Below are 56,615 nucleotides of genomic sequence, written 5' to 3' on the forward strand. Positions count from 1 at the left end.
GGAACGACGCGCAGAAGACCGCACCCACTCCACCCAACTCACCGCACCCGCCCCACACCACCCAGCCCGTCCGGCGCCTGAGGACAAAGGGGCGGGCGGGTGGGAGGAAGCCCGTCCGGCGATTGAGGACAAGGCCGCCAGGCCGGGGAAAGGGCGGGTGGGTGGGGGAAAGCCTGTTCGGGGAGCTAAGGCGAGGGCGGCAGGCCGCGGAAAGGGAGGAAGGGAGGGGGCTGAGGCGGGGATCGGGGGTGTCCCCGGAGGTTCAGGGGGTGGGGCCCTCGTCGTGGCGCTTGGCGTGGTGGTGGGTGCGGAGACGGGACGTGACGTCGTCGGGGGGCAGAAAGCGGGACCAGCGTTCGGGGAACTCCGAGGGCATGTCGGGGTCCTCGGGATCCTCCGAGGCGCGCGCAGCGGCGGCACGGGCGACGAACTCGGCGGCCCGAGCCTCCCGCACCCGCTCATTGGCCTCCCGGGCGGAGGCGGTGGCAAGAGAGGGCCACACCCGGTCTATGGCGGCGTTCACCGCGGCACCGACGAGCACCGCGAACGCCGACACCCCGATCCACAGCAGCACGGCGACGGGCGCGGCGAGCGACCCGTAGATGGTGGGACCCTCCACGGTGCTGGTGAGGTAGATGCGCAGCAGGAAACTGCCGAGCACCCACATGCCGAGGGCGATCAGCGCTCCCGGCATGTCCTCCACCCAGGGTGAACGCACGGGCACCGACACGTGGTACAGCGTGGTCAGGAAGACGACGGACAGGATGATGACCACCGGCCAGTACAGGACCTGCACCACCGTCGCCGAACCCGGCACCAGCTTCACCACCGCGTCGGGCCCCGCCACCATCAGCGGCAGCGCCACGGAGCCGATGACGAGGGCGACGAGGAAGAGGCCGAAGGCGAGCAGCCGGGTGCGCACGATGCCCCGGGCGCCGTCGAGCCCGTACATGACGGTGATGGTGTCGATGAAGACGTTGACGGCGCGCGACCCCGACCAGAGGGCGAAGAGGAACCCTATCGAGATCACGTCGGGGCGTCCGACCTTCATGACGTCCTCCAGGATCGGCTGTGCGATCTCACGGACGCCCTTGTCGGACAGGATGGTGCGGGACGCCTCCAGGATGTTGTTCTGGACGCTGGAGATGGTGTCGGTGCCGGTCCACCGGTCCACGTACGCGAGCAGCCCGATGAGGCTCAGGAGCAGCGGCGGCACGGACAGGAGCGTGAAGAACGCCGCTTCGGCCGCAAGCCCGAGGACGCGGTACTCGATGCAGGAGTTGACGGTGTCCTTCAGCAGCAGCCAGGCGGTCCTGCGCTTGGAGACGTTGCGGTAGAGAGCGCGGGCCCGTTTCCAGCGGCCGTGTGGCCGCCCGGGTGTTTCTTTTGCCTGGTGCACCTCCTTACCGTAGCGGCATGGCAGCCACCACCCACACAGTGACCAACCAGGCTCCGCCCCTGGTGGGATATGACGTCTTCACGTGCGACCGTGCCCTCGTGGAGGGTGTCGAGCGGCACCTGGAGCCGGACCTGCTCGACGGGGCGCGTGGGGAGCTCTCCCTCCTCGGCCGCACCGCGGGTTCCGCGCAGGCCCAGGAGTGGGGAGCGCTCGCCAACGACAACCCGCCGGTCCTGCACACGCACGACCGGTACGGCAACCGCGTCGACGAGGTGACGTTCCACCCCGCCTGGCACCGGCTGCTCGGCAAGGCGGTGGCCGCGGGCCTCACCTCCGCCTGGAACCGGCCCGGCGGGCATGTGCGGCGCGCTGCGGGCTTCCTGGTGTGGACGCAGGCCGAGGGCGGCCACGGCTGCCCGGTGTCGATGACGCACGCGGCGGTGCCCGCCCTGCGCGCGGACCCCGACCTCGCCGCCGAGTGGGAGCCGAGGCTCACCTCGACGGTGTACGACGAGGGGCTGCGGCCCGCCGCGCGGAAAGCGGGCGCGCTCTTCGGCATGGGGATGACGGAGAAACAGGGCGGCAGCGACGTCCGTGCGAATACGACGCGGGCGCGGGCGCTCGCCGACGACGGCGCCTATGAACTCGTCGGGCACAAGTGGTTCTGTTCCGCGCCGATGTCCGACGGATTTCTCGTGCTCGCACAGGCCGAGGCCGGACTCACCTGCTTTCTGGTACCACGGGTCCTGGACGACGGAACGCGGAACGCTTTTGCCATCCAGCGGCTCAAGGACAAACTCGGGAACAAGTCGAACGCTTCCAGCGAGGTCGAATTCGACGGCACCTGGGCGCGCCGGGTCGGTGACGAGGGGCGCGGGGTGCGCACCATCATCGACATGGTGGCGGCGACCCGGCTCGACTGCGTCATCGGCTCCGCCGCCCTGATGCGGCAGGCGGTCGCGCAGGCCGTGCACCACGCCACGTACCGCGAGGCGTTCGGCGGCAGGCTCGTCGACAAGCCGCTGATGCGCAACGTCCTGGCCGACCTGGCCCTGGAGTCGGAGGCCGCGACGACGCTCGCGCTGCGCCTCGCGGCCGCGTACGACGACGGGGGCGAGCGGGAGCGGGCGTTCCTGCGGCTCGCCGTTCCGGCCGCGAAGTACTGGGTGACCAAGCGGTGCACCCCGCTGGTGGCGGAGGCCCTGGAGTGCCTCGGCGGCAACGGTTACGTGGAGGAGTCCGGGATGCCGCGGCTGCTGCGCGAGGCGCCGCTGAACTCGATCTGGGAGGGTTCGGGCAACGTGCAGGCGCTCGATGTGCTGCGTGCCCTGCAGCGGGAGCCGGCGGCCCTCGACGCCTTCCTCCAGGAGGTGGGCGCGGCGCGCGGCGCGGACCACCGTCTCGACGGTGCGATCAAGGCCCTCCTGACCGAACTCGCGGACCTCGACGGCATCGAGGCGCGGGCCCGGCGGCTCGTGGAGCGGATGGCGCTGGTGCTCCAGGGTGCACTGCTGGTGCGGTACGCGCCGCCCGCGGTGGCGGACGCGTTCTGCGCCTCGCGGCTCGGCGGCGACTGGGGCGCGGCGTTCGGCACGCTGCCGCACAGCCTGGATCTGGGAGCCGTGGTGGAACGGGCCGCCGTACATCTGTGAGGCGCCGGGGCCATCTGTGATGCGCCGGGGCGTCTCGGGTCCTGTCATGGCCACTGAGGCGGGCCGAGCGCTGTCACGGGAGTGGGGGCCTGCTGCTGTCACAGGGGTGGTGCCGCGCCGACACGGCACCACCCCCGGTTTTCAGGTCCCGACGGGACGCACGCCACGCGGAGCGGCGCACGGCCAAGTTTCAAACACCGCACGACTGTTCGCCAGAGTTGCAGAAGGTTGCAACCCTGCACGATGCACGTGAACTCTGCACGATGCACGTGGTCCGGGTTTGCACCACCTGAGGCAAGCACGTCCTTCCGCGCGCCGGGGAAGGGCACGATGGACGACGTGTCCCCCTCTGTCGGCGGGCTCGGAGCGGGAGGAACCGGTGATGAACACGCATGCGACGTTCGATCTCGAACGCCTGACGGCGGTGAACGCCGCGCAGGCCGCACGGCTGCTGCGTGAGGTGCGGGACGCGAGGATCGCGGGGCGGCATCCGCGGGTCGGCCCGCGGCCGGTGATCGGCGCGTCCTGGGACCGCATGCTGGCGAGCGGCGTCGACCCCGAACACGACTACCGCGCGGGCATGCTGAGCACCGACGAGGTGGAGCGGCGGCGGCAGTCGTCACCGCTGCGGCACGTCCTGCCGGTGCTGCGCGAGGGGCTCCTGTCGGTCGCGGACGTCGCGCAGCACATCATGGTCGTCGCGGACGCCGAGGGGCGGCTGCTGTGGCGCGAGGGCAACAGGTCGGTGCTGCGGATGGCCGACGGGCACGGCTTCGAGGTGGGCGCCGACTGGCGCGAGAGCATCGTCGGCACGAACGGCATCGGCACGCCCCTGGTGGCCCGGCGGCCCCTCCAGGTCTTCTCCGCCGAGCACTTCGTCCGCTCCCACCACCTGTGGACCTGCACCGGCGCCCCGATCACCGACCCGAGGGACGGGCAGTTGCTCGGCGTCGTGGACATCAGCGGGCCCCTGGACACCATGCACCCGGCGACTCTCGCCCTGGTCGGCTCGGTCGCCAAGCTCGCCGAGGCGCGGTTGCGGGAGCAGCATCTGACGGCCCTCGACCGGCTGCGTTCGGTGGCCGCGCCGGTCCTCGCCCGCCTCGACGGGCGGGCGGTCGCGGTGGACACGCACGGCTGGACGGCCGCGGTCACCGGCATGCCGCCGCCGGGGCGGCTCACGCTGCCCAAGTCCCTGGCGGACGGGCGGGCCTGGCTGCCCGCGCTCGGCAGGTGTTCGGTGGCGCCGCTGCCCGGCGGGTGGCTGCTGCGCTTCGACGACGGCGGCGGCGCCGGGTCGACCGAGCCGCACGGGGCGGCGCTGCCCGTCGCCACCCGGGTCGTGGTGGACGTCGGCGGTTCGCACCGCTGGACGGTCACGGTCACCGGCAGCGCGGGGTGCTGGACGCACGAGCTGACTCCCCGGCACGCCGAGTTGCTCTACCTCCTCGCGGTGAGCCGGTCCGGGCGGACGGCGGCCGGGCTCGCCGAGGATCTGTTCGGCGATCCGGGGCGCACGGTGACGGTCCGCGCGGAGCTTTCCCGCGTCCGCCGCTATCTGGGCGGGCTGCTCGCGCACCGCCCGTACCGCTTCCACGAGGACGCCGACGTCGAGCTCGTCCTGCCCGCCGATCCGTCCCGACTGCTTCCGCAGTCCCTGGCTCCCGCGGTGCTGCGGGCGCGGGCGGCTGCGGTGCCTTGACGGGGTGGGGTGCCCCTGGCCGACTGACACGAGTCACACCGTTCCGTACTGGCCCGTACTGGTCCATTCCGGTCCGTACTGGCCCGTGCCGGTCCATGTCGGTCCATGCCAGTCCGTGCCGGTCCGTGCTGATGGGCACCTTCCTCCCTTGGCCGGGTGGTGGCGCCCATGATTGCCTGACCGGCATGAGCATCACTGTCACCACCTGGTCCCTCGAACAGACCTCGCCCGCGGACCTGCGGCCGGCCGCCGCCCCTGACGGCGACGTACGGATCGTCCGGGCCGAGGTGCCCTCTCCGGAGTTCAGCCGGTTCCTCTACTCCGCGGTCGGCGGCGACATCACCTGGGTGGACCGGCTCTCCCTGAGCCACGGGCAGTGGCTCGAACATCTCGCGCGGCCCGGCGTGGAGACGTGGGTCGCGTACGACCGGGGCACGCCCGCGGGGTACGTGGAGCTGGACGCCCAGGACGACGGTGTCGTCGAGATCGTCTACTTCGGGCTGATCCCCGCGTTCCGGGGGCGGCGCATCGGGGGGCATCTTCTGTCGTACGGGGTGGCGCGTGCGTGGGATCTCGCTGAGCGGTGGCCCGGGCGGGCGGTCACCAAGCGGGTGTGGCTGCACACGTGCAGCCTCGACGGGGAGTTCGCCATGGACAACTACCTGCGGCGCGGGTTCCGTCTCTTCGACACGGAAGTCTCCCAGCAGCAGGAGCAGCCCACTCCCGGGCCGTGGCCCAACGCCCACCACGCCTGACGGCCCCCCGTCGCCCCGCCCCTCACCCTGCGGGCCTCCCCCCTCAATCGCCGGACGGACTCTTCCCCCACCCACCCGCCCATACCCGGCCTGACGGCCTTGTCCTCAAGCGCCGGACGGGCTGATTCAGCCCGTCCGGCGCTTGAGGACAGGGGGGCGGGCGGGTGGGGAAGAGCCCGTCCGGCGATTGAGGACGAGCGCGCGGCGCGACGCGGGAACGCGCGGAGCATCGCGTCCCGCCCGACCCAGCCCGTCCGGCGCTTGAGGACAAGGGGGCGGGCGGGTGGGGAAGAGCCCGTCCGGCGATTGAGGACAAAGGGGCGGGCGGGTGGGGGAAAGCCTGGCCGGCGATTGAGGACGAGGCCCGGAGGGGCGATAAAGGAGGAAAGGGGGCGTAGCCGCCAGGAGGGGAGCGGGGAGAAGGGCGGGCACGCCCACGATGCGGGACGGTTTGGTCCACACTGTGGACGGAGGTGGACTGCGCCGAAAGGCGCGTGACACGCTTCCGTCATGTCTCGAGCTGGAACCGCCCTGGTGAGTCGACGCCACGTCGACCTCGGCCGCATGTCCAGCGCCATGTGTCCGGCAAGCTGAGAAACCCAGCACCGCCGCTTCCCCCCTTTGTCTGACCCTCCCCGCACACCCCCGCGCCCTCTTCGCGAGTGTGCAGGTCAGAGCCGCTTTCAGCCCGCTGTGAAGGACATACACCCATGGCTGCCAACCCTGAGAACCCCGCGACCGCCGCCCCTCGCGCGCCTGGGCGCAAGGCGAGCCGCCACCGTGGCGAGGGCCAGTGGGCTGCCGGTCACTTCACCCCGCTCAACGGCAACGAACAGTTCAAGAAGGACGACGACGGTCTCAATGTGCGGACACGCATTGAGACGATCTACTCCAAGCGCGGCTTCCACTCGATCGACCCCAACGACCTGCGCGGCCGTATGCGCTGGTGGGGGCTGTACACCCAGCGCAAGCCCGGGATCGACGGCGGCAAGACCGCGATCCTGGAGCCGGAGGAGCTGGACGACGAGTACTTCATGCTCCGGGTGCGCATCGACGGCGGCAGGCTCACCACCGCCCAACTGCGTGTGATCGGCGAGATCTCGCAGGAGTTCGCCCGCGGCACCGCCGACATCACCGACCGGCAGAACATCCAGTACCACTGGATCCGCATCGAGGACATGCCGGAGATCTGGCGGCGCCTGGAGGGCGTGGGCCTGTCCACGACGGAGGCGTGCGGCGACACCCCGCGCGTCATCCTCGGCTCCCCCGTCGCCGGGATCGCCGAGGACGAGATCATCGACGGCACGCCCGCCGTCGAGGAGATCAACCGCCGTTTCATCGGCAACCCGGCGTTCTCGAACCTGCCGCGCAAGTTCAAGACCGCGATCTCCGGCTCGCCGCTCCTGGACGTGGCGCACGAGATCAACGACGTCGCGTTCGTCGGCGTGGTGCACCCCGACCTCGGCCCCGGCTTCGACCTGTGGGTCGGCGGCGGTCTGTCCACCAACCCCAAGATCGGCCAGCGGCTCGGCGCCTGGGTGCCGCTGGAGGACGTACCGGACGTCTTCGAGGGCGTCATCTCGATCTTCCGTGACTACGGCTACCGCCGTCTGCGCAACCGGGCCCGTCTGAAGTTCCTCCTCGCCGACTGGGGCACGGCCAAGTTCCGTCAGGTCCTTCAGGACGAGTACCTGCTGCGCAAGCTCGCCGACGGGCCCGCGCCCGAGCAGCCGGTGCAGCGCTGGCGCGACCACATCGGGGTGCACCGGCAGCGGGACGGCCGGTTCTACGTCGGGTTCGCCCCGCGCGTCGGCCGTGTCGACGGCACCGTACTGACGAAGATCGCCGACCTGGCCGCCGCGCACGGCTCGGGCCGGCTCAGCACCACCGTCGAGCAGAAGATGATCGTGCTCGACGTCGCGGAGGACCAGGTGGACTCGCTGGTCGAGGGCCTGGAGGCGCTCGATCTGACGGCGCGCCCCTCCTCGTTCCGGCGCGGCACCATGGCCTGCACGGGCATCGAGTTCTGCAAGCTCGCGATCGTCGAGACGAAGGCGCGCGGTGCCTCGCTCATCGACGAACTGGAGCGCCGCATCCCGGACTTCGACGAGCCCATCACCATCAACATCAACGGCTGCCCGAACGCCTGCGCGCGGATCCAGGTGGCCGACATCGGCCTGAAGGGCCAGCTCGTCCTGGACGCCGACGGCAACCAGGTCGAGGGCTACCAGGTGCACCTGGGCGGCGCGCTCGGCCTTCAGGCCGGGTTCGGCCGCAAGGTGCGCGGCCTGAAGGTCACCGCCGCCGAGCTGCCCGACTACGTGGAGCGCGTGCTCAAGCGGTTCCAGGCCGAGCGCGCCGACGGCGAGCGGTTCGCCACCTGGGCGGGCCGCGCCTCCGAGGAGGCCCTTTCGTGAGCGAGCGCGCGGCCCCCTTCTACTGCCCCTACTGCGGTGACGAGGACCTGCGGCCGAACGACCAGGGCCATGGCGCGTGGGAATGCGCGGCATGCAACCGAGCCTTCCAGTTGAAGTTCCTCGGGTTGCTGACCCGTGGACTTCAGCGCGACGACACTGGAGGGGAACAGATATGACGACGGCTCAGGAGCCGGGCACGGCCACTCCGGCCGGGCTGCGGGCACTCGCCGAGCAGGCCGGGCGCGACCTGGAGGACGCCTCCGCGCTCGACATCCTCACGTGGGCGACGGACACCTTCGGCGAGCGGTTCTGCGTGACCTCGTCGATGGAGGACGCGGTGGTCGCCCACCTCGCCGCCCGCGTCCGCCCCGGTGTGGACGTGGTCTTCCTCGACACCGGCTACCACTTCCCGGAGACCATCGGCACCCGTGACGCCGTCGAAGCCGTCATGGACGTCAACGTCATCACGCTCACGCCGCGGCTGACCGTGGCCGAGCAGGACGCCGAGCACGGCCCGCGGCTGCACGACCGCGACCCCGACCTGTGCTGCGCGATGCGCAAGGTCGAGCCCCTCGAAGAGGGCCTTCGCGGCTACGCCGCATGGGCGACGGGCCTGCGCCGCGACGAGTCGCCGACCCGTGCGGACACCCCGGTCGTCGGCTGGGACGAGAAGCGGCAGAAGGTCAAGGTCTCGCCGATCGCCCGCTGGACGCAGGACGACGTGGACGCCTACGTCACCGAGCACGGCGTCCTCACCAACCCGCTGCTCATGGACGGCTACGGCTCCGTGGGCTGCGCGCCGTGCACCCGGCGCCTCCTCGACGGCGAGGACGCGCGTGCCGGACGGTGGGCGGGCCGCACCAAGACCGAGTGCGGGCTGCACGGATGACCGCCCCTCAGAGCATTCAGGAGACACTTGTGACCGGAGCCACCGTCTGGCTCACGGGCCTGCCCAGCGCCGGCAAGACCACCGTCGCGCACGAGCTCGCGCGGACCCTGCGGGCCGAGGGCCGGGCCGTGGAGGTGCTCGACGGCGACGAGATCCGCGAGTTCCTCTCCGCGGGCCTCGGCTTCAGCCGCACCGACCGCGACACCAACGTGCAGCGCATCGGCTTCGTCGCCGAACTCCTCGCCCGCAACGGCGTGCTGACCCTCGTACCGGTCATCGCGCCGTTCGCGGACAGCCGCGAGGCGGTGCGCAAGCGCCACCAGGCGGGCGGCACCCCCTACCTGGAGGTGCACGTGGCCACGCCGGTGGAGGTCTGCTCCGTACGCGACGTGAAGGGCCTGTACGCCAAGCAGGCCGCGGGGGAGATCTCCGGGCTCACGGGCGTCGACGACCCGTACGAGGAGCCCGAGTCGCCGGATCTGCGCGTCGAGTCGCAGGACCAGACCGTGCAGGAGTCCGCCGCAGCCGTGTACGCGCTGCTCACCGAGAGGGGTCTGGCATGACGACCGCCGCGAGCGTCGAGGCCTCCGGTGACTCCGGGGGCTCCGAGGGGAGTCACGGGGGCGACGACAGCCCGTACGCGCTGTCGCACCTGGACGCCCTGGAGTCCGAGGCCGTGCACATCTTCCGTGAGGTCGCGGGCGAGTTCGAGCGGCCGGTGATCCTGTTCTCCGGCGGCAAGGACTCCATCGTCATGCTGCATCTGGCGCTGAAGGCGTTCGCGCCCGCGCCGGTGCCGTTCTCGCTCCTGCACGTCGACACCGGGCACAACTTCCCGGAGGTCATCGACTACCGGGACCGGACGGTGGCGCGGCACGGCCTGCGGTTGCACGTGGCCTCCGTACAGGACTACATCGACCGCGGTGTCCTGCGTGAACGTCCCGACGGCACCCGCAACCCGCTCCAGACGCTGCCGCTCACGGAGAAGATCCAGGCCGAGCGGTTCGACGCGGTCTTCGGCGGCGGGCGGCGCGACGAGGAGAAGGCGCGCGCCAAAGAGCGGGTGTTCTCGCTGCGCGACGAGTTCTCGCAGTGGGACCCGCGCCGGCAGCGCCCGGAGCTGTGGCAGCTCTACAACGGGCGGCACGCGCCCGGCGAGCACGTGCGGGTGTTCCCGCTGTCCAACTGGACCGAGCTGGACGTGTGGCAGTACATCGCCCGTGAGGGGATCGAGCTGCCGGAGATCTACTTCGCGCACGAGCGGGACGTCTTCAAGCGCTCGGGCATGTGGCTGACCGCGGGCGACTGGGGCGGTCCGAAGGAGGGCGAGGACGTCGAGCGGCGCCAGGTGCGCTATCGCACGGTCGGCGACATGTCGTGCACCGGCGCCGTCGAGTCCGACGCGACGACGCTCGCCGACGTGATCACCGAGATCGCCGCGTCCCGGCTCACCGAGCGCGGGGCGACCCGCGCCGACGACAAGCTCTCCGAGGCCGCGATGGAAGACCGCAAGCGCGAGGGGTACTTCTAGCCATGACCAGCACCACCGACACCGCCGCCGCGGAACTCGCCGGTCTGTCCGCGACCACCCTGCTGCGGTTCGCCACCGCGGGCTCCGTCGACGACGGCAAGTCCACCCTCGTGGGCCGGCTCCTGCACGACTCCAAGTCGGTCCTCGCCGACCAGCTGGAGGCCGTCGAGCACGCCTCGCGCAGCCGCGGCGCCGAGGGCCCCGACCTGGCGCTGCTCACCGACGGCCTGCGGGCCGAGCGGGAGCAGGGCATCACCATCGACGTGGCGTACCGCTACTTCGCCACACCCCGGCGCCGCTTCATCCTCGCGGACACCCCGGGCCATGTGCAGTACACCCGGAACATGGTCACGGGCGCCTCCACGGCCGACCTCGCGGTGGTCCTGGTGGACGCCCGCAACGGCGTCATCGAGCAGACCCGCAGGCACGCCGCGGTGGCCGCGCTGCTGCGGGTGCCGCACGTGGTGCTCGCCGTGAACAAGATGGACCTCGTCGAGTACGCGGAGCCGGTGTTCGCGCGGATCGCGGAGGAGTTCACCGCGTACGCGGGCGAGCTGGGCGTCCCCGAGATCACCGCGATCCCGATCTCGGCGCTCGCCGGGGACAACGTGGTGGAGCCGTCGTCGAACATGGACTGGTACGGCGGCCCCACGGTCCTTGAGCACCTGGAGACCGTGCCCGTCAGCCACGACCTGACGAGCTGCCACGCGCGTCTTCCGGTGCAGTACGTGATCCGGCCGGGGACCGCCGAGCACCCCGACTACCGGGGCTACGCGGGCCAGATCGCCGCGGGCACCTTCCGGGTCGGCGAGTCGGTCACCGTCCTGCCGTCGGGGCGGACGTCGAAGGTCGCGGGCATCGATCTGCTCGGGAAGCCGGTGGACGTGGCGTGGACCCCGCAGTCGGTGACCGTGCTCCTGGAGGACGACATCGACGTCTCGCGGGGCGACCTGATCGTCCCGAGCAGTGACACGCCGTCGACGGCCCAGGACATCGCGGCCACCGTCTGCCACGTCGCCGACCAGCCGCTCACGGTGGGCCAGCGGGTGCTGCTCAAGCACACCACCCGTACGGTCAAGGCGATCGTGAAGCAGATCCCGTCCCGGCTGACCCTGGACGACCTCTCCCAGCACCCGAACCCGGAGCAGCTCGTCGCCAACGACATCGGACGGGTCCTGGTGCGCACGGCGGAGCCGCTCGCGCTCGACGCGTACGCCGACTCGCGGCGCACCGGTTCCTTCCTCCTGATCGACCCGGCGGACGGTACGACGCTCGCGGCCGGCATGGCCGGTGAGGCCTTCGCCAAGCCCGTCGACACCGCGCCGCCCGCGGACGACGAGGGGTGGGACTTCTGACCATGGCCTCGATCAATGTGTACGCGACGTTCGCCAAGGAGGGCGGCCGGGTCGGCAGCGGCGCCCTCGGGGCGGGTTCGGGCGGCGTGACGCGATGTGTGCGATGACGTACGCGCACCGCTCGCGCGCCCTCACCCCCCGCCGTCCCTTCGCACGCAGACGAAGATCCGCCGACATCCACCCGGCCGCACCCTGACGGTGCCGAGCACCGGGCCAACGAGAGGAACACCTCCCGTGCCTGCCATCCGTATCCCTGGCATTCCCGCTCGACGTAAGACCCGCGCGCACCGCAGAGGCCGCACGGCCGCGGCAGCCGCCCTCCCCCTGCTCGCTCTGACACTTTCCGCCTGCGGATACGGCTCGGACTCCGACAAGGACGACGACGGCAAGGCGAAGATCGCCGCCGACGCGAAGAAGATCGAAGGCCTGGACCAGGTGAAGATCGGGTACTTCCCGAACCTGACCCACGGCACCGCGCTCGTCGGCGACCAGGAAGGCCTGTTCCAGAAGGAGCTGGGCGCCACCAAGGCGACGTACTCCCAGTTCAACGCGGGCCCCTCGGCGATCGAGGCGCTGAACTCGAAGTCCATCGACATCAGCTGGATCGGCCCGTCGCCCGCGATCAACGGCTACACCAAGTCCGACGGCAAGAACCTGCGGATCATCGGCGGCTCGGCGTCCGGCGGCGTCAAGCTCGTCGTGAACCCGAAGAAGATCAAGTCCCTCGACGACGTCAAGGGCAAGAAGATCGCGACGCCTCAGCTCGGCAACACCCAGGACGTGGCCTTCCTCAACTGGATCAAGACCAAGGGCTGGAAGGTCGACGCCCAGAGCGGCAAGGGCGACGTCTCCGTGGTCCGCACCGACAACAAGATCACCCCGGACGCCTACAGGTCCGGTTCGATCGACGGCGCCTGGGTGCCGGAGCCGACCGCGTCCAAGCTGGTCTCGGAGGGCGCGAAGGTGCTGCTCGACGAGGCCGACCTGTGGCCGGACAAGAAGTTCGTGATCACCAACATCATCGTGCGGCAGGAGTTCCTGAAGGAGCACCCGAAGGTCGTCGAGGCCGTGCTCAGGGGCGCGGTGAAGACGAACCAGTTCATCGAGGACAACCCGGAGAAGGCGAAGGCCGCCGCCAACGCCAAGCTGAAGCAGCACTCCGGCAAGGCACTGCCCGCGAACGTCATCGACCCGGCCTGGAAGTCGATCCAGTTCATCAACGACCCGCTGGCGGCGACGCTCGACACCGAGGCCGAGCACGCCGTGAAGGCGGGCCTCCTGGAGCAGCCCGACCTCAAGGGCATCTACGACCTCGGACCGCTCAACAAGGTCCTGAAGGCGGCGGGCGAGCCCGCGGTCGAGGACGCCGGTCTCGGCGTCAAGTAGTCGGATCACGCCCACAGTTCAGGTTCTCAGGAGGTGACGACCATGGGCACGACGCTCACCAAGGCACCCGAAAGCGCCGCACACACCGTGGACGCGGCCGGGCTCGCCGCACGCATCGAGCACGTCTCGAAGTCCTTCGCGACACCGGCGGGACAGCAGCTCGTCCTCGACGACATCACGCTGGACGTGGCCCAGGGGGAGTTCGTCACCCTCCTGGGGGCCTCGGGCTGTGGCAAGTCGACCCTGCTCAACCTGGTGGCCGGGCTCGACAAGCCGTCCGTGGGCGCCATCGCCACGGACGGCCGCCCGGCCCTGATGTTCCAGGAGCACGCCCTGTTCCCGTGGCTGACCGCGGGCAAGAACATCGAGCTCGCCCTGAAGCTGAGCGGTCTGCCCAAGGCCGAACGGCGCCCGCGGGCCGAGGAGTTGCTGGCCCTGGTCCGGCTCGAGGGCGCGTACGGCAAGCGGGTGCACGAGCTGTCCGGCGGCATGCGCCAGCGCGTCGCGCTGGCCCGCGCGCTCGCCCAGGACAGCAAGCTGCTCCTGATGGACGAGCCGTTCGCCGCGCTCGACGCCATCACGCGGGACGTGCTGCACGACGAGCTGACCCGGATCTGGCGCGAGACCGGCGTCTCCGTCCTGTTCGTCACGCACAACGTCCGTGAGGCGGTACGGCTCGCCCAGCGCGTGGTCCTGCTGTCCTCGCGGCCCGGCCGGGTGGCGCGCGAGTGGACCGTCGACATCGAGCAGCCGCGTCGCATCGACGACACGGCGGTGGCGGAGCTGTCCGTCGAGATCACCGAAGAACTGCGTGGGGAGATCCGCCGCCATGGGCAGCACTGAGACGACGCCCGCTCCACGCAAGGGCGAGGGGCACGACACCGACACCACCGATACCACGGCCACCACCGACGCCGTACCCCACAGCAAGGACACCCAGGACCTGGCGGGTCTGGAGGCGGGCCTCGACGCCCTGGACACCGTGCAGACGCGGCGCACGCCGCTGCGCCAGACACTCGTGCAGAAGGTCCTGCCGCCGATCACGGCCGTCGTGCTCGTCCTCGTGGTGTGGCAGGTCCTGGTCTGGGCGGAGGTGACCGACAGCTACAAGCTGCCGGCGCCGGACGCCGTGTGGCAGGAGGTCGAGAACGCCTGGCGGCAGGGCACGCTCCTGGAGTACATCTGGACGTCCGTCTCGCGCGGCATGTTCGGCTTCCTGATGGCGCTCGCCATCGGCACGCCGCTCGGTCTGATCGTCGCGCGGGTCAAGTTCGTGCGGGCGGCGATCGGCCCGATCCTGTCCGGCCTCCAGTCGCTGCCGTCGGTGGCGTGGGTGCCGCCCGCGGTGATCTGGCTCGGGCTCAACGACAAGATGATGTACGCGGTGATCCTGCTCGGCGCGGTGCCGTCGATCGCCAACGGCCTGGTGGCGGGCGTGGACCAGGTGCCGCCGCTGTTCCTGCGGGCGGGCCGCACCCTGGGCGCGACCGGTCTGCGCGGGACCTGGCACATCGTCATGCCCGCGGCCCTGCCCGGCTATCTCGCGGGCCTGAAGCAGGGCTGGGCGTTCTCCTGGCGGTCGTTGATGGCCGCCGAGATCATCGCGCAGTCCCCCGACCTCGGGATGGGTCTCGGCCAGCTCCTGGAAGCGGGCCGCACCAACAGCAGCATGTCCCAGGTCTTCCTCGCCATCCTGCTCATCCTGATCGTCGGCATCGCCATCGACCTGATCGTCTTCAGTCCCCTGGAGCGGTGGGTCCTGCGCAGCCGCGGCCTGCTGGTGAAGAGCTGATCCCATGTACCACCGCACATCGCCGTCCCGGCCCGGCCACCGCGGCCGGGGCCCGGTCCTCCTCGCGGTCGCGCACGGCAGCCGCGATCCACGGCACGCCGCGACCGTCCGGGCGCTGCTGCGCACGGTGCGCGCGCGGCGGCCCGGACTGCGGGTGGAGGTGGGCTTCCTGGACTTCGACACCCCGTCGGTCCCGGCCGTCCTCGCCCGCCTCGACGAGGAGGGCGTGCGGGACGTCGTCGCCCTGCCCCTCCTCCTCACCCGCGCCTTCCACGCCAAGGCCGACATCCCGGCGGTCCTGAAGCAGGCTCCGCCGGGCCTCCGGGTCCGGCAGGCGGGGGTCCTCGGTCCGGCGCCGCTGCTCCTGGCCGCCTTGGAGAGGCGGCTGTACGAGGCGGGGCTCGACCCCGCCGACAAGGCCACGACCGGGGTCGTCCTGGCCTCGGCGGGGTCCACCGATCCGGAGGCGGGCGCAGTGATCGCTGACATCGCGCGGGAGTGGCGGCACACCGGTTGGTGCGCCGTGCGGCCTGCGTTCGCCTCCGCCACCTCGGCCTCCGCCGCCGCCTCCGTCACCTCGGCCTCCGCCCCTTCCTTCGAGGGTTTTCCGCCCACGGCGGAGGCGGTGCGCCTGCTGCGGGCCGAGCCCGGAGTGCGGCGGGTGGCGGTCGCCCCCTATGTCCTCGCGCCGGGTTTCCTGCCCGACCGGATCGCCCGGGGCGCCGCGGAGGCGGGCGCCGACGTCCTGGCCGGCGTGCTCGGTGACTCACCGCTCGTGGCCCGGGTGCTGCTCGACCGCTTCGACGCCTGCCGCCGCTTCACCGCGGGCCGCTCCCCGGCGTCCGCCGGGGCCGGGAACGCCCTGTCGCGCCCGGCCTGATCTTGTCCCGGGCGTCGGCCGGAAACCGCTTGCGGGGCCGCGCGCGGCCCCCTTAGCGTCTCGCGGATGACCCCCGAGCCGTTCGCCCCCGAACTGCGGTCCGAGCGACTGGTGCTCTCCGCGTACGTCGCCGCAGACGAGGCGGAGTTCGTCGCGCTGTTCCAGGACGACGCCGTGGGGCGCTGGTTCGGCGAGGGCATGCAGAGCGCCGAGGAGAACAGGGCGCTGTTCGCGCGGCTGTTCAGCATCGTGTACGCGGAGCGGCGCTTCCCGGTGTGGGCGGTGCGCCACAACGGGCGGTACGCGGGCCACGCCGAGATCAAGCCGTCCCCCGAGCCCTGGCTCGACGGCCACGAGATCGTCTACGGCCTGTCCCGGGACAGCTGGGGCCTCGGCCTCGGCACGGAGCTCGCGGGCCTGCTCACGGACTACGGCCACCGGACGCTCGGGCTCGCCGAGGTGCACGCCACCGTGGACGCCCAGAACACGCCGTCCATCACCGTCCTCAAGCGCCTCGGCTACACGCAGGGCCGCGAGGTGCGCGAGGACCACGGGGGGACGACGCTCCAGTTCACGTCACGGGCCGAGGCTCCTCGCCCCTGACCCGTTCGACGTGGGCGACCAGCTCCGCCACCGGCATCGACCCCGCCGCCCTGCGCTCCTGCGCGAAGGTGTTCGCGAGCCGCTGGAGCGCGTCGTTCACCGGCGTCGGCACCCCGTGCTCCCGGCCGAGCAGCGCGATCTCACCGTTGAGGTAGTCGACCTCGACGGTGCCGGTGCCACGGGTGAGGCTCTGCCAGGTGGAGCCGCCGCGCGGGCCGCCCGCGCCGTTGGCGCCGCTCTCCATGGGCTCGAGGACGAGGCGCCCGGCGCGGGCCGCGACGTGCTCCCGCTCGCCGACCGCCGCGATCCCGGCCGCGGCGAGCACGGCCTCGCCCTCGGCGCGGGCGCGGCGGTTCACCGCGAGGGCGGCCTCCTCGACGAGGGGACCCGTCAGCGCCTCGACGGCGTTGGCGAGGTTGGCGAGGAGCTTGCCGTACTTCCAGCGCATCACGTCCCCGACGACGGGCGCGAGCAGCTTGGCGTCCTGAAGGCCGGCGGCGACGCGCCGGGCGGTGTCGTCGGTCCCCGACGGGTACCGGCCGATGTGCAGGATGCCGGTGTAGGGGGCACCGGCGGCGGCGACGGTGCCGGGCTCGACGTACGTCGCGGGCAGCCACACGCACATGCCGTACACGCGGGCGAAGCGGCGCAGGGCCATCCGTTCGCTGTCGACGCCGTTCTGCGCGCAGACCACGGGCAGCGACTCGGCGGCCGTCGTGCCGCCCGCGACGGGCCGGGTGCTCCAGGCGCCCAGGGCGGCCTCGGAGTCCTGGGTCTTGACGGCGAGGACGAGCACGTCGTCCGGGCGCAGGGTGCCGAGTTCGGCGGGCTCCGACACGACGGGCGGCCGGTGGGTGCGGGTGCCGTCGGGTGTCGTGAGGGTGAGCCCGCGCTCCCGCAGGGCCCGCAGGTGCGCGCCCCGGGCGACCAGGACGACGTCGTGCCCCGCCTCGGCGAGGCGCCCGCCGACGCTGCCGCCGACGGCCCCCGCTCCGATGATGATGTATCGCATGGGGCGAGCCTCGCACAGGTGATCGGTCAAGGGTCAGGGAAACGGGAGCACTTGCCCGGAGTCACAGCGCTGGACCTTGCCCCTGGGGCAGACCCCACGCTCCCGCCATGGACAGCGACTATCTGACCCAGAGCCCGTACAGCGACCCCGGGCCCCGCCTCGACGCCCTGCTCGGCGGCGCCCCGCTCCCCCGCGACCCGGCCGCGCTCGCCGCTGTCGTACGCGGTCTGCTGATGCACCGCGAGGAGCGTGGCGCCTTCGGTTACGAGGTGCCGGTGGACCGGCTGCACGGGGACGCGGAGACGCGGTACGCGGGCGAGATCCTGCGCATCGTCGGCGAGCGCGGCAGCACGGTGCTCACCGAGCCCCGGGAGCCCGGCGCGCGGTTCGTGGCGACCTGCCGGGACTTCGCGGTGCTGCTGTGCTCGCTGCTGCGGGCCACCGGCACTCCGGCGCGGGTGCGGGCGGGGTACGGGGCGTACTTCGAGACGGGCCTGTACGACAACCACTGGGTGACGGAGTACTGGCGGTCCGGGCGCGGCTGGGTCCTCAGCGACGTGCAACTGCTCGGTGGTTCGTACGACGTGTCCTTCGACCCCATGGACGTTCCCCGGGACCAGTTCCTGGTCGCCGGTGACGCCTGGCGGGCGTGCCGGGAGGGCCGCGCCGACCCGGACACGTTCACGGTGGCGACGGTCCCGGAGATCAAGGGGCTCGCCCTGGTGCGTGCCGATGTGGTGGCCGACCTCGCCGCGCTCGGCGGCGTGGAGGTGCTGCCGTGGGACGGCTGGGGCCTGATGGAGAAGGACGACGCGGACGTCACGGACGACGACCTGGCGCTGCTCGACACGGTGGCCGCCCTCACGTCGGCGGCCCATCTGACGGCGCGGCCCGTGCGTCCCGGGGGTGTCCGGCGGCTCCTGGCCGACGCGCGCCTGGCCGTGCCGCGCGAGATCGTCTCGCACGCCACCTACCTCGGGACCCGCACGGTCACCCTCGCGGCGCCGGCCGGGCCGTGAACGGCGTGCCCTGATGGAACCAGAGGCGCCAGCCGTCGCCGGTGCGCCGCCACAGGGAACTGCGGTGCGCCAGGCGGCCGTTGGTGTCGGTGTCGAAGGTGAGGTGCACCAGGTCGTCGGCGAGTTGGACGCCGCGCATGCGGGAGGTGGTGGCGGGCCGGTCGCCCGGTCCGGGCCGCTCGGTGAGGACCTTGACGATCGACGCGCGGTCCCAGCGGGCCCCGGACGCGCCGAACTCGGTGAAGTCGGGGTGCAGCAGGGCGCCGAACAGCTCCGGCGACGCCCGTACCTCGGGGTCGAGGAGGCGCAGTTCGTTCTCGATGGCCGCCTGGACGGCGGGCGAGCGCCCGGAGAGCGCGGCGGCGTCGGCCGTGTCAGACATCGGTCATCTCCACGAGCTTGGTGACGGTGTTCCAGTTGCGGCTGGTGGCGATGAGGCCCTTGGTGATCGACGGGCGGGCGAGGGCACCGGCGAGCCGGGAGGTTCCGAGGCCGTCGGGCACGTACAGATACAGGGCGCGGTCGCCGAGCCTGAACTCCTCCGGGAGGTAGGCCGCTTGGTCGACGGCCGCGAACCGGTCGGCGTCGACGGGCGCCGAGAAGTACGTGACGTGCAGCTGCCTGCCCTCCAGCGTCGCCGCGGGGAAGGGGCAGGCGGCCGCCACCGCCTTCAGGTACGCCGCGTCGCGCACCAGGACGTCGACGGTGAACCCGTACTCCCGCTCCAGGGCCGCGGTCACCCCTGCGGCCAGGGACTCCTCGTCGCCGTGGTCCGCGGTGAAGACGGCGTTGCCGCTCTGCAGGTGGGTCCGTACGTCGCCGTGCCCGAGCCCTTCGAGGAGCGCGCGCAGGCGCGGCATCGCCACTTTCCGCATCCTCACGCTGCCGCCCACATTGATGCCGCGCAGCAGCGCCGCGTAGATCTTCGTCGCCATGCGCACACGATAAGGCGGCCGCCGTGCCCCGTGGGGGTGGGCACGACGGCCGCCGGCTTCAGTGGGCCGTGGCGGTGCCTACTCGACGACCTTCAGGAGCTTGTTGGGGGTGCCCTCGCTCGGGTTGGAGATCTTGTCGGCGGTGGCGCCGTCGGTCAGGGCCTTGGCGACGGCGTCGGGGGCGGCGTCCTTGTGGGCACCGAGGTAGACGGCGGCGGCGCCCACGACGTGCGGGGTCGCCATCGAGGTGCCGGAGATGGTCTTGGTGGCGTCGTCACCGGTGTTCCAGGCCGACGTGATGTCCGAGCCGGGGGCGTAGATGTCCACGGAGGAGCCGAAGTTGGAGAAGTCCGACTGCTGGTCGTCCTTGGTGGAGGAGGCGACCGTGATGGCCTCCTTGACGCGGGCCGGGGAGCCCTGGCTCGCGTCGGTCGACTCGTTGCCCGCGGCCACGCCGAAGGTGACGCCGGCGGCGACGGCCTTGCGGACGGCCTCGTCGAGGGCCTCGTCGGCGCCGCCACCGAGGCTCATGTTGGCGACGGAGGGGCCCTGGTGGTTCTTGGTGACCCAGTCGATGCCCGCGACGACCTGCTCGGTGGTGCCGGAACCCTGGTCGTCCAGGACGCGGACGGCGACGACCTTCGCCTTCTTGGCGACACCGTGCGCGGCACCGGCGATGGTGCCCGCGACGTGGGTGCCGTGGCCGTTGCCGTCGTCGGCGTTGTCGTCGTTGTCGACGGCGTCGAAGCCGGAGGTGGCACGGCCGCCGAAGTCCTTGTGGCTGACGCGGACGCCGGTGTCGATGACGTACGCGGTGACGCCCTCGCCCGCGGCGTCGGGGTACGTGTACTTCTTGTCGCCGGCCGTGTCCGCCTGGTCGATGCGGTCCAGGCCCCACGACGGCGGGTTGTCCTGGGTGGCGTCGATGGTGAACTTCTTGTTCTGCACGACCTTGCCGACGGCCGGGTCGGCAGCGAGGCGCTTGGCCTCGGTCTCCGTCAGGCTCTTGGCGGCGAAGCCGTTGACGGCCGAGGAGTAGGCGCGGCTGAGCTTGCCGCCGTACTCCTTCGCGAGGTCGGACTTGGCCGACTTGTCGGCCTTCTCGTCGAGCAGCACGATGTAGCTGCCGTCGACGGCGCCCTTGGCGTCCGCGCCGTAGATCTTGCCCTCGGCGGGGGTCGAGGCCCCGGCGAACGATCCGGCGAAGACGGTCACACCCACCGCGGTGGCGGCGGTGGCTATCGCAGCGGTGAGCTTCATCGTGCGAGCGCGCTTGTGGGTTGCCATGAAGAGGGGTCTCCTCGTGGTTCTGTGGGGGGATGTGGGGGGTTTCAAAGCCTTTGTGCTGTTGTGCAGCCATGACTGCGACACCCGGTCGCCTCCGAAAGAACTGAAGATCTCCGGGCGTTGGGACGAAACCTTGTCTGAATGACGCGCGCAGATCAATACCTTCCTGCGCCTGTGACTTGTTCAACAAGGTTCTGTAATAACAAAAAGGGGACGTGGTCACACTTCGGACACCTCGCAGGTACGAGACCTCCTGGACCGGGTCCACCCGGACCCGTGTAGGTGCCAGAACCCGATGGGTGTAAGGGGCTTGGGACGCCGGGGTCCTCCCTCAGGCGGGCGCCGGGTTCACCTGCGCGCAGGACGCCGCCCCCCGAGTACCGCCCTAGCTTCGAGAGTCAGGGGAGGCGGCGCGGCGCCGCCGCCACACGACGGGGGGCGACTCCATGACAGGCAGCGACAGGAGCGGCGGCACACCCGTGCGGGAGGGCGGGACTTCCCCGCGGGACGGCGGCGCACCGGTGGGGGACGGCGTGCCACCCGTGCGGGGCTTCGCGGCGCGCGCCGGGGTCTGGAGCGCACGCCACCGGTGGGCCGCGGTCGGCATCTGGATCCTCTTCGTCGTCCTGGCCATGGGCGCCGGTTCGGCGACGGGCCGGACCGACGCCCCGGAGAACGACCTGAAGGGCGAGATCAACCAGGCGCGGCAGATCACCGACGACGCGGGCATCGAGGAGCCGACGGGCGAGCGGGTCCTCGTGCAGACCCGCGGGGACGGCGGTCCGAGGACCACCGACCCGCGCTTCCGCGCCGCCGTCGACGACGTCGTGCGGGCGCTCCGTGACACCGGCGAGGCGTCGGCCGTCGTCTCCCCCTACACCTCGGGCACGCTCTCGAAGGACGGCCGCAGCGCCCTGGTCACGATGGACCTGCGCGGCGACCCGGACACCGCCACCGACCGGGTCGGGCCAGTCCTGAAGGCCGTCGGACGGGTGGCGGAGCGGCACGAGGACGCGGGGCTGCGGATCGAGCAGATCGGCGGCGCCAGCATGGAGAAGACGTTCGACGACGCCTTCGGCAACGACTTCCGGCAGGCCGAGTACTCGGCGGTGCCGGTGGCGTTCGGCATCCTGCTGATCGCGTTCGGCGCGCTGGTGGCGGCGCTCCTGCCGGTGCTGCTCGCGATCTCCGCAATCGTGGCGACGATGGGCCTGATGGCCCTGGTGAGCCATGTGCAGCCGATGGGCGACGTGGCGGACTCGGTGATGCTGCTGGTGGGCCTCGCCGTCGGCGTCGACTACTGCCTGTTCTATCTGCGGCGCGAGCGCGAGGAGCGCGCCCGGGGCCGGGACCCGCGGACGGCGCTGCGGATCGCGGCGGCGACCAGCGGCCGGGCCGTGGTCGTCTCCGGCATCACGGTGTGCGTGGCGATGGCCGGCATGCTCTTCACCGGCATCACCGACTTCGAGGCGATGGGGCTCGCCTCGCTGATCGTGGTCGCGGTGGCGATGGTCGGCTCGGTGACGGTGCTGCCCGCGCTGCTCTCGCTGCTCGGCGAGCGGGTGGAGAAGGGGCGGCTGCCGCTGCCGCGGCGGACGCGGACCCGGCGGGCCGGGGCTCGCGCCGGGTCCGGGCCCGGCGCCGGAGCTGGGCCCGGAACAGGATCCGGGGCCGGGCCCGAAACAGGACCCGGAGCCGGGTCCGGATCCGGGTCCGGTCGGCCGGACAGCAGGGAGAGCAGGCTGTGGCGGGCCGTCGTCGGTGCCGTCCTGCGGCGGCCGCTGCTGTGGACCGTGGTGGCGGCGGGCACCCTCGCCGCCATCGCCCTGCCCGCTCTCGGCATGAGGACACAGCAGCTCACCCTCGACCAGGAGTTCGGCGACTCGCTGCCGATCGTGGCGACGTACGAGCGGGTCAACGAGGCGTTCCCCGGTGGCGCGGACCCCGCGGAGGTCGTCGTCGAGGCGGACGACATCGGCTCCCCCGCGGTCACCGAGGCGCTCGCCGACTTCCGTACGCGGGCGGTCTCGTCCGGCGCGTCGAAGGGGCCGGTGGAGCTGAAGCGGTACGAGAAGCAGAACGTGGCCGTGCTCAGCGTGCCCCTGGTGGGCGGCGCCGACCAGGACCGGGCGGAGAAGAGCCTCGCGCTGCTGCGCGACGAGGTGCGCCCGGCGACGCTCGGGAAGGTGTCCGGCGTGTCCGCTCCCGTGACCGGGCAGGTCGCCGCGTCCAGGGACTTCAACGCGCAGCTCACCTCCGCGGTGCTGCCCGTCTTCGGTTTCGTGGTCGCCTTCGCCTTCGTCCTGATGCTGCTCTCGTTCCGCTCGCTGGCGGTCGCGGTCACCTCGATCCTGCTCAACCTCCTGTCGGTCGGCGCGGCGTACGGCGCCCTCGTCATGGTCTTCCAGCACGGCTGGGGCGCGTCCCTGGTCGGCGCGGAGGGCGTGGGCGCGGTCGTCGCGTGGCTGCCCCTGTTCCTCTTCGTGATCCTGTTCGGCCTCTCGATGGACTACCACGTGTTCGTCGTCTCCCGGATCCGCGAGGCGCGGCTCCAGGGGCGCACGACGAAGGACGCGATCGCGCACGGCGTCATCACCACGGCGGGCGTGGTGACGAGCGCGGCCGTCATCATGGTGGCGGTGTTCTCGATCTTCGGGACGCTGTCCATGCAGTCGATGAAGCAGATGGGCGTCGGCCTCGCGGCCGCGGTCCTCATCGACGCGACCGTGATCCGCGGGGTGCTGCTGCCGGCCGTGATGGCGCTGCTCGGGGAGCGCAACTGGTATCTGCCGCGGTGGCTGCGCCGGCTGCCCGACCTCACGCACGACGAGGCGACACCTCAGGAGTCCCTGCCGCCGTCGCCGGAGTCCTCGCGTACGCGAACCGGGGCAGGAAGTACTGGGTGACCGGCCCCATCGCGAGCGCGTACAGCACGGTGCCCGCCCCCACGCTCCCGCCGAGCAGCCATCCCGCGGCGAGCACGACGACCTCGACGAGGGTACGCACCAGGCGCAGGGAACGCCCGGTGAGCGCGGCGAGTCCCGTCGTCAGGCCGTCCCGGGGGCCGGGGCCGAGGCGCGCGCCGACGTACACGGCGACGGAAAGACCGTTGGCGAGGACCCCGCCGAGCAGCAGCGCGGTCCTCGCGGCGAGCCCGAGGTCCTGCGGTACGAGCCACAGACCGGCGTCGGAGGCGTAGGCCACGACGACGACGTTGGCCGCGGTGCCGAACGCCGGCCGCTGCTTCAGGGGGATCCACAGCAGCAGGACGAGGACGCCGACGAGGGCGCTCACGGTGCCGAAGCTCAGCGGGGTGTGCCGCTCGACGCCCTGGTTGAGCACGCTCCAGGGGCTGTTGCCGAGCCCCGCGCCGACCATCACGCCGATGCTGAGGCCGTACAGGGCGAGCCCGGCGAAGAGCTGCGGCAGCCGTCTGAGGGGGCGCTCGCGCAGCGGTACGCGGGTGAGGGTGAGAGGTCCGGCGTTCTGCCGCATCGGGGGCTGCCTCCAGGTGCTCGCGTGCGCGCCGGGGTCCCGCCGCGGGCTCGCTGGGAACCACCGGGCGGCTCCAGTCCAATGAACGCGAGTCTGTACCGTCATTGGCCTGCCTCCACATGGCCAATCCGGGGAGAATGGTATGGAAGAGCGGGAGCCTGAGGGCCGGACCCTGGGGAGCCGCGGTCTGGCCGCCCTGCTGCCCGATCCGGCGGCGGCCCGGCCCGCCTACCGCCATCTGGCCCGTGCCATCGGCGCGCTGATCCTCGACGGCAGGGTCGCGCTGCACGCCAGGCTCCCCGCCGAGCGGGAGCTCGCCGCCGCCCTGAACGTCAGCAGGGCCACCGTCACGGCCGTGTACGACCTGCTGCGGGAGGGCGGCTACGCCCGCAGCAGGCAGGGCTCGGGAACCTGGACGGCGCTGCCCGAGGGGCGGACACCGCGCGGTGTCACCCGGCTGCTGCGGCCGCAGGACAGCGCGATCGACCTGGCGCGGGCCGCGCCCGCGCTGCCCGAGCAGGCGCTCGCCGACGCCCTCGCCGAGGTCGCGCCCCAGCTCGCCGAGCACGCGCACACCCCCGGCTACCACCCCTACGGGCTCCCGGAGTTGCGGGCCGCCGTCGCGGAGCGCTACACCCTGCGGGGCCTCGCCACCACGCCGGAGCAGATCCTGGTGACGTCCGGCGCGCAGCACGCGCTCACGCTCGTCCTCGGCCTCCTGAGCGGCCCCGGCGACCGGGTCGTGGTCGAGAACCCGTCGTACCCGAACGCCCTGGAGGCGATGCGCCGCGCCCGGCTGCGCACCGTGCCGGTGCCGGTCACCGACACCGGCTGGGACGTGGAGATCCTGGAGTCGGCGCTGCGCCGGGCGGTGCCGCGCCTCGCCTACCTCATCCCCGACTTCCACAACCCGACGGGCTGCCTCATGCCCGCCGCCGAGCGGTCCCGGGTGCTGCGCGCCGCGCACCGCTCAGGGACCTGGCTGGTCGTCGACGAGACACTGGTCGACCTCGCCCTCGACGTGGCCGCCCCGGCGCCGTTCGCCGCGCACGGGACGCCCGACGCGGTCGGCAAGGTCATCACCGTGGGTTCGATGAGCAAGTCGTACTGGGGCGGGCTGCGCGTCGGCTGGCTGCGGGCGCCGTCCCGGCTCGTCACCGAGCTCGCGGGGCAGCGGGTCGCCACCGACATGGGCGGCTCGGTCCTCGACCAGCTCCTGGCGCTCGCCCTGCTCGCACGGGAGGACGCGCTCCTGCCGCCCCGCCTCGACCGGCTCCGCGAGCAGCGCGCCGCGCTCGCCGCCGCCCTCACCGACCAACTGCCCGGGTGGACCTGGCGGCTGCCTCCCGGCGGCCTCTCCCTCTGGGTCGACCTCGGCGAACCCGTCGCCTCCGCCCTCGCGGAGCGGGCCCTCGACTACGGCGTCCGGATCGAGGGCGGCGCCTTCTTCGCCCCCGACCCCGGCCTGTTCGAACGGCGTCTGCGCATCCCGTACACCACCGGCCCCGCCGTCCTGCGCGAAGCGGTCCAGCGGATGGCGGCCACCCTCGCCGACGGCCTGCCGCCGTCCCGCGGGGACCGGGGGCCGCGCTGGATCGCCTAGGCGCCGGGCGGCGGACTACGCGGCGGCGGCCGCCCTGCGCTCCTCGAAGGATGCGAGGGTACGGCCGAAGTCGCGGGTGGACAGCAGGAGCTTGTAGATGATGGCGAGCTCGAAGACGAGCAGCAGCACCCCGGAGACGATGGTGGCGGGAACCACCACGTCGAAGAGCGGCCCGATGATGAAGACACCCATCTGGAACTCGATGCCGCTCACCAGGTGGGTGCGGATGCGGTGCCGCAGGAGGAAGGAGCGGGCCCGCAGGTACGCCGGGAACTTGCCGCGGAACTCCTGGTGCAGGTCGATGACTTGCGGTTTCTTGAGCGCCGCGGCGGGCAGCTGTCCCGGGAGGTGCTCGGAGGTGGCGGGTGCGCCCGCCGCCTCCGCCTTCGCGCGCTCCAGGTCCTGCTCCACGTCCGCCTCGGGGTTGTCCCGCAGCAGGTCCTCCATGAAGGCCAGCTCGGCGGCGTTCTCGGCCCGGCGGGCGGCCCGCATGTGGGCCTTGATCTGCTTGCGCATGGTGTGCCGGATCTTGAAGATCTCCAGCGAGTTGATGTAGCGGAGGGTGTCGAGGAAGACGACGGCGACCGCGAGCCAGATGTAGATCGCGTCGTCCGTGCGCGCGTACTGACCGCCCATCAGGGCGACCCCGCACACCATCACCCGGATCCGGTCGAAGACGAAGTCGAGCCAGGCGCCGAAGACGGAACCCCGGCCCGTCAGCCGGGCGACCTTGCCGTCCATGCAGTCCAGGACGAAGCTGCAGTGGTAGACCACGGCGCCGACGACGAGCCAGCGCCAGTCCCCGAACGCGAAGAACACCGACGAGACGAGCCCGAGCAGGAACGCGCCCCAGGTGATCTGGTTCGGCGTGATCCGGGTGCGCAGCGCGGTCTGGCGGACGAGTGGCGTGGCGACGGGGTCGACGAGCAGCACCGTCCACCAGGCGTCGCGCTTCTTCTCGGTGATGCGGCGCACCTCGGCGAGCGGCGGTATCTCCGGCCGCTCGCCGCTGCGCGCGGACTGGTCGGGCAGGGACCGTGGCATGGACGGCATGGGGCAACTTCCTGGCGTTTGAATGAAGTTCATCTCACGCTAGGAAGTCGTTCACCGGAGGAACAAGAGGCGCCCGGGGCAACCTTTCGCGCAGGGCAATGGTCCAACAGGCACATCAGGTCCATGGGTCATCCAGGGCGGGTTCGCGCCGTCGGCGCGCTACCGGCGGACCTTCACATCAGCGTCACCCGCGGCCCGCACGATCTCCTCCTGGATCAGGTCGGCCGCCATGGCCGTGCCGCCCTCGCCCGCCATGCCCGCGCGCACCTCCTGGAGGCGGCGCGCCACCTCCGGGTCGTCGACGAGCGCGAGGACGGCGGCGCGCAGCGACTCGGCGTCGGCCTCCGCCATCGGCAGGTGCCGGGCGACGCCGAGGGCCTGGAGCATGTCCGCGTTGCCGAACTGGTCGACGGCCTGCGGCACCGCCACCATCGGTGTCGCGGTGGCGAGGCCCTCCTGGCTGCCGCCGGCCCCGGCGTGCGTGACGAAGGCGTCGGCCTGCCGGAGGATCGCGAGCTGCGGGACCCAGCTGCGCACCTCCACGTTCGCGGGGATGTCGCCGAGCTCGGCGGGGTCCACGTGCCTGCCGACCTGGAGGACCAGATGCCAGCCGGGCAGGTCACCGAAGGCCTTGACGCACTCCCGGTAGAAGGCGGGCTGCTTGGTGAACGACGAACCGAGCGAGACGAGCACCACCTTCTCGGCGCCCGCGGGCCGCTCCCAGTCGCCCTGCGCGGCCCGGTCGCCCTGGCAGGCGCCCACGAAGGTGTGCACGCGCTCGTCGACCCGGTCGGCGTTCGGCTGGAGCGCCTTGGGGATGAGGACGAGCGAGCGCGGCGGGCGGCCCACGAACGGGTCCGGGTGCTGGTCGATCCCGTTCTCCTTGAGCCAGGCCGTGAAGCGCGCGTAGTACGCCTGCCCGCGCTCGGTCGCGAGCAGCGGCTCGTACAGGGGTGCCGCGACCTCCTCCTCGTACCCGTCCCACGCCACCAGGTTCGGCGACAGGGAGATCTCCGGGACGCCCCACTGGCGGGCGAGGACGCGGGCGGGATAGGACGTGATGTCGTGCAGGACGAGGTCCGGTTCGTCGCCCTCGTACGCGGCGCGCAGGTGCGGCAGCGCGTTGATGGCGTCCGCCAGGAACGGTTCGATGTTGTCGATCAGGGTGTCGCCCCAGGCCTCCGGGTCGTCGTCGGCGCCCGGCAGCGTCGTGGGGTAGAGCACGGGTTCGGCTCCCGTCTCGGCGACCTTCTCCTCGAACGCGGGCGGGATCGCGTACGTGACGCGGTGCCCGCGGGCGACGAGCTCCCGGATCACTTCGAGACTCGGGTTCACGTGCCCGTGGGCCGCGATGGAGAACATGGCGATGTGGGCACGCTTGCGTGTGGTCATACGCCCACCTTAAACGAGACGATACGTCTCGTACAACTCTCTGGCAGGGCGCCTTCTGCGCACGGTCCCGCCAAGGCCCCCCTAAGGGGCGCGGGGAACGGCGCGACCAGCCACAACAAACCCGCAGACGCGCCTGCACAGCCGCTCAGCAGACGCGACAGCGACACGTCCTCGGCTGAGCGCGCAGTTCCCCGCGCCCCTGACGGGGCACGACCAAGGCCTCCCCAGGGGCGCGGGGAACGGCGCGACCAGCCACGACAAACCCGCAGACGCATCTGCACAGCTGCTCGGCAGACGCGACTGTGACACGTCCTTGGCTGAGCGCGCAGTTCCCCGCGCCCCTGACGGGGCACGACCACAGCCCCCCCCCGGGGACGCGGGGACGGGGCGCGTCAGCGCTGGTAGCGCTTGAGGACCAGGTTGCCGTCCTCCACCAGCCGATCGCGCAGCGCATCGGCGTCGATCGCGCCGCTGTAGTACTCCTGGAGCGCCGGAGTGGCGATCTTGTCCATCCACTCCGGGTAGCCGCGCACGGACTGGGCGGGAGCGGGACGCAGGTACCGGGCGAGGGCCGTGCCCGTCGCCCAGTCGTCCTTCCGCGTGCGCAGCGCGGGATCCCCCAGGGCCGCGCGGCCAGTAGGAAGCATCCAGTCGCCAAGAGCGAGCCGCACCATGTTGTCCGGCCGCAGGAAGAAGTCGATGAACGCGGCGGCCTCCTTCTTGTGCGGGCTGTCCTCGGCGACGGACAGCGTCTGCGGACTGACGCCCTGGGCGAGCCCGTCCCGCCCGGCGGGCGCGGGAAGCACCTGCCAGTCGAAGCCCTCCGGCGCCTGCTGGACGATCTGCTGACGGTAGGAGAACCCGAGCGGCACCATCGCGTACTTGCCGCCGAAGAAGCCGGGCAGCGTGTCCGAGCCGCCCATCCCGAGCGTGGAACCCGAGGCGCTCCCGTCCACGTTGACCTGGTCGTGGACGGTGCGCGGCACCACAGCGTCGCCCTCCTCGAAGCGGATGTCGACCTTGCCGTCGGCACCCCGGTGGAAGAGCTTCCCGCCGGCCGACAGGGACAGGTTCAGGGTCGCCGACACAGGCTCCTTCAGCGGCCAGGCCACCCCGAACCTGTCCTTGCCGCCGCTGCTCAGTTCCTTCGTCACCGAACGGAACTCCGCCCAGCTCCACGGCTCTTGCGGGGTCGGGATGCGCACCCCCGACTCCTTGAGCCACTTGGCGTTGGCGATCAGGACGCGCGGCTCCTGGAGGAACGGCACGCCGTACACCTTGCCGCCGAACGTCGTCGTCTCCCAGCTCGCCTGCGGGATGTCCGCCTTGAGGCGGCGCGGCAGGAGCTCCCCGAGGTCCGCGAGGTAGCCCCCGTACGCGAAGTCAGCGAGATCGTCGGACGCGTCATGGATGATGTCGGGCGCCTCACCGCCCTCGAAGGACGTCAGGAGCTGGTCGTGGATGCTCGTCCAGCTGCCCTGGACGTACTCGACCCGCACGTCGGGGTGGGTGGCGTTCCACTCCGCCACCAGCTCCTCGTTGGCCTCGACCGACTCCTGCTGCCAGGCCAGGGACTGGAAGCGCAGCGTGACCCGGCCCCCCGTGTCCCCGTCGTCGCCGCCGGAGCACCCGGACAGGAGCAGCACGAGCGCGGCGGCGACGGCGACGAGCGCGCGCACCCGGGCGGCCATCAGCCCTTCACCGCCCCGGCCAGCATCCCGCCGGTGATCCGCTTCTGGATGATCGCGAACAGGACGAGGGACGGGAGCGTCGCGAGGAACGCCGCGGCGGCGAGCGGGCCGAGGTCGGCCGTGCCCTCCGCGCCGAGGAAGTGCGTGAGGACGACCGGCAAGGTCTGCTTCTCCGGGGTCTTGAGCAGGACGAGCGCGAAGAAGAACTCGTTCCACGCGGTGATGAAGGCGAACAGGGCCGTCGCCACGATGCCGGGCGCGAGCAGCGGTACGGTCACCGAGACCAGCGTGCGCAGCCTGCTCGCGCCGTCGACCGCCGCGGCCTCCTCCAGCTCGGCCGGTACGGCACGGACGTACCCGACGAGCATCCACAGCGCGAAGGGCAGCGCCCACACCACGTACACCATGATCAGGCCGGGCAGCGAGTTGATCAGGTGCAGGTTCTTCAGGACCAGGAACAGCGGAATGATCACCAGGACGAACGGGAACGCCTGGCTGACCACGACCCAGCCGGTCGCGGCCCGCGCGAGCAGCGTGCGGTGCCGCGCCATGACGTACGCCATCGGGGTCGCGACGACGACGGCGACGACTGCCGCGCTCAGGGCGGCGACCAGCGAGTTGCCCGCGGCTTGCAGGAGCGGCTGCTCGTCGAAGGCCTGGCGGTAGTTGGCGAGGGTCGGGTCCTTCGGGATCCAGGTGGGGTGCAGGCTGCCCAGTTCGGTGGCCGGCTTGAAGGAGGTGGAGATCAGCCAGAGGAAGGGGAAGGCGAGGAAGACGAGGTAGGCGAGGAGCGCGAGGTACTGTCCCGCGCGGGCGGGCCCGCCGGTGCGGCTCGCCCGGCGGGGGCGGTCCGCGCGGCGGGGGCGGGTCACGCGACCAGGGCGGTTCGCGCGGCCCGCCCGGAAGGTGCGGCTCGTGCGGCTCGTGCGGGTCATCGTTCGTCGGCCCCCCTCAGGCGGCCCACGAGATACACGGCGAGGAGCACCGAGATCACCGCGACCATCACACAGCCCATCGCCGCCGCGTAGCCGAACTGGCCGTAGCGGAAAGCCTCTTCGTACGCGAACAGCATCGGCAGCCGGGTACGGCCGCCGGGGCCGCCGTTGGTCAGGACGTAGACCAGGGCGAAGGAGTTGAAGTTCCAGATGAAGTTGAGTGCCGTGATGGCGAGCGCGACGGGCTTCAGGGCCGGCCAGGTGACGGTGCGGAAGCGGCGCCAGGCTCCCGCGCCGTCCATCTCGGCGGCCTCGTGCAGTTCGCGCGGCACGTTCTGCAGTCCGGCCAGCAGCGCGACCGTGGTCTGCGGCATGCCCGCCCAGATGCCCACGACGATGACGGCGGGCAGCGCGGAGCCGATGCCGGTGAGCCAGTCCCGGCCGTCACCGAGGCCCAGGTCGCGGATCGTCTCGTTGAGGATGCCCGCGTCCGGGTTGTAGACCAGGCGCCACATGATGCCGACGACCACCTCCGGCATGGCCCACGGGATGATCGCGAGCGACCGGGCCAGCCCCCGGAAGCGGAGGTTCTGGTTGAGCAGCAGCGCGAGGCCGAGGGCCAGCAGGAACTGCGGCACGGTCACACCGACCGCCCACACCAGGCCGATCCGGAAGGAGTCCCAGAACAGGGTGTCGTGCAGCAGGTCCTGGAAGTTGAGCAGCCCGATCCACTCGGTGGGCTCGGTGCGGCCCGACTGGGAGTCGGTGAAGGCGAGCGAGATGCCGTAGAGCAGGGGACCGACGCTCAGCACGAGGATCGGCAGGAGAGCGGGCAGGACCAGGAACCAGGCACCGTGATCGAGCATCCCGGCGGGCGGGGCACCTCTTCCCTCGCCCTTGCCGGACCGCTTCTTCGCGGTCGCCAATGTCACGGGATCGGCTCCTTTGGGCGGCTGATCGGGTTGCGGCCGCCCAGGCGGCCCCCGTCATCGTGCTGATGTGACCTGGATACGTCAAGCAACCGCGCACGCCGGAAGTCGGGTCTGGCCTGTGCGAATGCGAGACTTGTGCGGCGGCCGCACGGCCCCGGCCGCGAGTGGGCCACAGGGTGCGGGAGTGCGGAGGCGACGGATGGACGAGGCAGGGGCGCGGGACGTCCTGGACGCGGCGGGCCTGGGGGCGGCCGCCCGGGACCGCGCCGAGTTGCTCGCGCTAGGCGAGAACGCGGTGTTCGCCGTGGAGGACCTCGTCGTGAAGGTCGGCAGGGACGCGCCGGAGCTGCTCGACCGGGCGCGGCGCGAGCTCGCCGTCGCACAGTGGCTGCGGGACCGCGGTGTGCCGGCCGTGCGGGCCGCGGAGCCGGAGCCCCGGTTCGTCGCCGGGCATCCGGTGACGCTGTGGCACCGGCTGCCCGCGGCGGTGCGGCCCGCCACCGCGGAGGATCTGGCGGGGCTTCTGCGCCTTGTGCACGCGCTGCCCGCGCCTCCCTTCGCGCTGCCGCGGCGGGAGTTGCTCGGGGGTGTCGAGCGGTGGCTGCGGCTTGCCGGGGACGCGGTGGACATCGAGGACGCGGACTATCTGCGGGAGCGGCGGGACGGGTTCGCCGCCGCCGCGGAGGCGTTGGTGCCCTGGCTCGCGCCCGGCCCCGTGCACGGGGACGCATTGCCGCGCAATGTCCTCGTCGGGGCCGAGGGGCCCGTCCTCGTGGACCTGGAGACGTTCTCCTTCGACCTGCGGGAGCACGATCTGGTGGTCATGGCGCTGTCCCGGGATCGGTACGGGCTCGGGGGCGAGGCCTATGACGCGTTCGTGCGGGGGTACGGGTGGGACGTTCGGGAGTGGGAGGGGTGTGGGGTGTTGCGGGGCGCGCGGGAGACTGCCAGCTGTGCGTGGGTTGCCCAGCATGCGCCGGGCAACCCTGCTGCTCTGGTCGAGTTCCGCCGCCGCGTCGCGTCCCTCCGGGACGGGGACCCCACCGTGCGCTGGCACCCCTTCTGACCGGCCTCTCCCCCACCCGCCCGCCCTCCCCGCGCTGTCGCGTCCCGCGCTGTCGCGCGCGTCCTCAATCGCCGGACGGGCTCCTTGTCGCGCTCCGCGCTCGTCCTCAAACGCCGGACGGGCTTTTACCCCCACCCGCCCGCCCTTTCCTCTCCCTCCGGGCGGGCAGAAGCGGGCAGAGTCAGCCCGTCCGGCGTTTGAGGACGAGGCCGTTCAGGCCGATCGGGGGGCGCGCCCCGGCGTGGGGCGAGCCGGAGGGCGGGGTGAGGAGGGGCAGGCTTCGTGCAAGCGGGGTCACACGCTCGCGTTCGCGTTCTCGCGGAGGGGCCAGGTGCCGTCCACCACGGCGTCGGCGTCGCCCTTGCGGCGCAGGAAGGACTGGAAGTCGGCCGCCCACTCGGCGTACCAGTGGACCTGCCGCCGATGGAGTTCGGCGACGCCGAGCTCAGCGACCTTGGGGTGCCGGGCACCGATCGCGCAGGCGAGGAGCGCGGCGGCGAGGGCGTCGGACGAGGCGTCGTGGGCCGACTCCAGGACCACGCCGTACTCCGTGCAGACCGCTTCGAGGTTGCGCTTGCCGCGGCGGTACCGGTCGACGGAGCGGTCGATGGTGTACGGGTCGATGACCGGGGCGGGCTCCGCGCCGCCGAGCCGCTCGCGCAGCGAGGCGAGGCCGTGCCGCCGCAGCTCGGCGGAGAGCAGGCTCAGGTCGAACGCGGCGTTGTACGCGACGACCGGCACGCCGGACTGCCAGGCGGACACCAGGACCCCGGCGATCGCGTCGGCGACCTCCGCGGCGGGCCTGCCCTCGGCGGCGGCCCGCTCGTCGGTGATGCCGTGCACGGCGACCGCGTCCGGCGGGATCGGCACGCCGGGATCGGCGAGCCACTCGCGGCGCCCCAGCTCCTGCCCGGCCCTGACCTCGATCACCGCCCCGGTGACGATGCGCGCCTCCAGCGGATCCGTGCCCGTCGTCTCCAGGTCGAAGCCGATCAGCAGCTCCCGGTGCCAGCCCATGGCCGCCCCCTTCGTCGTGGTGCTTTCCCCCAGTGACCACCACGATCCCATGCGCCACTGACAATCCGATGGCCGGATTCCGTTTCTCCCCGGGCCGGGTCCGGGGGACGCCGTTCACGACACCGGCCGCGAGTCGGCCCACGCCGTCTCGAATTCCTCCCGATAGGTGGGGAAGAGACCATGTTCGCCCTGATCGCCCGGTTTCAGTACGCGACCGCCGCCGCGGAGTACCAGGACGGGCGCCTCCATGCCGCGCGTGCGGCGCAGATACGACTGCACGACGGCGATGCCGTCCGCGCCGTCGCCGTCCACGAGGTAGGCGGTGAAGCGCGGGGTCTCGTCGAAGACCTGGATCTCGAAGGCGCCGGGGTCCCGCAGCCGGGCCCGCACCCGCCGCATGTGCAGGATGTTGGACTCGACGGCCCGGCTCAGCTCGCCCCGCTTCATGCCCAGTTCGCGCTCGCGCCGCTTGACCGCGCTGCTCGCGGGGTTCAGGAAGAGCAGCCGCGTCCGGCAGCCCGACTCGGCGAGCCGTACCAGGCGCCGCCCGGAGAAGTTCTGGACGAGGAGGTTCAGGCCTATCCCGATGGCGTCGACGCGCCGGGCCTCGCCGAACAGGTCCTCGGCGGGGAACTGCCGCAGCAGGCGCACCCGGTCGGTGTGCACGCCGACCACGTCCGCGTACCGGTCGCCGACGAGTTCCTCCACGGCGTCGACGGGCAGCCGGCGCGCGGAGGGGGTGTCGGAGGCCGCGCCGAGTATCTCCAGGAGCCGGGCCGAGGCGCGTTCGGCCTGGGCCAGGACCGTCGGGGACAGGGCGCGGTTGCGGGAGACCACGTTGCGCGTGACCTCCAGTTCGTCCAGGGCCAGCTCGACGTCGCGCCGGTCGTCCAGATACGGCTCGAAGCACGGCCAGTGCTGGACCATCAGCTCGCGCAGCTGCGGCAGCGTCAGGAAGCTCAGGACGTTGTCGTCGGCGGGGTCGAGGAGGTAGCCCTTGCGGCGGCTCACCTCGCGGACCGCGACCGCGCGCTGCACCCACTCCTGGCCCGCGGGGCCCGCCGCGGCGACGACCCAGTCGTCGGCGTGGACGGGCTCGTAGACGGGACGCAGAACAGCGGCCACGACCGCCCGCAGCCGCTGCTCCACCAGATTCAGCCAGATGTAGGCACGCCCGGCGCGCTGGGCGCGCGTGCGCACCTCGCGCCAGGCGTCGGCCCCCCAGTCCAGCTCGGGACCGATCTGGGATCCCGTGTCCATCGGCCGTGCCAGCGACACGGCCGACGCCGGGACATCGGCGGAGCCCTCCTCGTGACTCTCGTCACCAGGGGGCAGTTCCCGCCCACCCGAGCTCACCCACGCACCGCCTTCCGCTCCCCCCGGACTCTCCCCCGGTCAACGATCAAGGAAGGGTACTCCGGGAGCGGCGGGCGGTGCAGCCGGATGGGCAGGGTCGTCGCTCAACCGCCCAGCGGCGGCTTGCCGTTCTGCGCGGCGAGGTCACTCGGTGTGAGCGGGCTCATGGCGGTGACGTCACGCGGAGCCATGGAGAAGCCCTGCCAGTGGACCGGCATGGGCTGCTGGTCCTCGTCCCTCGCGATGTGGTGGAAACCGATGTTCACCCAGGTGATGGGGTGCGTGAGGGTCTGGCCGTCGACCCACTTGTCGACGCTCGTGGGCACGTTGTTGCCGCACGAGGGGTTGTTGCTCGCGTACTGCTCGCACTTCTTGTACTGGGTGAAGAACACGTCGTGCTTGGTGTACGGCCGGCCGGCGTGCTTCTGGCTGGGACCGGGCACGATCTCGTACGACCGTGGATGACCGTCCTTGTTCTTTCCTGCCGTCGACACCACACGCCACCACCGCATGTCCTTGCGGTCGCCCGCGAGCTCCTTGGTGACCGGGGTGCGGGTGGTCTTCGTGGTGGGGCTGCCGCCGTTCGCGGGCGGCGGGGTGACCTTGGAGTCGTACTGCTCGACCTTGGCCTTCGGCGAGCCGTCGAGGCCGAAGTTCATCCGCCAGAAGACGTTGTGGGAGTGGCTCTCGGCCTTGGCCTGGTCGCCCTTGCCGATGGGCCAGCCACGGCTGTCGCCGCCGTCGAAGTCGTACGGGGAGAGGCTGCCGGTGGCGCCCACGTTGGAGGAGATGGTGCCGTCCGAGGAGAACCGCCACTCGGTGATGTACTCGTACCAGGAGGCCTTGTTCACGGTGTACACGAGCAGGTCCCGGCCCTGACCGGTGTAGACCTTGCCGGTGCCGCCGGTGCTCGCGTCGTTGTTGAGGCGGTAGGCGTGGCCCCGCGCGCGCGTGGTCACGCACAGACCGGAGACGTTGCCCCGGTCGGGCACCTTGACGGTCTTGATGGTGCCGCCGGGACACTCGCTGGTCTTCAGCTTCTGCAGGGCCCGGCCGAAGTCGGTGCCCGTGATGTCGTCGAACTCGGCCTGGCCGTCGTCGTAGGGGACGTGCACCTGCGCGAGCCGGGCGCTGGTGAGGACCGGGATGGGCTTGGCCTCGCCCTTGGGCTGGTAGCTGATGTTGTCGAGGATCAGGCCCGACAGCGTGTTGTAGTGCCAGCACATGCGCCAGGTCGTACCGCCGTCGACGGTCTTCTCGATCTTGTAGGCGTCACTGCAATCGGCCGCGGCCGTCGCCGCTGCCTTGGGCGCGGCCTTCGCGGCCGCCTTGTCGGTGGCCGAGGCGGGGCTCGACGCCGCTATCGCGGCACCGAGCAGCGCGGTCACCGCGAGGGCCGTACCGGCCCCCCTGCGGGCGCGCGTGAGTCTCTTGCCGTGCGAGACATGCATACGGAAATGGCTCCTTCAAGGAGAGTGGCTCTCGGGGAGAGCGGGTGGGTGCCCTGCCGGGCGGTCAGCCGAGACGGCCCACGCTGCGCGCGCTGAGGTCGACGACGAAGGCCCTGGTGTCGATCCACGGTCCGCTCTTGACCTTCGCCACGACCTGGAGACACCGGTGCTTGCCGCACTCGGTCAGGTCGGACGGCACGCTCTTGATCGTCTCCTTGCGGAAGACGAAGCCGCTCAGCTCCAGGTCGCCGGGGCCCGCGAGCGCCTTGCCGGTGGCCTTCTTGAAGTCCTGCTTGAGGCCCTTGCCGTGCTTGTCGGCGATGAGCAGGCTCGCGGCCTCGGTGAGCTCCTCCGCGCTGGGCGGCGACTGGACGTTCTGGGCCTGGTCCGTCGTCTCGACCTTGCCCGTGTCCAGGTTGACCGTCTTGGTGATGACGGTGTCCTTCTTGTAGTCGTAGTAGACGACCTGGGCGCGGCGCGGTGCGCCGGCGCCGCCCTCACCCGGCTCGCTCTCGGCGAGGTTCGTCGAGAGCCGCTGCGGTCCCCTGTCCCCCTCGACGTCCCGCGCGCTGGAGCGCAGGCCGTTGCTGTCCAGGGCCGACTTCTGGGCCCTTTCGGTCTCGGCGTCGGTCAGCGGGTCGCTGCCTATGCCCCGGTCCTTCTCCTCGGGGGCGTCCTCCACCACGCCCTCGCGCCCCACCGCGTCCCCGGCGGCCGCGCCCGCGGCGGTGCTCCGGTTACCGGAATCCCCGGCTCCTGCCTGGTCGGGCAGGGTGACGGCCACCATGGTCGCGGTGACGGCCACGGCCAGGGCGCCGCCGGCGACCACCTTCCCCAGGTGTCGTCTGACTAGCTTGCGCACATCCTCCCCCTATCTCCCCGTTCAAGCCCCAATTTGGGGCATGTCGAGTATGTGGACAGTCGGTTAGACGGCTCCAACTCCTTGGTGGTTGCCCGCACTTTCGAGCAGACTCCGGGACAACTCAGGTCATGATCGGCGTCGATCGTGGAAGAGTCTTAGACATGCAGGTGTGGCCTGGGCAGGCGTACCCCCTGGGTGCCACGTACGACGGCGCCGGGACGAACTTCGCGGTCTTCTCCGAGGCCGCCGACCGAATGGAGCTGTGTCTGCTGCACGACGACGGTTCGGAGACCGCCGTCGAGCTGCGCGAATCCGACGCCTTTGTGCGCCACGCCTACCTCCCCGGCATCATGCCGGGGCAGCGGTACGGCTTTCGCGCACACGGCCCCTACGACCCCGGGCGCGGGCTGCGCGGCAACTCCGCGAAGCTGCTGCTCGACCCCTACGCGCACGCGGTGAGCGGCCGGATCGACTGGGGCGAGGAGGTCTACGGCTACCACTTCGGGTCCCCGCAGCGGCGCAACGACCTGGACTCGGCGCCGCACATGATGACGTCGGTGGTGGTGAACCCCTACTTCGACTGGGGCGACGACCGTCCGCCGCGCACTCCGTACAACGAAACGGTCATCTACGAAGCCCACGTCAAGGGCCTCACGATGCTGCATCCGGAGCTGCCGGACGAGCTGCGGGGCACCTACGCGGCCCTCGCGCACCCGGCGGTCATCGACCATCTGACCGAGCTGGGCGTCACGGCCCTGGAGCTGATGCCGGTCCACCAGTTCGTGAACGACCACCGCCTCGTCGACATGGGCCTGAACAACTACTGGGGCTACAACACCATCGGCTTCTTCGCCCCGCACAACGCGTACGCCTCCTGGGGCGACCGGGGCGAGCAGGTCCTGGAGTTCAAGTCGGCGGTGCGGGCGCTGCACGCGGCCGGCATCGAGGTGATCCTGGACGTGGTCTACAACCACACGGCCGAGGGCAACCACCTAGGCCCCACGCTGTCCTTCCGGGGCCTGGACAACGCCTCGTACTACCGGCTCACCGACGACCCGCAGTACTACATGGACACCACGGGCACCGGCAACTCACTGCTGATGCGCAGCCCCCACGTCCTCCAGCTGATCATGGACTCGCTGCGGCACTGGGTCACCGAGATGCATGTGGACGGCTTCCGCTTCGACCTCGCGGCGACGCTCGCGCGCCAGTTCCACGAGGTGGACCGGCTCTCGTCGTTCTTCGACCTGGTGCAGCAGGACCCCGTGGTCAGCCAGGTGAAGCTGATCGCCGAGCCCTGGGACGTCGGCGAGGGCGGCTATCAGGTGGGGAACTTCCCGCCGCTGTGGACGGAGTGGAACGGCAAGTACCGCGACACGGTACGGGACCTGTGGCGGGGTGAGCCGCGCACGCTCGCGGAGTTCGCCTCCCGGCTCACCGGCTCCTCCGACCTGTACCAGGGAGACGGCAGGCGCCCGCTCGCCTCGATCAACTTCGTCACGTGTCACGACGGCTTCACGCTGCACGACCTGGTCTCCTACAACGAGAAGCACAACGAGGCCAACGGCGAGGACAACCAGGACGGCGAGAGCCACAACCGCTCCTGGAACTGCGGCGCGGAGGGAGAAACCGACGATCAGGACGTCCTCGCGCTGCGCGCCCGGCAGCTGCGCAACTTCGTCGCCACGCTGATGCTGTCCCAGGGCGTGCCGATGCTCAGCCACGGCGACGAGTTCGCCCGCACGCAGGGCGGCAACAACAACGCCTACTGCCAGGACAACGAGGTCGCCTGGGTGCACTGGCCCGACGGCGAGACCACGCTCCTCGCGTTCACACGCGCGATGGCGTGGCTGCGCCGCGACCACCCGGTGTTCCGGCGGCGCCGCTTCTTCCACGGCCGTCCCGTCGAGGGCACGCACGACGAGCTGTCCGACATCTCCTGGTTCACACCCGAGGGCGAGGAGATGACGCAGGAGGACTGGGACGCCGCGCAGGCGCGGGCGCTGACCGTGTTCCTCAACGGCAACGCGATCTCCGAACCCGGCGAGCGCGGCGAGCGCATCTCCGACGACTCGTTCCTGCTGATGTTCAACGCCTCGGCCGAACCCCTGGACTTCGTGGTGCCCGTCAACCAGGGCGCCCAGTGGCAGGTGGTGGTGGACACCGCCCGGGAGGACGGGGTGCCTCCGGGTACGGGGACGAAGGTACGGGCCGGTGAGCGGGTCACGCTCGTGGACCGGAGCCTGACGGTGTTGCAGCGTCCCGCCTGAGCCCGCGCGGGCGGCGGGCGCCCGGGGGTCCGGGGGTCGCGCCGCTCCTGGGTCCCGGTGGTCCCGGGCGGGCGGTGAGGGCGACGGCGAAGGCCGCCGCGGCGGCCGTGCTGCCGAGCGCGAACGCGGCGCCCGCGCCGTGCGTCTCGGCGAGGCGGCCCGCCACCGCGAGGGTGACGGCCTGCCCGCCGACGAAGGCACTCGCCGCGCACGTCATGCCCTCGGCGAGCCGCGCCCGCGGGACGGCGCGTTCGGTGAGGGCGAAGCCGGTGACGAGGTTCGGGGCGTAGACGGCTCCGAAGACGGTGACGACGGCCTACAGCACCGCCGTGCTGTGGGTCCACACCAGCGGCAGGGAGAGCAGCGCGGCGGCGGCCGTCGCAACCGCCGGCGCGCGTGCAGCCCGAAGCGGTCCGGCAGCGCGGCCGTCGCGAGGCCCGTGACCGCGCTCATCACCCCCACCAGACCGGCCTGGCCGGGCGCCCCCCGTTTCTCGGTGAGCGCGGTGATGCCGGCCCCGCAGGCGCCGAGCAGCACACCGAGGAAGGCCAGGCCGGTCCGGACGACGTACACCTCGCGCGGCAGCCGGGCGCGCGCCGTGCGGGTGTGCCCGCGGTGTCCGCTGCTCCGTGCCGGGGTCCGGCGCCCCGTCCCGTGCGCGCCGTCGGGTGCAGCGCGAAGGCCGTGCCGCAGACCGCGACCAGGAGCACCGCGACGGCGAACGCGTACGCCGGGTGGCCCGCGAGGGCGGTGAGCCCCACCAGGGCGGGGCCGAGCACGAAGGACAGCTCGTCCGTCGTGGACTCCAGGGACAGCGCGGTGCCGACGAGCCCGGCGTCGGCGCCCCGGTCCCGGGCCAGGCGCACGACGCGGGCGCGGGCGAGCGGCCCGATGCCGGGGACGCCGGCGCCCGCGAGGACGCCGAGGAGCAGCAGCGCGGGAGTGGGCAGCTCCAGGAGCGCGCCGAGCGTGTACGCGGCGACGCAGACCGCGTTGGGGCCGCGCACGCGAGGACCACGGGCCGCTGGCCGCGCCGGTCCGCGAGCCGCCCGACGAAGGGGCCCGCGGTCACCTGCCCGAGCGCGAGCGCGCACGCGACGGCACCGCCGGTCGCCGGCGACCCGCTGGTCCTGCTCACCAGGAGCACACTGCCGAACTGGATGACGGCGACGGGCAGGCGCCCGAGGAACGAGACCACGGGGAGGGCGACGCCGGTGAGCGCGACCGCGTGCCGGTACGCGGCGAGCACGCCGCGCGCGCCCCGCGCGTCCGGCCCACCCGGCGCCTCGACGCCTCCGGGGGCATCCGCACCGCCGCACCGCGCACCCGCCCCGCGCGTGCTCGCGTCGCGCGCCCCGTCGTCCCGGGGGTCGCCGTCGCGTACCTTCTCAGCCATCGTTGGACGCCAACGGCGGGCCCGCCGGGGCGCGCATGCGCCGAAGGCACGAAAGACCGCCAGGAGGGTACGTACGTTCGCATGACGCCACAGCGCCCCGAACCCGTGGTTCCGCCGCCGCCGACCGCCACCTACCGGCTGCAGCTCCAGCCGGACTTCCCGTTCGCGGCGGCCGCCCGCACGGTGCCGTATCTGGCCGCGCTCGGCGTCTCGCACCTGCATCTGTCGCCGATCCTCGAAGCGGTCCCGGGATCGACGCACGGGTACGACGTCGTGGACCACGGGAGCGTCCGCGCCGAGCTGGGCGGTGAGGAGGGGCTGCGGGCCCTTTCGGACACGGCGCGCGCCGCCGGGCTCGGCCTGGTCGTGGACATCGTGCCGAACCACATAGCGGCCTCGCCGCGCCACAACCGGGCGCTGTGGGAGGTGCTCCGCGAGGGACCGCACTCGCCGTACGCCCGCTGGTTCGACATCGACTGGGAGGCGGGCGGCGGCAAGGTGCTGCTCCCCGTCCTCGGCGGGCCGGTCGGCGGCGAGCTGGCGCACCTGCGCGTCGAGGACGGGGAGCTGCGCTACTTCGACCATGCGTTCCCGCTGCGCGAGGGCACCGGGGAGCTGCCGCTCGACCGCCTCCTGGACGCCCAGTGGTACCGGCCCGCCTGGTGGCGCCTGGCCCGCACCGAGATCAACTACCGCCGCTTCTTCACCATCTCGGACCTGATCGCCGTACGGATCGAGGACCCCGAGGTGTTCGACGCGACGCACGCGACGGTGCTGCGGCTGCTGCGCGAGGGCGTCGTGGAGGGCCTGCGCGTCGACCACCCCGACGGTCTCGCCGACCCCGGGGCGTATCTGCGCCGGCTGCACGAGGCGACCGGTGGGCGCTGGACGGTCGTGGAGAAGATCCTCGCCGACGGCGAGCGGCTGCCCGCCGCCTGGCAGGTGGCGGGCACCACGGGCTACGACGCGCTGCGGCACGTCGACGGCGTCCTCGCCGACGACTCCGGCAGCGGGGATCTCCTCGGCCAGTACCGCAGGTTCGCGGCGCCGCCCGCCGACCGGGGCGGCGACTGGGGGGCCACGCTGCGGCGCGCCGCGTACAAGGTGGTCACGCACGAACTCGCCGCCGAGATCGACCGGCTCACCCGCGAGGCGACAGCCCTGTGCGCGGCGGACCCGGCACTGCGCGACCACGCCCCGTGGGCGCTGCGGGCCGCGCTGCGGGAGCTGCTCGTACGCCTGGAGGTCTACCGTCCGTACGCCGCCGGGGGCGCCGACCCCGGGACGGTCCTGACGGCCGAGGCGGCGGCGGACGCGAAGGCGGTGTTCGCGGTCCGTGAGGAGGGCGGGGCGGTGGACGCCGTGCGAGGGCTCGTGCTCGGGGGCGCGGGAAGCGCCGGTGGCGCGGGGTATGAGGGTGGCTTGGGCGGCGCGGACGGTGTGGGGGGCGTGGGCGGCACGGGGGGCGCAGGTGGCCTGAGTGGCACGGGTGTCCTGAGCGGTACGAGGGGCCTGAGCGGCGCGGGTGGGGTGTCCGGCGTGGGTGCCGTCGAAGCGGCTCGGAGCGCCTTCCGGGCGCGGTTCGCGCAGACGGCGGCGGCGCTGCGGGCCAAGTCCCTGGAGGACACGGCGTTCTACCGGCACGCGCCGCTCCTGTCGGCCGCCGAGGTGGGCGGCTCGCCGGACCGCCCCGCCGTGGACGTGGCGGAGTTCCACGCGTACTGCGCGCGCGTGCAGCGCGACTGGCCGTACTCGGGCACCGTCATGACGACGCACGACACCAAGCGCAGCGCGGACGTGCGGGCGGGCGTGAGCGTCCTGTCGCAGGCGCCCGCGCGGTGGGCTGCGCTGCTCGCGGAGGTGACACGCCGGACCGAGGCGGGCGGCCGGCGCGCGCCCGACCCGCAGCTGGCGTGGGCGGCGTGGCAGACGGCCGTGGGGTTCGCCCCGGCCGCGCTGTCGGCGGGGGCGACGGGAGCCACCACGGCGGGGACCACCACGACGGGGGCCACCACGGCGGGTGCCGCTTCCGGGACCGATGCCGACGCCGAGGCCGGGGCCGCCTCCGGGACCGATGCCGACGCCGAGGCCGGGGCCGCCTCTGGCACGGGCGCCACCTCCGAGACCGGGGCCACCGCCGCAACCGGTCCCACCACCGAGACCGGTCCCACCACCGATGCCGACGCCGTCTCCGGAACCGGCGCCACCGGCTCCGGCTCCGGCTCCGGCTCCGCGGGACCGTACGCGCAGCGCCTGCGGGGCGCCCTCCTCAAGCACGTCCGCGAGGCGGGCCTGCACACCAACTGGACAGAGCCCGACGAGGCGTACGAGCAGGCGGTGGCGGCCTTCCTGGAGGCCGGGCCGTGCGGGCCGCCGCTGCACGCGGTGACGGACTTCGCGGCCGAACTGGCCCCGCACGTCCGGGCGAACGTGCTCGGCGGGGCGCTGCTGCACCTCACGATGCCCGGGGTGCCGGACCTCTACCAGGGCACGGAGCGCGAGTACCACGCCCTGGTCGACCCGGACAACCGGCACCGCGTCGGCTTCGACCCGGCCCTCCTGGAGCGGCTCGACGGGCCGAGGGAGGGCTGGGGGCTCTCCGACGAGAAGCTCGCGGTGACGGCGGCGGCGCTGCGGCTGCGCGCGCGGCGGCCGGAACTCTTCGGTGGCGCGGGCACCTACGAGCCGCTGCCCGCGGTGGGCTCCAAGGCCGGGCACTGCCTGGCCCACCGGCGTTCGGGGGCCGTGGTCGTAGCCGTGACCCGGCTGTCCCTGCGGCTCGCCGACGCGGGCGGCTGGGGGGACACCGCGCTGCCGCTCGGCGGGGACGGCTGGCGCGATCTGCTCGTACCGGGGCGGGAGTTCAGCGGCGACGCGCGCGTGGCGGAGCTGTTCGCGGAGCTGCCGGTGGTGCTCCTGGAACGCGTGTGACGGCTCCCGCGCGTGTCCTGGGGAACTCGGGTCCCGAGTGCTTGACACGTGTACCGCCCCGTGGGGTACTGCGGGTTGTGTCAGCGGGCCGACCAAGCGGGGGTGAGTCGACTGGCGCAGGGCCGCTATCCCACCGTTCCCGAACTCCATTCGGCCGCCCGGGAGCTGGCTGCCCGCCGCCCGGAGCTGAGCGTGCTGCGCCGCGTCGGCACGTCGCGCGGCGGACGGCCCCTGTACCTGCTGTCGGTGGGCGAGTCCCCGTACGCGGTGCTCGTGGTGGCGGGTGCGCACGCCAACGAACCCACCGGCGGTGCCACGCTGCTCGCGCTCGCCGAACGCGCCGTCACCGACCGGCGGTTGCGGGCCGACACCTCCTGGCACTTCCTGCTGTGCGCGGACCCGGACGGCGCGAGCCTGCACCGGACACCGGCGCCGCGGTCCCTCCTCGACTACCACCGCCACTTCTTCCGGCCCGCGGGCCCCGAGCAGCCGGAGTGGTCGCCTTCCGTCCTGCCGCCGGACCGGCTGCCGCCGGAGACCCTTGCCCTCAAGGGCGTCATCGACGAGCTGCGGCCGTTCCTTCAGGTGACCCTGCACTGCACCGACCTCGGCGGCAGCTGGGTGCAGCTCACCCGGGACATCCCCGGCCTCGCCGGGCCCTTCGCCGAGTCCGCCGCGCGCCTCGGCATCCCGGTGGAGGCGGGCGCCTCGGACGCGGCGGGGTGGCCGGTGTCGGGGCCCGGCGTGCACGTCCTTCCGGGGCCCGGGTCCGCGGCGGCCTACCCGAGCCTGCCGGAGGACGCCCGGCACACGACGTGGCACCACGTGCACCGCTACGGCGGCACCACCGCCATCGTGGAGGTGCCGATGTGGGCGAGCGACACGGTGGGCGACGCCGTGGCGCACCCCGCGCCCAGGACGGCGATGCGGTCCTTCGCGACGCGGCTGCTGCGTGACGCGCGCCTGGTGGAGGACGTGCTCCGGGACGCGGGGCCGCGCCTTCCGCGGGCGCAGGGGCCGTTGCAGCGGGCGGCCCTGTGGGCGCTGGCCCTGGTCCCCGGGCTCGCCGACGACTGGCGGCGGCTGCCGCCCGCGGGCACGTCGAGGGCGTACGTCGGGAGCGTCGACGCCTTCGGGCGGCGCCTGCCGCTGCGTGCGGCGGCGATGCTGCTGCGGGTTCTCGACGGCACCGGCGACGGCACGGGCGGTGGCGGTGGCGGCTTCCGCGGTCCCGGCGGCACGGCCGGTTCCGGAGGCGGGGATTCCGTGGACGGTCGGGCGGTGCGGCGCCTGGAGGGTCTGGTGCGGACCTGGAGCGAGGACTTCGCCGACCGGTTCGGTGCGCGCTGGGTGCCGCTGGAGCACCAGGTGGAACACCAGGCCCGTACGACTCTGGAGGCGGCGCTGCACGCCCGCGCGGCGCTCCGCAGGGGCTGAGCCGGAAGCCGCGTGCCCCGCTCGGCGAGGCAGCCGTGCCTCGTTGTGCCAGGAAGCAGCGTGCCCCGCTCAGCGCAGAAGCCGCGTGCCCCGCTCAGCGCAGAAGCCGCGTGCCCGCTCAGCTGGTCGCGAGGCAGAACGAGATGCTGCCGAAGGCGACCTGGTCGCCGGACTGGACGACGGCGGCGCCGATCACCCGGCGGCCGTTCACCGCCGTGCCGTTGGTCGAGCCCAGGTCGCGCAGGACCCACAGGCCGCCCTGGAAGGTCAGTTCGGCGTGCACGCGCGAGACGGTGTCGTGGCTGAGCCGCAGGCCGTTCGCCGGGTCGCGCCCTATCCGCAGGGGGTACGCGCCGGGGGCGGGAAGCAGCAGCTTGGGCAGCCGCTCGGACTGCCAGGCCCTGCGCAACCGCACCGTGAACCCGGACACCGCGCCGACCGAACCGAACACGAACCTCGACCAGCGGCTCTCCGTGCGCAGGTCGGCGGTGAGCGCCGCCAGTTCGTCCTGGTGCCGGGCGGCGAGCGCCAGTTCCATGCGGCGCACGAACGTGTCGTGGGAGAGCCTGCCCAGTGCCGCGCCCTCCCTGAGGACCGCGAGGGCCCGCTCCCGCTCGGCGTCGGTGAGCCGTGCCGGAACGGCTTCGGGCTCGGAGGGGAGCGGCAAGGACGAGGTCACGCCGCAATTGTCGGCCAGGTCCGGCCGGGTGTCCAGAAAGCCGCACGCCGCCGGGGACGGGGCAACCGGGCGACGGTTTCACTGCCGGACACGCGCGTGGGGTACGGGTGCCTCGTGGAGCGATCCGCAGGACGGACGACGTGGGACGGACGAAGGGACAGCCGTGAGGTTCGAGGTGTGGGCGCCGCAAGCGGAGCGGGTGGATCTGGTGCTCGGGGACGGCGCGCGGGCGATGGCTCGTGCCGAGGAGCGCCCGGGGTGGTGGTCGGCGACGGCGGAGGGCGCGGACGGCACGCGGTACGGCTTCTCGCTGGACGGCGGGCCGACGCTGCCCGACCCCCGTTCGGCCCGGCAGCCGGAGGGGCCGGACGGGCCCAGCGCGGTCGTCGACCACGGGCGGTTCGCGTGGCGGGAGCCGTGGGCGGGGCGCGCGCTGCGGGACGCCGTGCTGTACGAGCTGCACGTGGGGACGTACACCGAGGAGGGCACCCTGGACGCGGCGGCGGAGCGCCTCGGCCACCTCGCCGCCCTCGGTGTCAGCCATGTCGAGCTGATGCCGCTGTGCCCCTTCCCCGGGCGGCACGGCTGGGGGTACGAGGGCGTGTCGCTGTGGGCCGTGCACGAGCCGTACGGCGGGCCCGAGGCACTGAAACGATTCGTCGACGCGGCGCACGCGCACGGCCTCGGCGTCGTCCTCGACGTGGTGCACAACCACCTCGGCCCGTCCGGGAACCATCTGCCCGCGTTCGGCCCCTACTTCACGGAGACCCATCACACGCCGTGGGGGGCGGCCGTGAATTTGGACGCGCCCGGTTCCGACGAGGTGCGGGCGTACCTGGTGGGCAGTGCGCTCGCCTGGCTGCGCGACTACCGGATCGACGGGTTGCGTCTGGACGCCGTGCACGCCCTCCGGGACACCCGTGCGCTGCACTTCCTGGAGGAGCTCGCGGTGGCCGTGGACGGGCTCGCGGAGGAGCTGGGCAGGCCGCTCGCCCTGATCGCCGAGTCCGACCTCAACGACCCACGTCTGATCGCTCCGCGCGGGAACGGCGGACATGCCGGGAGCGCCGGAGGTGGCAGGAGCGGCGGGCACCGTGGGAGCGACGGCGGGGGCGGGAGCGGCGGGCTCGGGCTGCACGCGCAGTGGAACGACGACTTCCACCACTGTCTGCACACCGCCCTCACCGGCGAGGCCCAGGGCTACTACGCGGACTTCGCGGCGGCGCCGCTCGCCGCGCTCGCCAAGACGCTGACCCATGGCTTCTTCCACGACGGAACGTACTCCAGCTTCCGCGGGCGCGGCCACGGGCGGCCCGTCGACCGCACCCGCACGCCCGCGTACCGCCTGGTCGGCTACGCCCAGACGCACGACCAGATCGGCAACCGCGCCCAGGGCGACCGGCTCTCGGCGACGCTGTCCCCGGGACTCCTCGCGTGCGGGGCCGCGCTCACGCTCACCGCTCCGTTCACGCCGATGCTGTTCATGGGCGAGGAGTGGGCGGCCGGCACGCCCTGGCAGTTCTTCACCGACCACACGGACCGGGATCTCGCGGAGGCCGTACGCCGGGGCAGGAGACGGGAGTTCGCCGCGCACGGCTGGGCGGAGGACGACATTCCCGACCCGCAGGACCCGGCGACCCGGGCGCGCTCCTGCCTCGACTGGTCGGAGCCCGACCGCGCGCCCCACGCGCGCGTGCTCGCCTGGTACCGCGACCTGATCGCGCTGCGCCGCTCCCGCCCCGACCTGACCGACCCCGATCTGGCCGCGGTGCGGGTCGTCCACGACGAGGCCGCGCGCTGGTGCGTGGTGCGGCGCGGGGATCTGCGGATCGCCGTGAACCTGGGCGGGGCCGCGGCCTCGGTCCCGGCGGGGGCGCCGCACGCGCGCGTGCTCGCGGCGTGGGAGCCGGTCGAGGCACCGGGGGCGGACGGGGCGCTGCGGCTGCCCGCGGAGTCGTGCGCGGTGCTGTTGGCCGCGGGGTGAGGGGCAGGGCCGCCCGTGTCGGGGGGCCGGGCCTCGACTTCGACGGCCGAGCCTCGACTTCGATGGCCGGGCCTTGACTTCAACCGTGGTTCACCTTCTGGCGTGCCGGGCGGCGGACCTTATGAGGAGGACGGTGTGATGGAGCAGCGGTACCTGGGGCGGACCGGGCTGCGGGTGAGTGAGCTGTGTTTCGGCGCCATGATGTTCGGCGGCGGCGAGAGCGGCGCGGACGAGGCGACGGCGCACCGCATGCTGGACGCGTTCACGGCGGCGGGCGGCACGTTCGTCGACACGGCCGACGCGTACGGCGGGGGCGTGTCCGAGGAGGTGCTCGGCCGCTGGCTCAAGGGCCGCCGCCGCGACGACCTGGTGATCGCGACCAAGGTGTTCCTGCCGACGGGCGAGGGCCCCAACGCGCGCGGCCTGAGCCGCAAGCACATCCTGTCGGCGGTGGACGCGAGCCTGCGCCGCCTAGGCACGGACTACGTCGACCTGTACCAGACCCACGTGTGGGACGCCCGTACGCCGCTCGCGGAGACGCTGGGCACGCTCGACGGCCTGGTGCGCGCCGGGAAGGTCCGCTACCTGGGCACGAGCAACGTCAGCCCCGCCCAGCTCCAGAAGGCCCTCGACCTGTCCGCGGCCCGCGCCTTCGAGCCGTACGTGTCCCTCCAGCCGCGCTACAACCTGCTCGCCCGCGAGGTCGAGTGGGAGCTGCTTCCGCTCAGCGCGGCGGAAGGGGTGGGTGTCATTCCGTACAGCCCGCTCCAGGCGGGCTGGCTGTCGGGGAAGTTCCGGCGGGGCATGGCGGCGCCGCCCGCCGGGGCGCGGGGCGGCGGCGACTGGGGGACGCGGGCCACCGAGGAGACCTGGCGGGTCGTGGACGCGGTGGCCGCCGTCGCCGAGGAGACCGGACGCACGCCCGCGCAGGTGGCGCTGCGCTGGCTGCTCCAGCGGCCGGGAGTGACCGCGCCCATCGTGGGCGCGCGCTCCGTGGAGCAGCTCACCGACAATCTGGGCGCGGTGGGCTGGGAGCTGACGGCGGAGCAGGAGCAGCGCCTGACGGAGGCGAGCGCGCGACCTGTGCCCTATCCGTACGACCTGCTCGCGCACTTCACGGACGAGCGCCCGCACGGCTGACGCACCACCCGACACCCGTGCCCGCACGGCTGACGCACCACCCGACACCCGTGCCCGCACGGCCGACGCACCACCCGACACCCGTGCCGCACGGCTGACACACCACCCGACACCCGTGCCGCACGGCCGACGCGCCGCACGGCCGACGCGCCGCACGGCCGACGCGCCGCCCGGGTGCCCCTGTCTGGGCACCCGGGCACGGGCCGCCGGAGTACCCGGCTCAGTCGACGATCGCCAACTCGCGCGCGGTGGTGTTGAAGCGGCGGCCACCGGTCTCCGTGACCGTGACGATGTCCTCGATGCGGACGCCGAAGCGGCCCGGCAGATAGATGCCGGGTTCCACGGAGAAGCACATGCCGGGCACGAGCGGCTGCTCCTCGCCCTCGATCATGTAGGGCGGCTCGTGCGTGGTGACGCCGATGCCGTGGCCGGTGCGGTGGATGAAGTGTTCGCCGTACCCGGCGTCGGTGATGACGGCGCGGGCCACGCGGTCGACCTCCTGGCAGGCGATGCCGGGGCGCACCGCGCGGCACGCGGCGTCCTGGGCCTCGCGGACCACGTCGTGGACGCGCTGCTCCTCGGCGGAGGGCTCACCGACGTGCACCGTGCGGGAGGTGTCGGAGCCGTACCCGTGCCGCAGGCCGCCGAAGTCGAGGACGACCATGTCGCCCCGCTCGATGACGCGGTCGCCCGCCTCGTGGTGGGGGCTCGCGCCGTTGGGCCCGGAGCCGACGACCGTGAAGTCCACCTGCTCGTGCCCGAACCGGCGCAGCAGGTCCGCGAGATCACCGGCGACGTCGGTCTCCTTGCGGCCCGCGAACGGCACCTTCCGGATCTCCTCGTACGCGGCGTCGGCGGCGGCACCGGCGGCCGCGAGGCGCTCCAGCTCGGCGGCGTCCTTGACCGCCCGGAGCATCGGCAGGGCGTCGGTGAGCGCGGTGTAGGAGCTGCCCGGCAACTGCCGCTGAAGGCCGAGCAGATGCAGGGCCCAGGCGTTGTCGCTGACGCCGAACCGGCCGTCCGCGGCGAGGAGCGGCGCGGTCACGGCGTAGGGGTCCACGCCGTCCGTCCAGTCCCGCAGGGTCAGCGCGGGCGCCCCGGTGGCGCGCTCGGCGTCGGGCGCCTCCAGCTTCGGCACCACCAGGACCGGGTCCTGTCCCGGGGCCAGGACGAGCAGGGTCAGCCGCTCCGTGTCGGCCGGCACCCGGTAGCCGGTGAGCCACACCAGGTCGGGGCCGGGTGCGACGAGGACGCCCGCGAGACCGGCGTCGGCGGCGGCGCGCGCGGCGCGGTCCATGCGGGCACGGTAGTCGTCGGCGGTGAACGGGGCCGGCGCGGGCGTGGTCATGAGGCCTCCTGAGCCTGGTGCGTACGGAACAACGGTGCAACGGAGTACGGGGATCTCCCATCGGCATCCTGCCCCTCCGGCCCCGGCTCGCGCGAGCGCGTATCGCCGGGCCGTCACCAGGCCACTGGCGCCCGAGTGGCCGTTCCCCACACCACCTTCTAATGGTTGGATGCGTTCCATCCATTAGGAGAGATCCACCGGAAGAAGGCGGAGGGGCACACGCCATGCTGGTACTCGCACAGATCAGTGACCTGCACCTGGACGGGACGGACCGGGCCACGGAGCGGGCCGAGCGGGTCGTCGCCCACCTGCGGGCACTGCCGGGCCCGCTCGACGCGCTCCTGGTGACCGGCGACATCGCCGACCACGGCGAGGAGGCCGAGTACAAGGAGGCCGCGCGCCTGCTGTTCACCGACGCGCCGTGGCCGGTCCTGACCTGTCCCGGCAACCACGACGTGCGCGGGCCCTACCGCAGCGCGCTGCTCGGCGAGAGCGGGACCTCCGCGTCGGGCCCGGCCGCGTCGGAGGCCGCGATCAACCGTGCCCACCGCGTCGGCGGCACCGAGATCCTGATGCTCGACTCCAGCCTTCCCGGCAGCGACGAGGGGCTGTTGGACGAGGAGACGTACGCCTGGCTGGAGGAGCGCCTCGCCCGGCTCGCCGGGGCCGTGCCGGTCCTGCTCTCCTTCCACCACCACCCCGTCCCGATGCACCACCCGCGCCTGGACACCTGGCGGCTGCGGTCGCCGGAGCCGCTGGCCGCGCTCGTGCGGCGGCACCCGGAGATCGCGGGCCTGATCATCGGGCACGCGCACACCCCGGCGGCCACCACCTTCGCCGGACGGCCCCTGGTCGTCGGCCCCGGAGTGGTCTCGACGCTGCGCCTGCCCTGGGAGGGCGAGGGCCTGGTCGACCTGGACTCCCCCGCCGGGCTCGCCTTCCACGTCCTGGACGACGAGCGGCGGCTGACGACGCACTTCCGCGTGGTCACGTGACAAGACCCGGCTTCACTGTCAACGTCTGCCGCGTTCCACTGGCATGACGTACCGTCAGCGACACGGTCCTGCCCGGCCTGGCGGTCGCCACCGCCTTCGCCAGGTCACCGGCCGAACGCACCCGGGTGCCGCCGAACGCGAGCAGGACGTCGCCGCGGACCAGACCCGCCGCGTCACCGGGGCCCGGCCGGCGCACTCCGGTGAGCTGGGCACCGTCGCGGCCGGGCGCGTCGACGGCTTCGACGCCGAGGGCGGGGCGGGGGCCGCGCGGCCCGGGTCCGGCGGGGGCGGCACCCTCGCCGGAGCTCCGGCCGGACCCCTCCGCGGCAGCGACACCGACGGAAGCGCCCTTTCCCGAGGACCCCTCCAGGGCCTCCCCCGCGGCCGTGGCACCACCTTGCCCCTCGCCGGGCGGCACGGCGGCCCCCTGCACACCCCGCGCGGCCTGAGCGCCTCGCGCGCCGGCCTGCTTCTGCATCTCCGCGAGCTTGCTCATGCTGATGACGGCCGTCCCCACCGTGCCAAGACCCACGCCCACGAGCACCAAAACCGTCGCGCAGAACAGGCCGAGGAGGAGCATGAGGAGCCGTCTGCCGCGGCGGCGTGCCGCGTGCGGGTGGGAATCCGTTCCGGACGCACGGGACCCGGACTTACGGAAACCGGACGTACGGGACCCGGACGCACGGGATGTGTCGGACGTGGCGGGTGATCGGCCGGGGCCGGACTCGTGCCCCGGCATGGGCTTCGGACGCAACGCGGTCTGTTCCATGGCTCGCCTCCGGCCACAGCTCTACCCGGCGTGACCCCGAGCGACGATTCACGAACGGGTGACGTCCAGGCGTGCGACGAACGCGGCGGCGGGTCCGGACAGGGCCGCGGTGTGCAGCAGTTCGGTGCGGTGGACGACCCGCGGGGCGGTGAGCGGGACCGCGACCGTGCCGGGCGCGCGGGCGGCCGACGCGGGCAGCAGGGCGAGGCCGTGACCGGCCCCGGCGAGCGCGGTGAGGGTGCGTACGTCGGTGCCTTCGTACCGCAGGGACGGGCGGAAGGCGCCGGTGCCGTGGACCGCCCGCAGCTGCGCGAGGGGCAGGCCCGCGCCGGGCGCGTCGAGCCAGCGGGCGTCGGCCAGGTCGTCCAGGCGCAGGCCCGGACGCCCGGCCAGCGGATGTCCCGCGGGCAGCAGGACGTGCACGGGCTCCTCGCCTGCGCCGCGGGTGCGCAGGGGCGCGGCGCCGGTCAGGCGCAGCGGGTCGCTGGGCGCGGCCAGGCCGTCGACGAGGCCGAGGCGGGCGGCGCCCGTCGCGACGGCTTCGGGGACGTCCGCGCGGGGCAGCACGCGCAGCGTGACACCGGACGGCGGCAGGGCCCCGAGCGTACGGGGCGTGAGCGCCGTGGGCGCGGCGGCGAGGACGAGCCGCCCGTCGGCCGCGCCCGCCACGGCCGCGACCTCCGCGCGTGCCGCGTCGAGCCGCAGGAGCAGCGGCGCCGCGTGCTCCAGGAGACGCTCGCCCGCGCGGGTCGGCGCGACGGGGCGGCGGGTCAGGAGCGGGGTGCCGAGGTCCTGTTCCAGGGCGGCGATGTGCTGGGAGACCGCGGACTGGGTGTAGCCGAGTTCGCGTGCGGCGGCGGAGAACGAGGCGAGGCGGGTCACGGTGACGTACGTGCGCAGGAGGTGCGGGTCCATGCCGTCAAGCATCGTCGGCGCTCCGGGCCGCACGGCACCCGGCACCCTCGTGACGCGGCAGGCCGGGACGGCGGGCGGGCAGCCACGGAGGGCGGTCGCGGGGCCCATCAGGAACGCTGATGGGGCGTGCGGATTTCGTCGTTGGACGGGAACCGGCGGGCCGCTGAGGATGGCCGCCATGAGCAATGTTCCCGCAGCCAGGCTCGCCCTCGTCGGCGACCGCTCCCCCACCGTCACCTCGCACACCCGCGTCCCGCTGCTCCTGGACGCGCTGGCCGCCCGGGACGGTCTCGTCCTCGACGCGTACTGGATCCCGACCGCCGACGCCGTCGAACCGGGAGCGGTGCGCGGCTTCGACGCGGTGTGGATGCTGCCCGGCAGCCCGTACCGCAGCGAGGCGGGCGCCCTCGCCGCGATCCGCACGGCGCGCGAGGACGGCGTCCCGTTCCTCGGCACCTGCGGCGGCTTCCAGCACGCCGTGCTCGAATTCGCGCGGAACGTCTGCGGCCTGACCCGGGCCGCGCACGCCGAGAACGACCCGGGCGCCGAGGACCCGCTGATCGCGCCGCTCGCCTGCTCGCTCGTCGGGCACGAGGGCGTGGTGACCCTGACGCCGGGTTCGCTCGCCGAGTCGGTGCTCGGCGCCGACCGCACCGTGGAGCGCTACCACTGCCGGTACGGCCCCGCCGACGGCACCGGCACCGGCACCGAAGGCACCGAAGGCACCCAAGGCACCCAAGGCACCAACAGGCTCGCCCTCCTGCGCTCGCACGGCCTGCGCTTCACCGGCACGGACGAGCGGGGCGCGGTGCGCGTGGCCGAACTCCCCGGTCATCCCTTCTTCCTGGCCACTCTCTTCCAGCCGGAGCTGTACGGGGACGGCGAGCGCCCGCACCCCATCGTGCGGGCGCTCGCCCGCGCCGCGGTGGAGCACGCGGCGCGAAGGTCGCTCACTGCTTCTCAGTGACCGACGCCGTGGCCCCCGTGGCCGCCGTGGCCGTGGTCGAACTTGAGGGCTTCCTTCGGTGCCACGACGAACGGCCGCATCATGCCCATGTCCTCGTGTTCGAGGAGGTGGCAGTGGTACATGAAGCGGCCGTACGCCCCGTCGAACTTGCCGATGATGCGCAGCATCTGGCCGCCCGGCACGCGGTACACGTCCTTCCAGCCGCGTTCGTTCGGGGCCGTCGGGATGGGCTTCGGGTCGAAGGCGATCGGGGCGTCGCGACGGGTGCCGCCGATCGCCGTGTCGAACCCGGACGCGTTGTACGTGTCGCGGCCGAGGAGCTGGAAGTCGGCCAGGTGGACGTGCATCGGGTGCATCACGTTCGGGTTCACCGCGAGGTTCAGGAAGCTCCACTGCTCGTGGTCGCCCTCGGCGACGGTGAACCCCAGGCCGTCGTTGAACGTGCGGGCGATGCGTCGGTACGTCTTCGTGACGCCGTCAGCGCCGCGGACCTGGATGACGCCGTCGGAGGGGATCGGGACGGAGCCGTCCTTGACCTCCTCCATCTCCCACATCTCCGGGTGCCCGCCGGCGCCCTTGGTCGCGGGCGGGGTGAGCACCACCAGGCGGTGGCCGTGCGGAACGCCGTGGCCGATGGTCCGGAAGGAGCCGGACAGGACCTCCGGCAGCCGGAAGGTCTCCGGGGCGCCGCCGCCCCGGCCGACCCGGAACTCCATGACGTGCGGATAGGCCACGTCACCCGCCGGGTCGGGCACACCGGGCGCCGCGTTCGGGCCCTTGTTCACCAGGCGCACGCGCTTGCCCGCGAGCTTGCGGAAGTCGACGAGCAGGTCGAAGCGCTCGGCGGACGCCACCGGCAGCGTGGGCATGGCCGCGTCGAAGTCGAGGGGCACGGGCCGCGGCAGCAGCCCCCCGTCGCTGCCGATCTGGTGCATGACACCCGGCACCGGGGTGTTGTCCTCGTCGACGAGCACCAGCTCGTACGTACGGGCGTTGGAGGCGTTGACCAGGCGGAAGCGGTACCAGCCCGGCGCGACCTCGGCGTACGGCCAGATGCCGCCGTTCACCGTGGTGTACGGGCCGGTGAAGGGCAGGGAGACCGGCTTGCCCGTCTCCGCGTTCTTCGGGTCGACGATGGTGGTCTTGTGCAGGAGGCGGCCGGTGAGTCGTCCTTCCTCGTCGGTGTCCAGGTTCCGGTCGGCGAGGAGCAGGGGGATCTCCCGCTTGCCGGAGGGGAGTTGGAGTGCGTCCTCCTCGTCGTCGCGGACCAGGTAGGTGCCGTACAGACCCGCGAAGACGTTCCAGCGGGTGATGTTCATGGCGTGGTCGTGATACCACCAGTGGACCGCCTGGTGGTCGTTCGGATACTCGGAGAGCTGGGCGTCGCCGTAGCCCACGGCGTTGTCCGTCCAGCCGTCGTTGCCGCCGCCCGTCTGCGCGCCGTGCACATGCGTCACCGTCCACGCGGGCAGCGCGGCGACGTCCTTGTTCGGCTCGACGCCCTCCCGGCCCGGCCGGGTGCTCGGCGCCGGGGCCGGCGGCGGTGCCGTACGCGGCACCTCGACGGCCGTGACGGGGAACTCGCTCTCCTTGGGCACGCGGTTGGTCCACGCGATACGGACGCGTTCGCCTCGGCGCACCTCGATGGTGGGGCCCGGCACGCAGCCCTCGTACCCCCACATGAGGGTGGGCGGGAGCTGCGGGTGCAGGCGCACCCAGGCCGGGCGGATCGCGATCTCGGTCTCCTCGCGGACGTCGCCGCCGGCGGGACGCAGGACCGGCGGGACGGTCAAGGGCGCCGCGTACGGCACGAGTTCGCGGGTGTCGAGCCCGGCCGCTTCGGACGCGCCGACGGCTAAGTCCCCGCCTGCGCCTCTCTCCGCGCCCGCCTCTTTGTCGGTTCGGATGTCGGTCATGGTCGAACACCCCCGTGTTCCACTGCTTCCACTGCATTACATCCTTCACCTGGAAGGACTCCCCGCATCGCACCAGAGTTCCGTGAATGCCCTATTCCGGATAAATAGTGCATGGTGCCTCCGGTACGGGTGAGAGATCCGGGTTTTCCGGTGCCCGGACCGGCACCGCATCTAGGCTGCGGAAACCCGGCCACCACCTGCCGTCGTCTGACAGGAACCGCATCCATGAACCCGATGGACCTGCCGGAGCCCGCCGCCCCGGCCCCCGGCCCCAGCCCCGACCCCGACCCCGACGTCCCGTACGCGGCTGCCGCGCTCGCCGCGTACGAGGGCTCCAAGGCGCTCGCCGCCCGCGACACCGCGCACCGCGCGCACATCGAGCGCCTGCTCCTGCTGTGCGC

48 protein-coding genes (1 of these 48 running past the window's edge) are annotated in these 56,615 nt (G+C 72.8%); 27 read left to right on the forward strand and 21 right to left on the reverse strand.

What is annotated here, in order from left to right; genetic code table 11:
- Window positions 1–262: 262 nt before the first annotated feature.
- The gene (locus tag GPA10_RS16430; protein WP_343040959.1) at window positions 263–1,399 is read right to left on the reverse strand and encodes a YihY/virulence factor BrkB family protein; all 1,137 of its coding nucleotides are present in this window, start codon (window positions 1,397–1,399) and stop codon (window positions 263–265) included.
- Window positions 1,400–1,416: 17 nt separating this feature from the next.
- Here GPA10_RS16430 and GPA10_RS16435 point away from each other — a divergent pair, with 17 nt between their 5' ends.
- The 15 genes from GPA10_RS16435 to GPA10_RS16500 all read left to right on the forward strand — a co-directional run bounded on the left by GPA10_RS16435 (window position 1,417) and on the right by GPA10_RS16500 (window position 16,361).
- Window positions 1,417–3,051: an acyl-CoA dehydrogenase family protein gene (locus GPA10_RS16435; RefSeq protein WP_058849309.1), complete on the forward strand. Its 1,635-nt coding sequence runs from the start codon at window positions 1,417–1,419 to the stop codon at window positions 3,049–3,051.
- Window positions 3,052–3,433: 382 nt separating this feature from the next.
- Window positions 3,434–4,753: a GAF domain-containing protein gene (locus GPA10_RS16440; RefSeq protein WP_157166172.1), complete on the forward strand. Its 1,320-nt coding sequence runs from the start codon at window positions 3,434–3,436 to the stop codon at window positions 4,751–4,753.
- 185 nt (window positions 4,754–4,938) lie between these two features.
- Window positions 4,939–5,508: a GNAT family N-acetyltransferase gene (locus tag GPA10_RS16445; RefSeq protein WP_058849311.1), complete on the forward strand. Its 570-nt coding sequence runs from the start codon at window positions 4,939–4,941 to the stop codon at window positions 5,506–5,508.
- A 510-nt stretch (window positions 5,509–6,018) separates the two neighbouring features.
- Complete coding sequence (locus tag GPA10_RS43695; RefSeq protein WP_318657890.1) at window positions 6,019–6,102, forward strand: putative leader peptide; 84 nt, start codon at window positions 6,019–6,021, stop codon at window positions 6,100–6,102.
- A 116-nt stretch (window positions 6,103–6,218) separates the two neighbouring features.
- Window positions 6,219–7,925 carry a nitrite/sulfite reductase gene (locus tag GPA10_RS16450; RefSeq protein ID WP_157166173.1) on the forward strand — a complete coding sequence of 569 codons (1,707 nt, stop codon included), beginning with the start codon at window positions 6,219–6,221 and terminating at the stop codon, window positions 7,923–7,925.
- Entirely contained in the window at window positions 7,922–8,101 is a 180-nt protein-coding gene (locus GPA10_RS16455; protein ID WP_058849313.1) for a hypothetical protein, read from the forward strand. The genes GPA10_RS16450 and GPA10_RS16455 overlap by 4 nt, the downstream gene beginning before the upstream one ends.
- Entirely contained in the window at window positions 8,098–8,814 is a 717-nt protein-coding gene (locus tag GPA10_RS16460; RefSeq protein WP_058849314.1) for a phosphoadenylyl-sulfate reductase, read from the forward strand. The genes GPA10_RS16455 and GPA10_RS16460 overlap by 4 nt, the downstream gene beginning before the upstream one ends.
- Window positions 8,811–9,377, forward strand: coding sequence for an adenylyl-sulfate kinase (cysC, locus tag GPA10_RS16465; protein ID WP_157166174.1), 567 nt, complete (start codon window positions 8,811–8,813; stop codon window positions 9,375–9,377). Before GPA10_RS16460 ends, cysC begins: the two co-directional genes overlap by 4 nt.
- Window positions 9,374–10,345: a sulfate adenylyltransferase subunit CysD gene (gene cysD, locus GPA10_RS16470; RefSeq protein WP_246259217.1), complete on the forward strand. Its 972-nt coding sequence runs from the start codon at window positions 9,374–9,376 to the stop codon at window positions 10,343–10,345. Before cysC ends, cysD begins: the two co-directional genes overlap by 4 nt.
- A 2-nt stretch (window positions 10,346–10,347) precedes the next feature.
- A complete protein-coding gene (locus tag GPA10_RS16475; protein WP_157166175.1) occupies window positions 10,348–11,700 on the forward strand; it encodes a sulfate adenylyltransferase subunit 1 in 1,353 nt (450 codons plus the stop codon).
- Between the two features lie 258 nt (window positions 11,701–11,958).
- Window positions 11,959–13,086 carry an aliphatic sulfonate ABC transporter substrate-binding protein gene (locus GPA10_RS16480; protein ID WP_343040998.1) on the forward strand — a complete coding sequence of 376 codons (1,128 nt, stop codon included), beginning with the start codon at window positions 11,959–11,961 and terminating at the stop codon, window positions 13,084–13,086.
- Between the two features lie 42 nt (window positions 13,087–13,128).
- The gene (locus GPA10_RS16485) at window positions 13,129–13,929 is read left to right on the forward strand and encodes an ABC transporter ATP-binding protein (protein ID WP_157166176.1); all 801 of its coding nucleotides are present in this window, start codon (window positions 13,129–13,131) and stop codon (window positions 13,927–13,929) included.
- The gene (locus tag GPA10_RS16490; RefSeq protein WP_157166177.1) at window positions 13,916–14,878 is read left to right on the forward strand and encodes an ABC transporter permease; all 963 of its coding nucleotides are present in this window, start codon (window positions 13,916–13,918) and stop codon (window positions 14,876–14,878) included. The genes GPA10_RS16485 and GPA10_RS16490 overlap by 14 nt, the downstream gene beginning before the upstream one ends.
- 4 nt (window positions 14,879–14,882) lie before the next feature.
- Entirely contained in the window at window positions 14,883–15,758 is an 876-nt protein-coding gene (locus GPA10_RS16495) for a sirohydrochlorin chelatase (protein ID WP_157166178.1), read from the forward strand.
- A gap of 66 nt (window positions 15,759–15,824) precedes the next feature.
- Window positions 15,825–16,361 carry a GNAT family N-acetyltransferase gene (locus GPA10_RS16500; RefSeq protein ID WP_058849322.1) on the forward strand — a complete coding sequence of 179 codons (537 nt, stop codon included), beginning with the start codon at window positions 15,825–15,827 and terminating at the stop codon, window positions 16,359–16,361.
- Here GPA10_RS16500 and GPA10_RS16505 read toward each other — a convergent pair.
- Window positions 16,330–17,373, reverse strand: coding sequence for a ketopantoate reductase family protein (locus tag GPA10_RS16505; protein ID WP_157166179.1), 1,044 nt, complete (start codon window positions 17,371–17,373; stop codon window positions 16,330–16,332). The genes GPA10_RS16500 and GPA10_RS16505 overlap by 32 nt on opposite strands.
- Window positions 17,374–17,480: 107 nt before the next feature.
- Between GPA10_RS16505 and GPA10_RS16510 the strand changes: the two genes are divergently transcribed.
- A complete protein-coding gene (locus tag GPA10_RS16510; RefSeq protein ID WP_157166180.1) occupies window positions 17,481–18,392 on the forward strand; it encodes a transglutaminase-like domain-containing protein in 912 nt (303 codons plus the stop codon).
- Here GPA10_RS16510 and GPA10_RS16515 read toward each other — a convergent pair.
- The 3 genes from GPA10_RS16515 to GPA10_RS16525 all read right to left on the reverse strand — a co-directional run bounded on the left by GPA10_RS16515 (window position 18,364) and on the right by GPA10_RS16525 (window position 20,614).
- Entirely contained in the window at window positions 18,364–18,774 is a 411-nt protein-coding gene (locus GPA10_RS16515; RefSeq protein ID WP_058849325.1) for a nuclear transport factor 2 family protein, read from the reverse strand. The genes GPA10_RS16510 and GPA10_RS16515 overlap by 29 nt on opposite strands.
- On the reverse strand, window positions 18,767–19,327 hold the full coding sequence (locus GPA10_RS16520; protein ID WP_058849326.1) for a DUF1697 domain-containing protein: 561 nt from the start codon (window positions 19,325–19,327) through the stop codon (window positions 18,767–18,769). Before GPA10_RS16520 ends, GPA10_RS16515 begins: the two co-directional genes overlap by 8 nt.
- Window positions 19,328–19,405: 78 nt before the next feature.
- Complete coding sequence (locus GPA10_RS16525; RefSeq protein ID WP_157166181.1) at window positions 19,406–20,614, reverse strand: S8 family peptidase; 1,209 nt, start codon at window positions 20,612–20,614, stop codon at window positions 19,406–19,408.
- A gap of 542 nt (window positions 20,615–21,156) precedes the next feature.
- Between GPA10_RS16525 and GPA10_RS16530 the strand changes: the two genes are divergently transcribed.
- On the forward strand, window positions 21,157–23,520 hold the full coding sequence (locus tag GPA10_RS16530) for an MMPL family transporter (protein ID WP_343040999.1): 2,364 nt from the start codon (window positions 21,157–21,159) through the stop codon (window positions 23,518–23,520).
- Here GPA10_RS16530 and yczE read toward each other — a convergent pair.
- A complete protein-coding gene (yczE, locus tag GPA10_RS16535; protein WP_157166183.1) occupies window positions 23,432–24,109 on the reverse strand; it encodes a membrane protein YczE in 678 nt (225 codons plus the stop codon). The two genes, GPA10_RS16530 and yczE, sit on opposite strands and share 89 nt — an antisense overlap.
- Window positions 24,110–24,251: 142 nt before the next feature.
- Here yczE and yczR point away from each other — a divergent pair, with 142 nt between their 5' ends.
- Window positions 24,252–25,712, forward strand: a complete 1,461-nt coding sequence (gene yczR / locus GPA10_RS16540; RefSeq protein ID WP_157166184.1) for a MocR-like transcription factor YczR — start codon at window positions 24,252–24,254, stop codon at window positions 25,710–25,712.
- A gap of 15 nt (window positions 25,713–25,727) precedes the next feature.
- On the opposite strand, the gene GPA10_RS16545 is transcribed toward yczR, so the two are convergent.
- The 5 genes from GPA10_RS16545 to GPA10_RS16565 all read right to left on the reverse strand — a co-directional run bounded on the left by GPA10_RS16545 (window position 25,728) and on the right by GPA10_RS16565 (window position 31,715).
- Window positions 25,728–26,756: a CDP-alcohol phosphatidyltransferase family protein gene (locus tag GPA10_RS16545; protein WP_157166303.1), complete on the reverse strand. Its 1,029-nt coding sequence runs from the start codon at window positions 26,754–26,756 to the stop codon at window positions 25,728–25,730.
- A 168-nt stretch (window positions 26,757–26,924) separates the two neighbouring features.
- Window positions 26,925–28,157, reverse strand: a complete 1,233-nt coding sequence (mgt, locus tag GPA10_RS16550; protein WP_157166185.1) for a macrolide-inactivating glycosyltransferase — start codon at window positions 28,155–28,157, stop codon at window positions 26,925–26,927.
- A gap of 392 nt (window positions 28,158–28,549) precedes the next feature.
- Entirely contained in the window at window positions 28,550–29,848 is a 1,299-nt protein-coding gene (locus GPA10_RS16555) for an ABC transporter substrate-binding protein (protein WP_157166186.1), read from the reverse strand.
- Window positions 29,848–30,783 (reverse strand): carbohydrate ABC transporter permease, encoded by a 936-nt coding sequence (locus tag GPA10_RS16560; protein WP_246259220.1) that lies wholly within the window; start codon window positions 30,781–30,783, stop codon window positions 29,848–29,850. Before GPA10_RS16560 ends, GPA10_RS16555 begins: the two co-directional genes overlap by 1 nt.
- Complete coding sequence (locus tag GPA10_RS16565) at window positions 30,780–31,715, reverse strand: carbohydrate ABC transporter permease (protein WP_079086553.1); 936 nt, start codon at window positions 31,713–31,715, stop codon at window positions 30,780–30,782. The genes GPA10_RS16560 and GPA10_RS16565 overlap by 4 nt, the downstream gene beginning before the upstream one ends.
- Window positions 31,716–31,914: 199 nt before the next feature.
- Between GPA10_RS16565 and GPA10_RS16570 the strand changes: the two genes are divergently transcribed.
- Window positions 31,915–32,781: a phosphotransferase enzyme family protein gene (locus tag GPA10_RS16570; protein WP_058849334.1), complete on the forward strand. Its 867-nt coding sequence runs from the start codon at window positions 31,915–31,917 to the stop codon at window positions 32,779–32,781.
- 294 nt (window positions 32,782–33,075) lie between these two features.
- Here the strand turns inward: GPA10_RS16570 and GPA10_RS16575 are convergent, their stop codons facing one another.
- The 4 genes from GPA10_RS16575 to GPA10_RS16590 form a co-directional block, all read right to left on the reverse strand.
- On the reverse strand, window positions 33,076–33,798 hold the full coding sequence (locus tag GPA10_RS16575) for a 3'-5' exonuclease (RefSeq protein ID WP_058849335.1): 723 nt from the start codon (window positions 33,796–33,798) through the stop codon (window positions 33,076–33,078).
- Between the two features lie 114 nt (window positions 33,799–33,912).
- Window positions 33,913–35,154: an SAV2148 family HEPN domain-containing protein gene (locus GPA10_RS16580; protein ID WP_343040963.1), complete on the reverse strand. Its 1,242-nt coding sequence runs from the start codon at window positions 35,152–35,154 to the stop codon at window positions 33,913–33,915.
- Window positions 35,155–35,258: 104 nt separating this feature from the next.
- Window positions 35,259–36,605 (reverse strand): copper amine oxidase, encoded by a 1,347-nt coding sequence (locus tag GPA10_RS16585; RefSeq protein ID WP_157166187.1) that lies wholly within the window; start codon window positions 36,603–36,605, stop codon window positions 35,259–35,261.
- Window positions 36,606–36,669: 64 nt separating this feature from the next.
- Entirely contained in the window at window positions 36,670–37,467 is a 798-nt protein-coding gene (locus tag GPA10_RS16590) for a Tat pathway signal sequence domain protein (protein WP_343040964.1), read from the reverse strand.
- A 161-nt stretch (window positions 37,468–37,628) separates the two neighbouring features.
- Between GPA10_RS16590 and glgX the strand changes: the two genes are divergently transcribed.
- On the forward strand, window positions 37,629–39,737 hold the full coding sequence (gene glgX, locus GPA10_RS16595; protein ID WP_157166188.1) for a glycogen debranching protein GlgX: 2,109 nt from the start codon (window positions 37,629–37,631) through the stop codon (window positions 39,735–39,737).
- A 452-nt stretch (window positions 39,738–40,189) separates the two neighbouring features.
- Here the strand turns inward: glgX and GPA10_RS16600 are convergent, their stop codons facing one another.
- The gene (locus GPA10_RS16600) at window positions 40,190–40,744 is read right to left on the reverse strand and encodes a hypothetical protein (RefSeq protein WP_157166189.1); all 555 of its coding nucleotides are present in this window, start codon (window positions 40,742–40,744) and stop codon (window positions 40,190–40,192) included.
- Window positions 40,745–41,214: 470 nt separating this feature from the next.
- On the opposite strand from GPA10_RS16600, the gene treY reads away from it, so the two are divergent.
- Entirely contained in the window at window positions 41,215–44,064 is a 2,850-nt protein-coding gene (gene treY / locus GPA10_RS42490) for a malto-oligosyltrehalose synthase (protein ID WP_246259223.1), read from the forward strand.
- Window positions 44,065–44,166: 102 nt separating this feature from the next.
- On the forward strand, window positions 44,167–45,501 hold the full coding sequence (locus GPA10_RS16620; protein ID WP_343040966.1) for a M14 family zinc carboxypeptidase: 1,335 nt from the start codon (window positions 44,167–44,169) through the stop codon (window positions 45,499–45,501).
- A 118-nt stretch (window positions 45,502–45,619) separates the two neighbouring features.
- Here the strand turns inward: GPA10_RS16620 and GPA10_RS16625 are convergent, their stop codons facing one another.
- On the reverse strand, window positions 45,620–46,180 hold the full coding sequence (locus tag GPA10_RS16625; protein WP_343040967.1) for an FHA domain-containing protein: 561 nt from the start codon (window positions 46,178–46,180) through the stop codon (window positions 45,620–45,622).
- Window positions 46,181–46,343: 163 nt separating this feature from the next.
- On the opposite strand from GPA10_RS16625, the gene GPA10_RS16630 reads away from it, so the two are divergent.
- Complete coding sequence (locus tag GPA10_RS16630) at window positions 46,344–48,164, forward strand: malto-oligosyltrehalose trehalohydrolase (protein ID WP_343040968.1); 1,821 nt, start codon at window positions 46,344–46,346, stop codon at window positions 48,162–48,164.
- Between the two features lie 138 nt (window positions 48,165–48,302).
- Window positions 48,303–49,304: an aldo/keto reductase gene (locus tag GPA10_RS16635; RefSeq protein ID WP_157166308.1), complete on the forward strand. Its 1,002-nt coding sequence runs from the start codon at window positions 48,303–48,305 to the stop codon at window positions 49,302–49,304.
- A 220-nt stretch (window positions 49,305–49,524) separates the two neighbouring features.
- Here GPA10_RS16635 and GPA10_RS16640 read toward each other — a convergent pair whose 3' ends face one another.
- Window positions 49,525–50,652, reverse strand: coding sequence for an aminopeptidase P family protein (locus tag GPA10_RS16640; RefSeq protein WP_058849345.1), 1,128 nt, complete (start codon window positions 50,650–50,652; stop codon window positions 49,525–49,527).
- 224 nt (window positions 50,653–50,876) lie between these two features.
- Here GPA10_RS16640 and GPA10_RS16645 point away from each other — a divergent pair, with 224 nt between their 5' ends.
- The gene (locus GPA10_RS16645) at window positions 50,877–51,647 is read left to right on the forward strand and encodes a metallophosphoesterase (protein WP_157166191.1); all 771 of its coding nucleotides are present in this window, start codon (window positions 50,877–50,879) and stop codon (window positions 51,645–51,647) included.
- Here GPA10_RS16645 and GPA10_RS16650 read toward each other — a convergent pair.
- Together GPA10_RS16650 and GPA10_RS16655 are read right to left on the reverse strand one after the other, a co-directional pair.
- Entirely contained in the window at window positions 51,640–52,227 is a 588-nt protein-coding gene (locus GPA10_RS16650) for a PDZ domain-containing protein (protein ID WP_343040970.1), read from the reverse strand. The genes GPA10_RS16645 and GPA10_RS16650 overlap by 8 nt on opposite strands.
- A 237-nt stretch (window positions 52,228–52,464) precedes the next feature.
- Window positions 52,465–53,331: a LysR family transcriptional regulator gene (locus GPA10_RS16655; protein WP_157166193.1), complete on the reverse strand. Its 867-nt coding sequence runs from the start codon at window positions 53,329–53,331 to the stop codon at window positions 52,465–52,467.
- A 178-nt stretch (window positions 53,332–53,509) separates the two neighbouring features.
- Between GPA10_RS16655 and GPA10_RS16660 the strand changes: the two genes are divergently transcribed.
- Entirely contained in the window at window positions 53,510–54,298 is a 789-nt protein-coding gene (locus GPA10_RS16660; protein WP_246259226.1) for a glutamine amidotransferase-related protein, read from the forward strand.
- On the opposite strand, the gene phsA is transcribed toward GPA10_RS16660, so the two are convergent.
- A complete protein-coding gene (phsA, locus tag GPA10_RS16665) occupies window positions 54,292–56,214 on the reverse strand; it encodes an O-aminophenol oxidase PhsA (RefSeq protein WP_157166194.1) in 1,923 nt (640 codons plus the stop codon). The two genes, GPA10_RS16660 and phsA, sit on opposite strands and share 7 nt — an antisense overlap.
- 225 nt (window positions 56,215–56,439) lie before the next feature.
- On the opposite strand from phsA, the gene GPA10_RS16670 reads away from it, so the two are divergent.
- Window positions 56,440–56,615, forward strand: partial view of a nucleotide exchange factor GrpE gene (locus GPA10_RS16670; RefSeq protein WP_157166195.1) — the 5' end (the start) only. 394 nt of this gene lie beyond the right edge of the window; the window shows 176 of its 570 coding nt (coding positions 1–176); it begins with the start codon at window positions 56,440–56,442; its stop codon lies beyond the right edge, outside the window.

It is taken from the genome of Streptomyces typhae (genome assembly GCF_009755605.1).
GTDB classification, from domain to species: domain Bacteria; phylum Actinomycetota; class Actinomycetes; order Streptomycetales; family Streptomycetaceae; genus Streptomyces; species Streptomyces typhae.

What these genes read in the sequence shown, in the direction of transcription:
- GPA10_RS16435 (WP_058849309.1), top strand. Translation starts at nt 1,417, where the DNA reads ATGGCAGCCACCACCCACACAGTGACCAACCAGGCTCCGCCCCTGGTG.
- GPA10_RS16440 (WP_157166172.1), top strand. Translation starts at nt 3,434, where the DNA reads ATGAACACGCATGCGACGTTCGATCTCGAACGCCTGACGGCGGTGAAC.
- GPA10_RS16445 (WP_058849311.1), top strand. Translation starts at nt 4,939, where the DNA reads ATGAGCATCACTGTCACCACCTGGTCCCTCGAACAGACCTCGCCCGCG.
- GPA10_RS43695 (WP_318657890.1), top strand. Translation starts at nt 6,019, where the DNA reads ATGTCTCGAGCTGGAACCGCCCTGGTGAGTCGACGCCACGTCGACCTC.
- GPA10_RS16450 (WP_157166173.1), top strand. Translation starts at nt 6,219, where the DNA reads ATGGCTGCCAACCCTGAGAACCCCGCGACCGCCGCCCCTCGCGCGCCT.
- GPA10_RS16460 (WP_058849314.1), top strand. Translation starts at nt 8,098, where the DNA reads ATGACGACGGCTCAGGAGCCGGGCACGGCCACTCCGGCCGGGCTGCGG.
- cysC (WP_157166174.1), top strand. Translation starts at nt 8,811, where the DNA reads ATGACCGCCCCTCAGAGCATTCAGGAGACACTTGTGACCGGAGCCACC.
- cysD (WP_246259217.1), top strand. Translation starts at nt 9,374, where the DNA reads ATGACGACCGCCGCGAGCGTCGAGGCCTCCGGTGACTCCGGGGGCTCC.
- GPA10_RS16475 (WP_157166175.1), top strand. Translation starts at nt 10,348, where the DNA reads ATGACCAGCACCACCGACACCGCCGCCGCGGAACTCGCCGGTCTGTCC.
- GPA10_RS16485 (WP_157166176.1), top strand. Translation starts at nt 13,129, where the DNA reads ATGGGCACGACGCTCACCAAGGCACCCGAAAGCGCCGCACACACCGTG.
- GPA10_RS16490 (WP_157166177.1), top strand. Translation starts at nt 13,916, where the DNA reads ATGGGCAGCACTGAGACGACGCCCGCTCCACGCAAGGGCGAGGGGCAC.
- GPA10_RS16495 (WP_157166178.1), top strand. Translation starts at nt 14,883, where the DNA reads ATGTACCACCGCACATCGCCGTCCCGGCCCGGCCACCGCGGCCGGGGC.
- GPA10_RS16500 (WP_058849322.1), top strand. Translation starts at nt 15,825, where the DNA reads ATGACCCCCGAGCCGTTCGCCCCCGAACTGCGGTCCGAGCGACTGGTG.
- GPA10_RS16505 (WP_157166179.1), bottom strand. Translation starts at nt 17,373, where the DNA reads ATGCGATACATCATCATCGGAGCGGGGGCCGTCGGCGGCAGCGTCGGC.
- GPA10_RS16510 (WP_157166180.1), top strand. Translation starts at nt 17,481, where the DNA reads ATGGACAGCGACTATCTGACCCAGAGCCCGTACAGCGACCCCGGGCCC.
- GPA10_RS16515 (WP_058849325.1), bottom strand. Translation starts at nt 18,774, where the DNA reads ATGTCTGACACGGCCGACGCCGCCGCGCTCTCCGGGCGCTCGCCCGCC.
- GPA10_RS16520 (WP_058849326.1), bottom strand. Translation starts at nt 19,327, where the DNA reads ATGGCGACGAAGATCTACGCGGCGCTGCTGCGCGGCATCAATGTGGGC.
- GPA10_RS16525 (WP_157166181.1), bottom strand. Translation starts at nt 20,614, where the DNA reads ATGGCAACCCACAAGCGCGCTCGCACGATGAAGCTCACCGCTGCGATA.
- yczE (WP_157166183.1), bottom strand. Translation starts at nt 24,109, where the DNA reads ATGCGGCAGAACGCCGGACCTCTCACCCTCACCCGCGTACCGCTGCGC.
- yczR (WP_157166184.1), top strand. Translation starts at nt 24,252, where the DNA reads ATGGAAGAGCGGGAGCCTGAGGGCCGGACCCTGGGGAGCCGCGGTCTG.
- GPA10_RS16545 (WP_157166303.1), bottom strand. Translation starts at nt 26,756, where the DNA reads ATGCCACGGTCCCTGCCCGACCAGTCCGCGCGCAGCGGCGAGCGGCCG.
- mgt (WP_157166185.1), bottom strand. Translation starts at nt 28,157, where the DNA reads ATGACCACACGCAAGCGTGCCCACATCGCCATGTTCTCCATCGCGGCC.
- GPA10_RS16555 (WP_157166186.1), bottom strand. Translation starts at nt 29,848, where the DNA reads ATGGCCGCCCGGGTGCGCGCGCTCGTCGCCGTCGCCGCCGCGCTCGTG.
- GPA10_RS16560 (WP_246259220.1), bottom strand. Translation starts at nt 30,783, where the DNA reads ATGACCCGCACGAGCCGCACGAGCCGCACCTTCCGGGCGGGCCGCGCG.
- GPA10_RS16570 (WP_058849334.1), top strand. Translation starts at nt 31,915, where the DNA reads ATGGACGAGGCAGGGGCGCGGGACGTCCTGGACGCGGCGGGCCTGGGG.
- GPA10_RS16575 (WP_058849335.1), bottom strand. Translation starts at nt 33,798, where the DNA reads ATGGGCTGGCACCGGGAGCTGCTGATCGGCTTCGACCTGGAGACGACG.
- GPA10_RS16585 (WP_157166187.1), bottom strand. Translation starts at nt 36,605, where the DNA reads ATGCATGTCTCGCACGGCAAGAGACTCACGCGCGCCCGCAGGGGGGCC.
- glgX (WP_157166188.1), top strand. Translation starts at nt 37,629, where the DNA reads ATGCAGGTGTGGCCTGGGCAGGCGTACCCCCTGGGTGCCACGTACGAC.
- treY (WP_246259223.1), top strand. Translation starts at nt 41,215, where the DNA reads ATGACGCCACAGCGCCCCGAACCCGTGGTTCCGCCGCCGCCGACCGCC.
- GPA10_RS16635 (WP_157166308.1), top strand. Translation starts at nt 48,303, where the DNA reads ATGGAGCAGCGGTACCTGGGGCGGACCGGGCTGCGGGTGAGTGAGCTG.
- GPA10_RS16640 (WP_058849345.1), bottom strand. Translation starts at nt 50,652, where the DNA reads ATGACCACGCCCGCGCCGGCCCCGTTCACCGCCGACGACTACCGTGCC.
- GPA10_RS16645 (WP_157166191.1), top strand. Translation starts at nt 50,877, where the DNA reads ATGCTGGTACTCGCACAGATCAGTGACCTGCACCTGGACGGGACGGAC.
- GPA10_RS16650 (WP_343040970.1), bottom strand. Translation starts at nt 52,227, where the DNA reads ATGCTCCTCCTCGGCCTGTTCTGCGCGACGGTTTTGGTGCTCGTGGGC.
- GPA10_RS16655 (WP_157166193.1), bottom strand. Translation starts at nt 53,331, where the DNA reads ATGGACCCGCACCTCCTGCGCACGTACGTCACCGTGACCCGCCTCGCC.
- GPA10_RS16660 (WP_246259226.1), top strand. Translation starts at nt 53,510, where the DNA reads ATGAGCAATGTTCCCGCAGCCAGGCTCGCCCTCGTCGGCGACCGCTCC.
- phsA (WP_157166194.1), bottom strand. Translation starts at nt 56,214, where the DNA reads ATGACCGACATCCGAACCGACAAAGAGGCGGGCGCGGAGAGAGGCGCA.